Origin of the sequence: Streptomyces sp. NBC_01384 (genome assembly GCF_045040035.1) — a bacterium.
Lineage (GTDB): Bacteria > Actinomycetota > Actinomycetes > Streptomycetales > Streptomycetaceae > Streptomyces.
Window position 1 is genome coordinate 797,297 of the sequence record NZ_CP109560.1, and the last position, 57,671, is coordinate 854,967.

The following is a 57,671-nucleotide window of genomic DNA, read 5'->3' on the forward strand; positions in this document are numbered from 1 at the left end:
GCCCATGGGTCGACCACGATCCGACGCGGGCGCAGAAGGTTCGTGACAACGGGATCCACTCGTTGATGGTCGTACCCATCCGTGCGCGGCGTTGCGTGCTGGGATTGGCGCTGTTCGGCCGCTCCAAGGAACTGACGCCGTTCCAGGACGATGACCTCCTCCTCGCCGAGGAGCTCGTCACCCGGGCCGCGCTCAGCCTGGACAACGCTCTCCAGTACGCTCGCCAACGCACCGCGGCCCTCACGCTCCAACGCGACCTGCTCCCCCACCATGTGGGAGGCGGCGCCGCCCTCGATGTGGCCTCGCGCTATGTGCCGGCCGACATGGACCACGGCGTGGGGGGCGACTGGTTTGATGTGATCAAGCTGTCTGGCGCCCGGGTGGCCCTCGTCGTCGGAGATGTGGTCGGACACGGCATCAACGCCGCGGCGACGATGGGCCGATTGCGCACCGCCGTCCGCACGCTCGCGGACATGGAATTGCCTCCACACGAACTGCTGACGCACCTCGATGACACGGTCAGGCGGCTGAGCGAGGAAGATGCCGACGCTCCGGACCAAGCCCCCGCGGCGGTGGGCGCCACCTGTCTGTATGCCGTCTACGACCCGGTCACCCGGCGGTGCACGATGGCGCGGGCCGGGCATCCCCCGCCCGCGATCATCAACCCGCAGGGCCATGTCACTTTCCCCGACCTGCCCGCCGGAGTCCCGCTCGGCCTCGGCCTCGGTCTGGTCCCCTTCGAGTCCGTGGAACTGGAACTGCCCGAGGGAACTCTGCTCGCGCTCTACACCGACGGTCTGGTCGAGTCCCGCGACGACGACATCGACGTGGGCCTGGATCGCCTGGGCGCCGCCCTGGCACAGACCGGTGGGTCCCTGGAAGACCTGTGCTCGCAGGTGATCGAGACCTTGCCGACTCAGGCCCCGGCCGACGATGTCACCTTGCTCCTTGCGCGGACTCGCGTACTCGAACCGGCCCAGGTCGCCTCCTGGGACCTGCCGGACGAGCCGGCCGCCGTCTGTACCGCCCGGCAGGTAGCCGCCCGTCAGCTCAGCGAATGGGGGCTTGAGTATCTGGTGACCACTGTAGAACTGATCGTCAGTGAACTGGTCACCAACGCCATCCGCTACAGCGAGGGACCGAGCCGCCTACGGCTCATCCAGCACCAGGTTTTGACTTGCGAAGTCTCCGATGGCAACACCAGCCACCCACGCCCCCGTCATCCCCACATCCTCGACGAGAACGGCCGCGGTCTTTTCCTCGTCGCTCAGCTGTCCCACAGGTGGGGCTCGCGCTCCGCAACGGACGGCAAGGTCGTCTGGGCCGAACAAGACCTGCCCTCCACGGCCGTTGCGATGTGACGCGCTGCCGACCGGGCGGCCGACAGCCGCCACCGCATGCTGATATCTCAGAGCCGCAGGTTCTCGTAAAGAAAGCCAGAGATGGATATAGAGAATGTCAAGAACGCCTGCTCGGCAGGCGCCTCCCAAGGATCGACGGGCATCTCCGGTTCCGGTCCCAACGGCAGGTTGTACGCCTTCGACGGTCTGGCAGCCGCCGTGCTCGACACTCAAGGCGCGGTGGTGCGGTGGACCGGGACAGCAGAGGACCTGACGGGGTTCCGCGCCGAGGAGGTCTGTGGCCGCCCCGTGCGGGAACTGGTGGCCGACCTCCCGGACGACCTGCGCGGCGTCACAGAGATGCCGGCGTCCGGCCGGGTACGGCTGTGGCACCAGTGCGGCGACACCATCGATGTCACCTTCCGGACCACAAAGGTGGGGGGCTCGGCGGAGGTCCTCGTCCTGGCGGCCCCTACACACCACATCGCCGACCACGAGCAGGGCGCGGCGCTCCTGCGCGCACTGGCCGCACAGAACCGGATCACGATCGCTCTGCACGACACGGACCTCACCACTGTGCAAACGAACGCCACGCCGGACACTCTCGACGGCCGTCCAGTACAGCCCGGCACTCGGCTGAGCGACGTGCTGTGCGCCGAGGACGCCGAGAACCTCGAGGCAGTACTGCGCCGGGTGCTCGAGACGGGTCTTCCGGTGGTCCGCAAAAACCAGCAAGTGAGCTGGCGGCACGATCCGGCGCTGCAGCACGCGCTGTCGCTGTCCGCCTTCCGTCTGGAGGACGCGCGAGGACGCCCCACGGGGGTCGCAGCCCTGTACGTCGACAACGCCGACCAGATGCGTGCCCGCCGTCATCTGGATCTCGCCCGCGAGGTGGCCGAGCGAGTAGGAGGATCCCTGGATGTCGTGCGCACTGCGCAGGACCTTGCGGACGTTCTCGCACCTGCGTTCGGGGATCTCGCCGCAGTCGACCTTGCGCACTCCGTTTTCGACGGGGAAGAACCCTCGAAGCAGCTGGGCGGTGGAGACATGAGCAACGCGGCTCTGGCACCGGCCACCGTAGTGTGGCCGGCCGGCATCAAGCGCGGCGACCCCATCCCGCCCCTTCCCGACCACCCCCTCCTGCGCAGCGTCCGACACGGCGAGACAGTCGTCTTCGGCCTTGACGACTTCATCGCCATGGTCAGCGACCCGCAGCTGGTCGAGTATCTCGTCCCGAAGGACGCCCATTCGGTGATGGTGGCACCGTTGCATGCCCGAGGGCTCACGCTCGGCGCCATATCGGCCTGGCGCTGCGGCCGATCCGCCCCCTTCACCGAGGATGAGGCGGATCTCATGAAGCAGATCGCCTCACGCGGTGCGCTCGCCATCGACAACGCCCGCCGTTACAGGCGCGAGCACAGGGCGGCCGTAGCGCTGCAGCAGCTTCTCCTTCCCCCGGCCACGACCGACACCCCGGCAGCCGAGACCGCCGGCGTCTACCTGCCCGCAGGCGGGGGAGCGGACATCAGCGGCGACTGGTACGACGCCATTGCTCTGCCCTCTCTCCGGCTGGCCCTTGTCGCCGGAGACGTGGTCGGCCACGGCATGCTCGCAAGCGCCACCATGGGCCGCCTGCGCGCCGCCATCCAGACGCTCGCGGACCTGGAACTCGAACCGGACGAGCTGCTCACCCGGATCGCGGACCTGATCCAGCGCCTCGCGGCCGAAGCCCCGTCCGGCGACGGCGACATTGTCGGCGGCACATGCCTGTACGCGGTCTACGACCCGGTCACCAGGCGCTGCGCCATGGCCAGTGCCGGGCATCCGCCACCCGTCCTGGTCCGGCCCGACGGGACCGCCGAAGCAGTCGGGATCTCCCCGGGACCACCACTCGCCCTCAGCGGCATGCCGTACGAGACCACCGTGATCGACGTCGAGCCGGGCAGTGTCCTCGCTCTCTACACCGACGGCCTGGTCGAACGGGGCGATCGCGACATCGGCCAAGGCCTGCCGCGCCTGACGGAAGCCCTCGCCGCGCACTGCCGTCCGGATCGTGCCCTGGACGAAACCGGCCGGGCTCTCCTCGCCGACCTGGCAGACCAGGCCCCGCGCGACGACGCGGCTCTGCTGCTGGCCCGCACCCGCGCCATCCCAGCAGGGGGCACCGCTCACTGGGAGATCCCGGCCGATCCGGCCGCCGTCTCCAAGGCTCGAGCGTGGATAACCCGCCAACTCACCATGTGGGGCCTGGACGACCTCCTCTTCACCACCCAACTCATCGTCAGCGAACTGGTCACCAACGCCATCCGCTACGGCCGCCCTCCGATGGACCTCCGTCTGATTCGCCACCACGTCCTGGTGTGCGAGGTCACCGACTCCAGCAGCACCCAACCCCGCCTCCGGCGTGCCCGCACAACCGACGAGGGAGGACGCGGCCTGTTCCTCGTCTCTCAACTCGGCGGACGATGGGGCTGCCGCCATGGCCAGAACGGCAAGACGATCTGGTCCGAGCAAGCCATCCAGGATTCCCCCTGAAGCTACGGCTCACCGAGGTGGTCGCGGCCGAGTCACCCACAGCTCTGATGTCTCTCGACCCGGGGTGCCATGACAGCAGCTACCCGAGGCCGGGGGCTGCGAGCAGGAGCAGACCCCCACCTCGTGGCCACGGCGCGGCTCGGCTCGATGGAAGCGCGGCGACCGGGATCAGGTGCCATCACCGAAGCCGGACTTGGCATTGATCACGGAAGAGACGTCCACGACCACGTCACTCGCACGCTTCTCCGGCACCCCGGCAGCGATCACCATCAGCCCCGAGACCGGCGCCAAGCACTGGCAGGCCCTGGAGTACGGCGGCCCGGAATGGCAGAAGGTCTACTTCCGGCTCCGCAACAGCGTCGAGGGCTGCAACGGCTACGCGAAGAACCCACTGGCCGAGGGCATCGAAGCTGCGGGCTCACCCAGGCCCCGGGCCGCCGCGCAAGACGCCGCAGGCTGGCCGCCGGCCAGGAGCCAGGGGCCAGGGGCCAGGGGCGACTGCCGGCGGCGAGAGACGGCCGGAGAGAATCGGGGCGTGACCGCCAAAGAGAACTCGCGCGATTCCCTGCTCCGGCGGGGCTTCGCCCTGGAGTACACCACGCTGGCCTGGAACGTCATCGGCATCGTCGTCCTTGCCGTCGCGGCGGTCTCCGCCCGGTCCGTGGCGCTGGCCGGGTTCGGCCTGGACTCCCTGATCGAGATCGGTGCCTCGACCGTGGTGATCTGGGAGCTCTCCGGCACAGGCGAAGCCCGCCGGCGACACGCGCTGCGGCTGATCGGCATCGGCTTCGCGGCGCTCGCGGTCTACCTGCTGATGCAGTCCACCTGGGCGCTGGCCATCGGCCACCACCCGCACCATTCGCCTCTGGGCATCGTCTGGACCGCGGTCACCGCCGTCGTGATGTTCGCCCTCGCCGCGGGCAAGGCCCGCACCGGCGCCGCCCTGGACAACCCGGTGCTCAAGACCGAGGGCCGCGTCACACTGATCGACGGCCTGCTGGCCACCGCGGTCCTGCTCGGCCTGGTCCTCAACACGGCCGTCGGCTGGTGGTGGGCCGACCCGGCGGCCGGCTATGTGCTGGTCTACTACGCCCTCCGCGAGGTCCGCGAGATCTTCACCGGCGACCACTGAGTAGTCGACCACGCCGGGGCCTTCCTCGACAGGTGGCGCATTCACCGGCCTCGGGACCACGTCAAGGGGGAGGCGTCCGCAGGCGAAGCCGAGGACGAACGACCTTGACACGGTCCCGAGGCCGGCCGTCATCACGCCGCCGAGGAAGGGCCCACCCCCGCCGCAGAAACACGCCGCGGTGACCGATAGGTGTTGGTCAGCGAACGGGCGAGACGGGTAGGTGGGGAGTCGGCGGGGTCAGCAGCGTCGGCGTGGGCTGGACAGTGTCTCGGTGGCGGTGTGGACGGCGGCGAGGCCGGGGCCGACGAGCGCTGGACGCTGCACTGCAATCCACCCCCGACGCCGGCGCGACGCGTCGTCTGCTGCCCGCACACCGCGACGCCGGGCTAGCGATGTGCGAGGCCGTCGATCCGCGTCGGCGGGCGCCGACCGAAGCTCACGGCCGACCAGGCCGAGCTCGCCCAGCAGCTCTACGACGCCCGCGAGAAGACCGTCCAGCAGATCGCCGACATGTTCAACGTGCCCCGTTCCACGGTTTACGGCCACCTCGACAAAACCAAGACGGTCCCCCGCCAGCCGAAGAAGAACGCCGCAGCGAAGTCCTGAAAGCTACCAGCGGGTTACTTGTTCCCTGGTGTCCGAGCTAGGACTACAGGGCCGATTCCGAGAGCGGCTCGCTGCCTCCGCCACAGCCACCACGCTCGTCGGTCCCGCCTCAGCCCGCGACGTGATCGGCGCTGTACCCCGCGGTACATGAACAGCGTCGTTCTCGCCCCGCCGTCAGGATCGGGCCGAGTGGTCGTTGTTGGATGAGCGTGGGGCGGTCAGGGTGGCCAGGTAGTCGTCCAGGAGCTCAACCTGCCGCTGCGGCGCGAACGCTGCCGGGTCGAACAGGGCCTGGACCACCAGGCCGAGGGTGAAGGACTGGGCGCCGGCTGCGATGTGCGCGGGGTTGCCGGGGAGAAGTTCGCCAAGTTCCTGGGCTGCGGCCACCCGGTCGCGCAGCTTGTCACGGCTTTGGGCGTACTTGCGGGCGTAGTCGGCACTCAGTTCGCCGTCGGAGAGCGCGGCGTCCCAGGAGGAGACCCAGATTCGGTTGCTGTCGGCGGCCTCGGGGGTCAGCGGCAGGATGTCCATCAGCGCGTGCCTCAGGGCGATCAGCCCTGTGCCCGCGGGCCGGCGCGGGCGGGCGATGGTCCGCTGTTCGAGCAGGTCGAGGGCGTACGCGACGAGGGCGCGTTTGGTGGGGAAGTAGTGCGTGAGCAGGCCGGTGGTCGCGCCGAGCTCGGCAGCGACGGCGCGCAGAGTAAGACCGGCGAAGCCGCGTGTGGCCATGACCTGCCAGACCGCTTCGGAGACGTCGCGTCGGCGGGCTTCGTGATCCCCCTTGGTGCGTGGCATGCTGCCACGGTACATTGCCATAACAGTTGTTACGTGAATGGGGGATCTCATGTTCTCGCTGTCGCTGCGCGACGGTGCTCGCCTCGGCCCGCTGGAGGTCTGGCATGCCGAGGAGCTCGCGGCTCATCTGGATCGAGCTCGCGAGCACATTCGGCCGTGGGTCGGGGCCGGATTCGTCACTCACGATGTGGACGGGGCGCAGGCCACGCTCAAGCGGTATGCCGAACGCCAGGCCGGCGACGGCGGCCGCCTGTATGGCATCTGGCGGGATGGAGGGTTGGTCGGCGGCGTGATGTTCACCGATTTCAATGCCGCTTTCGGCTCGTGCGAGATCGGGTGCTGGCTGGAACCGTCCGCCGAGGGCCACGGTCTGGTCACGCAGGCGTGTGGCGCATTGCTGGACTGGGCGTTCACGTCCCGGGGTCTGCATCGGGCCGAGTGGCATTGCCGGGCCGACAACGACCGCAGCTCCACGGTGGCCAAGCGGCTCGGCATGACGCTGGAGGGTGTGCGGCGCGAGGCATGGCCGTACGAGGGCACGCGCTACGACAAGCAGTTCTGGGCGGTCCTTGCTCCAGAATGGCGAGCCCTGGGGCAGTGACCTGCGACGGCTCCGTCCGGCAGGCGCGCCGTCGCTTCAATGACCTTGCGAATCGGGAGTTCTCTGTCCTGCAGTGGAGTTACTGGTTGTCGGTGACGCGGTCTCCGTAGTAGCCGGCGAGGGTGTTGGAGGAACCCTGATGAAGGTGGAAGACAGCATGGAGCTCAAGGAGATCCTGGCCGACTGGCGGGACTACGACGATGCGGCGTTTCGGCTCGGGGTGTTCCTGGGCGTTTTCCCGCGTGACCCGAAGTTCTCCTCCGTGAAGCGGATGTTCTGGGTGGACGGATATCCGCTGGGCGACATGTTGGTGGACTTTCTTGATCGGATGGCGCAAGCCGGAGTTCTTCTCAAGGATGAGGATGACGTGCGGTACAAGTGGAACCCGGCTCCCATCGACCTGTCGTGAAGGTGCACGCTGAGTTCTTTCAGCCCCGAGCCACCGTGTGACGGGCTGTCTGTGTGCTCTGCCGGGCCACCGTGCTGACCTGCCTGCTGCAGCACATCCGGCTGCCGGAGCTAGGGGTGCCGGCCGTAGCGGGGGTGGACGACCTCGTGCTGCGTCGCCACCGCTACGCCGCCGCGATGCGCTGGAACGACCCCGCCAAGTGGATCGTCTCCGAGCAATTCGCCCATCCGGCGCTGATCGACGACGCCACCTTCGCCCGCGCCCAGCAGTTGCGTAACCGGCAGAGTCGCACCGGACCCGCCCACGGCGTCGCCCGCAGTCGACACCTCTGCCTGCGGCGCGGGGTCATGGTCTGCGGCGTATGCCGGCGCGAGATGCGAGGCGTCCGGTGACCTGGGACTGGTTGAGCGGGTGGAACTCCACTTCTGCGTCGGTCAGAAGGAAACGTCGAAATAGTCGATTTCGTTGAGGGCGACCTCGAGGTTGTCGGCGCGGCGTCCGCCGTCCTTGAAGTACACCTCCTGCAATCCTTCGGCCACGATGTCGCGCATCTGCTGGTCGCCTGCGCCCTGTTCGCGGGCGTTGAACAGGCGGCGCGCGTAGTCCGGCGGGAGGTGGACGGTCAGTCGGCGGAAGCGGCCGTCGTCGGTCGTGCCGATCGGCGCGGTGTAGCCGAACCGGGCCCTCGTCTCCACGGTGATCCCGGTGCTGGTGGCGGCCTGCCGCCGACGCCGCTTGCGGACCTGTGGCTGCCAGCGGGCCCGGACGGCGGCGTCGATGCGGTCGGCGATGGCCTTCGGCGGGTGCTTGCGCTCGCCCGTGCGGTAACGCTCCACGGAGCGCTGGGTGACCCCGAGCTCCTGGGCCACGGCCTTGGTCGTCTTCAGCTTGCCGAGCAGGAAGTTGATGCGTGCCTGAAGGCCCTTGGGCGGCTCGCGGGTGAACGTCTCGTAGTCGGCGCGCTCCAGGGCGTCGTCGATGTCCCCCACCGGTCACTCTCCTTCGTCCATGACGGCGTCGCCGCCCTTGATGTGGCGGGCGGGGTTGTAGCCCTGCTCCATCAGGTCGACCGCCCACGCCATCTCCTGGACGCCCTCGACCTTGCACAGGCCGGGGGTGGCGCCCAGGCGGAATGTGCCGGGCACCGGCCTGCCGTCCCCGGCATGCGGCAGGAAGTCCAGCGGGGAGGGGTCTTTGCCGGCGTAGACGACGCAGTCGGACAGTACCGCGAGCGGGTACAGGCCGGTCAGGGTCGCGAGTTTGGCCATCTTGCGGTGCATGTTGACGCGGGCCTTGGCGATGACCGCCGCCCGGATGTACGGGTTCCAGGTCGGTCGCTCCAGTGCGGCCCAGCGCTCGCCGTCGGTGTAGTGGCGGCCCTGCGGGCGTTCGCGCAGCTTGCCGATGCCGCCCTTGACCGTCGACTTGACCGCGGAGAGGACCATCGCGCCCTGCCGGTGCCTGCGGACGGCCGCCCGCAGGTCCTGGTCGCTCCGGTCTGCCGGATGCGTCAGGTCGGCGCGGCCTGCCGGGAGTTCACGCAGGGTGGTGCGCAGTGCTTCGAGGTCGGCCTCGTCCGCGGCGGCGTACGTCTTGTGCAGGGCCATCGCGGTGAGGAACGCGGTTTCGTCGGCTTCCTTGTCGACGGGGACGCCCATGTCGGCGGTCGTCGTGACGAACGCGTCCTTCAGCCGGTCGTGCCAGGGGTCCAGGTACGCGCCGGTCTCACGGCGCAGATACGCCTCGGCCGGCCGCACTTCGTGGCCGAGCTCCACCGCGTACGCGACCGTCGGCGTCGCGTACCAGGCCGGTCCCTCGGGGGGCTGCCCGGAGGGTGTGAACGGGTTCGGCAGGCGTGGGTCCAGCTCGATGTGCGAGAGGTCCACCAGCCAGCTTCCGGGGATCTTCTTGTCGAACTCGGGAGCCGTGACGTGGACCGGCTCCGACAGACCGACGGTCAGCCGGGCGGCGGCCGCGAGGAACGCCGTGTTGATGTCGAGACCCACCGCCCATGGCAGCAGGCACTCCTCGTCGGACAGAAGGTTCGGGTCGCGCACCCACTGGTAGGCCTCTTCGTCCAGGAACCCGCCGGTCCAGCCCTGGGCGACGGGGTGCTCCGGCGGGGCCTCCGGCGGCGCCGGGTCGATGGGCCGGGTGAGCGCGCCCGGGTTCGGCCCGGACACCCACTCCCCCGTCACCTCGTCCTTGACCGCGCGGGTCGGCGGCCGTGTCGCGGTCATGAGCTCCAGCCCGCAGACGGCGGTGGAGCCGCGCGGTGTGATGACCCGGGACGCGTACACGCCCAGTACCCGGGCGAGATCGGCGGGGTGCAGGTCCGCGGCGTCGCCCCAGGCGCGGGTGTCGAGGGCGTCCCAGGGCAGGATCGCCAGTTGCACGCACTGCCGTTGCGAGCCCTGGGCGGGGCGGTAGATGCGGGCCCATGGGCCGAAGCCGCGCTGGGTGAGCTTCCACTTCGCGCGGGTGATCCCTTTGATGACCGGGTGGTCCTCCGGCAGTCGCAGGTTCCGGCGGGCCTCCGGGCCTTCCAGACGCTCCGGCAGCCCCAGCCGTACGGCGGCCGCCGCGGTCAGCACGATCAGCGGATCGGAGTCCTTGCCGTTGCGGTGCAGCCGCGGGGCGCCGATCCCGGACTCCTTCAGTACCCAGTCGACCAGTTGCGGGATCGTGGTCGCCGCACACTCCAGCAGCACCCCGCCCAGGCAGTACGCCGTACCGTCCCCGTCCAGTACGGCGAGAGGCCCGTTGGGAAAGCGGGGGTCGAGGGCAGGCGCTGCCGCCTTCGGCCTGGCCTGGCGAAGCGACGTCGTTGTCCTGCGTGCCGCTTCCCGGGGCGCGGCATGCGGGCCCGCGACGGTCGCGCCGGGCGTGTCGGCCGTGCCGGGCGTGCGTTGCGCGGCGGCCGGGGCCGCCGTGAACGTCCCCGGCGGCGCAGGCGCCGTAACATCGGGCCGGGCCGTCTCGTTCTCGTCCAGGGCGGGGTACTTCTCCGCCCAGCCCTCCAGCAGCCGCTGATACGCCTGGAGTCGCGGCGGGCGCGGCTCCGACCGGCCGTTCTCCCAGTTCTTCACCGTCTGTGTCGTCGACTTCAGCGCCTGGGCCAGGCGGGTCTGGGTGATTCCGGCGGCTTCCCGCAGCCGGGCTCGCTCAGCGGGCGGCGGCAGTTGTGGCTCGCCATCCAGCAGCGCATCCACCGCCGCGAACAGCTCTTCTTCGGTCGGCATGCCTTACCTCCACCCCGGACACTATCACGCTTTACCCTTGGGTTTATTCTCGGATTTAACCTTCCTCTCCCAGTCCCCGCGATGCTGGGGGTCCTGCGCGCGGGCACCCGGTACGTGCCTGATCTCTCGCAGCGAAGGTTGAGCGTTGTCATCGAAGGTTGGCGACCGCCAGGTTTTCTCACCGAAGGTTGAGTGATCGTTTAGGGCTGGCTGTCTCGGCGAGACCACCGACCACTACATCCAGCGACTCGCCCGCGCCAACCACCTCCGGCCCAGCGAACTCCTGCAACACCTCACACCGCCGCCCCACAAAACCGGCCGCAGGCCCCAGCTGAGCCGCCTCGCCGCCCTCAGCGGACGCTCGACAGACGTCCTGGCAAGCACTCTCGCGGACGCCGGCCCAGCCGCCGAGCCGACTCCGTCCGACCTCCGCCTTCAGCACCGCCCGGCGCTGAACGACAACGGCCACAACATCACATCGCTGATCAAGCACAACGCGCGCAGGAACAACAACAGCCTGAAGCAGATCGCCGACACGTGGAAGATCCCGCTCTGGCTCCTCCGAAGGGTCCTCGGCCCGCGCTTCCCCGACCCGAAGCCCCCACTGCGAGCCTCGATGTCGGAGGACACCTACCGCACGGTCTGGGAGCACTACACCCAGGGCGCGACACCCACGCAGACCCGGCACAACCTCCTCGACGAGCACGTCGACTGGATCCCGCTGACCACCGTCACGAAGCTCTTCCTCCGCTTCTCCGAAGAGAACGCCACGGCCGAACTCGCCAATCGCGAGCGACCCGAGCCCCCCACCCGCTCATGATGTCAACTGGCCCACGGGGTGCGGTTGTTGTCGCGACAGGGCCTCGGCATGATGGATGCCGCATGCCGTCAATCGGCACTACCCACGGCCTCTCCGTGATGGGCCCAGCAGGGATCCGTATCGCGATATAGCGTTAGTCTTCCACTCGCGCCGCCGCCTGTGTCGCGCGGAGACCTTCGACAGGACCGGGACGGAAGTATGTCGGGAGAGATTTCACCCACCGGGAAGCACTCTGGCCCCGGCTCGTCGCCCGAGCTGCGAGCCTCTCATGCGGACCGGGACCGGGCGGTGGATGTGCTGCGAATCGCGGCGGGGGACGGCCTGCTGACCGCAGACGAGCTGGACGAGCGCCTGGAAACTGCCCTGTCGGCGCGGACGCTGAGCGAACTGGCCGTGCTCACCGCCGACCTGCCGGCCGTGTCGACCACCGCTGACGGTACTGCGGCAGAGGTCGCAGAGGTCAAGGACGTCATCCGGATCGAGCAGGTGTTCAGCGGCGCGGTCGAGCGGACGGGCCGCTGGGTGCTGCCGCGGCGGCTGGAGCTCGCGGTGACCTGGTGCAACGTGACGCTCGACCTCACCGAGGCTGTGATCACGCAGGACACCCTGCGGATCGACGTGGCCATGGCGGGGAAAAGCCTGACGCTGGTCACGAGGCCGGGCGTCGAGGTCGATGTCGACGGCCTGACCCTGGTCCACTGCAAGCTCAGACACCGCCGCATGCGAACGCCCCCGGACACACCGACCACGCTGCGAGTCGAGCTGGTCGGCCAGAAGGCTCACGGCAAGGTAGTGGTGCGGCCCCCGCGTCGGACGTTCAGGCAGTGGCTGCTGCGCAGGCCCGCGTCCCTTTCCGCAGGCGCCTGACTCCATCACCCACGAAAGCGAGTGACCCAAGCCACTCAAACTTCGCTGAGAAACGCTCAACCTTCACTGCGACAGATCACGTGCCGATCGACGCGGCCTTCCCGCTCGCACGGCAGCGGATACCGGAGCTCGTCGAAGCACTGGTCGACCAGGCGGAGTTCACGGAACCGTACGCGTTCTTCGGGCACAGCATGGGAGCCCCCCCTCGCCTACGAGACGGCACTGGTCCTGCGCGAGCAGGGCCGGGCCGCGGCAGCTGTTCATGTCCGTCAACGCGCCGCCGCATCTGCACCGCCCGGGTCTGTCCCTGTCCGAGCTGACGGAACCGGACTTCGCGGCCCGCGTCGAGAAGCGGTACGGGCCGCTGCCACCCGGCCTGGCCGACGACCCCGGACTGCGCGAACGGTATCGAGGACGGGACGCCAGGCAGTTCCCGGTCGGCGGGGGCAGCGGGGGTGAGTGACCCCGCAGTTCGGCCGTGACAGGCGAAAGGGGGGCCGTGGCGACAACCGTGGCCACGGGCCGATGACGTTGACGCGCGGCCGACGGGATGACAGCCCGAGTTCCGCAGTTGCGGTGGCGTTCTAGTGTCCTGCGCCAGAGATCCGTCGGCAGAAGCGGGCAAGGGAGTCGAGGATCTCTTCGGCGGTCTTGGTCCAGATGAACGGCTTGGGGTCTTCGTTCCAGTCCTTGACCCAGGCGCGGATGTCGGCTTCGAGGGCCTGGATGTTCTTGTGTGCGCCGCGGCGGATCATTTGGTGGGCGAGGTAGCCGAACCACCGCTCGACCTGGTTGATCCAGGAAGAGCCGGTCGGGGTGAAGTGCAGCTCGAACCGTGGGTGTTTGGCCAGCCAGGCCTTGATCGCAGGGGTTTTGTGGGTGCCGTAGTTGTCGACGATCAGGTGGATCTGCAGGTGAGCGGGGACCTCTTTGTCGATCCTGATCAGGAACTTCTTGAACTCCACGGCCCGGTGCCGGCGGTGCAGGGCCGTGATGACTTCACCCGTGGCGACGTCGAAGGCGGCGAACAAGGTGGTCAGGCCGTTGCGCACGTAGTCGTGGGTGCGCCGCTCGGGCATGCCCGGCATTATCGGCAGCACGGGCTGGGACCGGTCCAGGGCCTGGATCTGCGACTTCTCGTCCACCGAGAGCACCACCGCACCCTCGGGCGGGTTGAAGTACAGGCCCACGACGTCGTAGACCTTCTCCACGAACAACGGGTCGGTCGAAAGCTTGAAGGTGTCCGCCAGATGCGGCTTGAGCTGGAACTGCCGCCAGATCCGGCCGACCGTGGACTTCGACAGACCACTGTGTTGCGCCATCGATTTCCGGGACCAGTGAGTGGCGTTCTTCGGCAGTTGTTCCAGCGTGGTGACCACCACCGCTTCCACCTGATCGACGCTGATGGTGGGCGGTCGGCCCGGCCGGGGCTCGTCGACCAGTCCGTCCAGCCGCTCGGCAAGGAAGCGCCTCCGCCACTTGCGGACCGTGTCCGCGGTCACCCGCAACTCTCGGGCGACCGTGACAATCGGCGGTACTTCCGGCCCCGCACACGCCAGCACGATCCGCGCCCGCAGAGCCAGGGACTGGGCCGATGTCGCCCGACGCGTCCACCGCTCCAACTCCGCCCGCTCGTCATCAGACAGCAGCAACGGCTCCAGTTTCGGGCCCCGACGAGGAACTGACGCACCAGCAGCAGAAGTCACACACAACTAACGATCAACTACTGGCGCAGGACACTAGTACACGAATACGTGTATTGACCTGCAGATATGTGTGATCGCACGCCGGGTCGGCGTGTGTCTGGGGGCGGAGGTGCTGGTCAGCGGGCTGTGCTGGGTTCCAGGGTGATGACGCGCTGGGGTTCGGCGATGCCGAGCTTCGCGAGGATGGCGCGCTGGGTGGGGCTGGTCTCGGTGCACTGGCGGAAGGTCCCGGCGGGGCCGGCGAAGGTGCGACGTGGAGGAGCTGGAGTTCCCAACCGCGAGGGCCGTGCCAAGGCGATCGGCGTCGCCAACTTCTACCCCGACCGGCTGATCGACCTGATCGTCAACAACGACATCGTGCCCGCGGTCAACCAGAGCTCAGAGTCTGTGGTCGATCTCCTTTTCCCGCATCAGTTTCTCCAGCTCTGTGTCCGACAGCGGGTGCAGAGTGTCCAGGAGATGGCGTAGCCCGGGTTCGTCGAGGGTCTGGCTGGCGACCTCGACCTCCGCGTTCCGGTGACGGCGGGTGAGGGTGACGGCGCGGCCGCCGCTGGAGAAGTCGCGGACCATGCACATCTCGCCGTGCGCGTCTACCGTGCAGGTCACGCCCTTCTCCACGAGCTCGGGGCATCGGGGTGTCGGCGTGAGCGGCGAACGCACCGTGAGGTCCGCGTACGCCAACTCGTCGTGTCGGACGGGGCGGTATTCGACGCTGAAGTAGGCGGGGCCGGCCTCGGCATGGGACACCTGCATGCCGGGCGGCGCAGCGCCCAGGTACAGCAGCTCCGGATGCTCCCGGTACCGCGCGACCTCCGCCTCGTGCCGGCGCTGCTGCGACTGCGCCGGGCCGACGAAGCCCCCATAGGCCACCCCGGCCGCCAGCGTGGCCACCGCCCCCAGCCGCACCCACCGGCTCGGCACGAAGAACGCCGCGGCCACGGCGTACGGCACCCCCGTCAACGCGATCCGGGTACCGGCGCTCCCCAGGTCGACGTCCCCACCGTAGGCGGCCAGACCTGCCAAGACGCCGAGCGTGCCGAGGACGAAGACCAGTACCGCCCAGCCGAGTCGCTGCGGCACGGAGCCGCACAGCCGCACCACGGTCCGCGCCGGTATGCCCGCCGTGGCCAACAGGCCCACCGTCAGCGGCACACCCAACGCGAAAACCGGCGCCGCCGCACCGGCCCCTCCACCCCAGGCCGTCACCAGCAGCCCGAAGCCGAGCGTCGGCATCGCGGCCGCCATCGTCGCCCAGACCAGGAAGAGATGCAGGGCCGTCAGCGCCCGTCTGTCACTCGTCATACCGCGGATCCTGTCAGCCGGCGTCCTGGCGCACATGAGTTCTCGTACTCAGCACAGAACCCCGCCGCCCGGGTCGGGCGGCGGGGTTCCACAGGCGTAGGACGGCTATCGCAGCCAGGCCATGAGTGCATATGCGACGAGTGTGATCGCGACCTGGGTGGTGGACCTTTTTACCGACCACAGGAGCTCGGATACCGGCTCTGAACTGCGACGATTCATAGACTACATGTCCGTGACGGCGGCTCAGCTCGTTTGCTGTCACTCGTCTGGATGATGGCGCTCGACGACCCGGCCACCGAGGTCGATGGCCGGGTCGTGGAGGTGGTTGGTTAGCTCACGAGGGCCGATCAGTGAAGCCCATCGGGCAGTTCGTCGGTCTTGTCCGTCAGGCCGAGCAGAGGCAGACAGGCGCTGAGTCCGTCGATTGAGACGCTTGCTTGCTGGTGTTCCTCCCACTGCGCGCGGGAGAGCCGCAGTCGGCGCATGACGGTGACCTGGCCGCGCACGGTCAGGCGCTCGATGCCGTCTGGCTCGTAGCCAAGCTTGCTGGACACCCGGAACGATGACGGGTTGTCCGCGAAGGCGCCGGAGGTTGCCTCGGCTGCTTCCAGCCCAGCGAACGCCAGGTGAAGGATGGCTGCGCGCATTTCGGTGCCGATTCCACGTCCTTGGTGTCGAAGGCCGATCCAGGAGCCGGTGTCGACCTCACGCAGGGTCGCGTAGTTGCGGGCGGCGATCGTCTGCTGACCGACGATCTGGCCGTGCTCGAAGACCGCGAGATTCAGCGCCCAGTTGTCCGGGGTCCAGTTGCCAAGCCGGAGCCAGTAGTGCTGAACCACCGAGCGTGCTCGTTCCCGGGGAGGCAGATCTGTCCAGGGGACGGAGAAGGGCATGCGGTCTGGATCGTGGACGCCTTCCGCTGCAAGGTCGGCCAGCTCGGAGAGTTCCTCACCCGAGGGCAGACGGAGTTCCAGGCGAGGCGTGGTCAGTCGCAGTCCGAGCAGAGGCCAGTGGTCGATGAGCATGAGTCATTCTGCGGGGCTGACCGGACTCCGCTCACCTTGTTTTCGCCGCAGGGGACGCTGACCGAGTGAGGCTGATCCCTTGGAGTGGACACCCTGACAATGGATCTTGAGGTCCAGGAAGGGGTGTTCAGGTGGGACGCCAGTCTCCGCATCCGGAGGAGTTCCGGAGGGATGCCGTCGCGCTGTACCGCGCGGCCGGTGGCACGCGCACTTACGCGGCCGTGGCCGCCGAACTCGGGACCACCGGGACACAGACGCGCCTGGAACTCCTCCGCCGGCTCTCGTACTACAACCGGCGCCGACAAACGCCTGGCGGGAGCAGCCCTTCGACATCCCGTCTGGCCAACCATCCATCGATGAAATGGCCAACTACGACTCGTCACGACGCGATGACCTGGGCTTCTCTGCCCGCCTCTGGCCGTCTACCGCGCGAAGTCACACGGACGTGGAGCGGCCCCGGGCGACGCGCGGGGGGATCGCGCGTCGCCCGGGGCCGCTGCCTCGGTCGGCGGGGGCAGCCGACCTTTAGGGAGCCTCCCGCAGGAGGGGGCGCAGGGATTCGGCGGTGGCCGCGAGGACCTCCTGGACCTGGACCAGCTGCTCCTCGGTGAGGGAACGGTTCTGGCCGGCGTCCCGGACCTCCTCACCGAAGCGCTCGAGCATCCGCTTCAGCAACCGCTGCGACTCTTTGGCGTTCTTGCCCTCGGGCTTGCTCCCGAGCGAGCCCGAGCCCGAGCTCCGCTGCAAGCTGGTCTGGATCCGCTGGTCGATGTCCGCGGCCACCTTGGCCTGGAGGCCGTCGCCGCTCCACTGCTCGAGGGCCGAAGCGGTGAGCTCCGCCGTGAGTTGCTCCTTCATTTCCTTGGCCTGCTTGCGCATGAGGGGTACCTGCTCCTTCATCTCGGTGCGGATCCGGCGGGCCACCTCGGCGGGCCCGTCGGGGTTGCTGGTGGCCGTGCGCCTGAGCCCCTTGCCCAGGCTGGGGCGGCTCTTGGTGGCCGCGGGCTTGAAGTGCCCGGACAGTTCCGCGATGGTCGGGTGCTCGAACAGCAGACGAATCGATGTGTCGATTCCGAGCGTGCGGCGTATCCGGCCGATGATGCGGGTGGCCTTGAGGGAGTTGCAGCCCAGGGCGAAGAGGTTGTCGTCGATACCGACCTCGTCGACGCCAAGGACCTCCGCGACCAGCTTGCGGACCGCCTCCTCCTGCTCGGTGCGTCCCCTGCGGGGGCCGACGACGGCGGCGGCGTCGGCGAGGGCCCCGGGCTCGGGAAGCGCGTCCTGGTCGACGCTTCCGTCCGTCGCCAGTGGCAGCTCCTCCAGCATCACCACGGTGGCGGGCACCAGGTGGTCCGGCAGATGCCGCGCGGCGAACTCGCGGAGCTCCTTCGCCGGTATGCCGCCGGTGGCGCGCAACGGGGCGACGTACCCGACGAGTTGCGCGTCGCCGTCGCCCCCGCGGATGGCCGCCGCCGCCTGGGACACACCCGGGTGTGCGGCCAGGACGGCCGCGACGTCGCCCGTCGCGACGCGGCGTCCGCGCAGCCGCGGCTGCGGACCGGCGTACTCGAGCGTGCCGTCCGCGCCCCAGCGGACCAGGTCCCCGGTGCGGTACATCCGGGCGCCGAAGGGGCCGTACGGGTCGGCCACGAAGCGCTGTGCGGTCAGCCGGCCCTGTCCGTGGTAGCCGCGCGCCACCTCCCCGGCGACGTACAACTCGCCCGTGACGCCCGTCGGTACGGGCCGCAGCGCGCGGTCCAGCACGTAGACGCGCATGGCGCCGAGCGGCGAGCCGAGCGGCCGGCGCGGCGTCGCGGCATCCGTCTCCCGCGCGGTGCACGCGGTGGCGGTGAACGCGGTGGCGCGGACCGTCTCGGCCGGGCCGTAGGTGCCGACCACCCGCACGCCCGGTATCACCTCGCGCAGTCGCCGTACGAACGAGCCGGGCAGCGTGTCCCCGGTGAGGACCACCGTGCCCGCGTAGATCACGGCCGGGGACCGGTTGAGCACGGCGGCGAAGAACGGGGCGACCGTGCTGATGACGTCTCCCGTCCAGCCCCACTCCGTGCCGAAGGAGTCGATGTCGGTGGGCACCTTGGTGTCGGCACCGCAGCACAGTGCGCTGAGGACCTCGAAGACCATCGCCTCGTCGTGCGGCGACGCCGCGAGCAGCCGTGTCCCACAGGCCAGCTCCGCCTCCGCCGCGAAGCACAGCGCGGCGTGGGCCAGCGCGCGGTGGGTGACCACCACGTCGCCGCCGGGGGAGGCGACCGGGCGGCGCAGCCATGCCGGGTGGTGCGGGTCCAGGGGCGCGCCTCGGTCCTCGTCGGTGGGGTCGAGGTTGTCCGCCGGTCCCGCGGGCTGCGCGCCGAGCGCGTCGACGTCCGCCCGTGTGACGACCTCGGCCGCCTGCGCGGGGCCGGCCCCGTCGGGGCCGGCCAGGGTGAACGCGGCGCCGGATTTCAGCACCGCGAGCAGCGCGACCGCCAGCTGGACCGAGCGCGGCAGGGCGAGGCCCACCACGGACTCGGGGCCGACGCCGCGCCGGATCAGCCGGTGCGCGAGGCGGTTGGCCCAGGTGTTGAGCTCCCGGTAGGTCAGCGAGCTCCCGTCCGCGCTCACCGCGACCGCGTCCGGCGCCGCGGCGGCCTGCCGTTCGACCAGCGCGGACACGGCCGACGCGGACACGGCCGGCGCGGGCAGGGCCGTGCGCCGACCGCCGGCGCTCCGCTCGCGCTCGCGCTCGACGAGCACGTCGACCGCGCCCACGCGCCGGGCGGGATCCGCCGTCAGCCGGCGCAGCACCGCGTGCAGCCGGGCGGCGATGACCTCCACCGCGTCCTTGGTGAAGACGTTCCGGTGGTACTGCAGGGTCAGACGTACGTCGCCTTCGGTCTGGACGATCAGAGCCAGCGGGTAGTTGGCGGCGCCCTCGGCGCTCGTTCCCGTGACCTCGATGCCCGCGGCGGCGGTGGCCTCCGCGATGCCGACGCGGTCCACGGGGTACGACTGGAACGCCACCAGTGTGTCGAACAGCGCGTCCACACCCAGGTCCTGGTGGATCTCGGCGAGCCCGTAGTGGTGGTGGTCCAGGAGCTCGGACTGCCGGTCCTGCAAGCGGGTCAGCAGCTCGGTGAGGGTGTCACCGGGTGCGAGGCGGACCCGTACCGGGAGGGTGTTGATGAACAGCCCCACCATGGACTCCACGCCCGGCAGGGCCGCCGGACGGCCGGAGACCGTCGCGCCGAACACCACGTCCTGGCGCCCGGTGAGCGCGCCGAGCAGCACCGCCCAGGCGCCCTGCACCAGGGTGTTGACCGTGACGCCCAGCTCCGAGGCGCGCCGGAACAGGCGGCTCGACTCCTCCTCGGACAGGCTGACGCGGGACTCGGCGGCGCCGGAGGTGCCGCCACGCGGCGCGCGCGCCGGGGCGAGCAGCGTCGGTTCGCCGACACCGGCGAGCTCCTCCTTCCACACCCGCGCGCTCTCGGCCCGGTCCTGCCGGGACAGCCAGGACAGGAAGTCGCGGAAGTCGCGGACGGCCGGCAGCCGGGAGGCGTCCCCGCCCGAGGCGTACAGGTGCAGCAGGTCCCGCATCAGGATCGGCTCGGACCAGCCGTCGACCAGCACGTGGTGGGTGGTCAGGACCAGCTCGTACTGGTCCGGGCCGAATCGCACCAGGGTCAGGCGCAGCAGCGGCGGACGGGTGCGGTCGAAGTGCGTGGCGTAGTCCTCGGCGAGGAACCGTTTGAAGGCCTTGTCGCGTTCGGCGCAGGAGACCTCGCTCAGGTCGAGCTCCTGCCAGGGGAGTTCGACGCCGTCGACGACGAGTTGCACCAGGTTGTCGTCGGCGTCCGGCACGAAGGCCACGCGCAGGTTGGCGTACCGGTCGAGCAGTGCCTGCCCGGCCGCCCGCATCCGGGCGGCGTCGACCTCGCCGGCCAGGTGGAACACGGTCTGCATCTGGTACGCGTCGTACCCGCTGTCGCTGAGCGTCGATTCGAAGAGGATGCCGGACTGCAGTGAGGTCAGCGGCCACACGTCCGAGAGCGTCGGGTAGCGCTCGGCGAACGCCTGGAAGCGGGCGGAGCCGGCACTTGTCAGGGGAGCTGAGGCGGCGGCGATCGCGGTGGGGGCCGTGCTCGTCGCGGCCGGTGCGAGCGCGGCGACGGTACGGCACTGCAGGATCTGGCGCGGGCTGACCTCCAGGCCGCGGGCGCGGGCCCGGGTGACGACCTGGATCGCCTTGATGCTGTCGCCGCCGGCGGCCAGGAAGTCGTCGTCGACGCCGACCCGCCGTACGCCGAGGACCTCGGCGAAGGCGGCGGCCAGGATCTCCTCCTCCGGCGAGGACGGTGCCCGGTGGGCGGCGGTGGCGAACTCCGGCTCGGGCAGGTTCAGGCGGTCCAGCTTGCCGTTCGGCGTGAGCGGCAGTTTGTGCAGGACCGTGACCGCGGCGGGCACCATGTACGCGGGCAGCTTGTCCGCCGCGAGCGCCAGCAGTACGCCGGTGTCGACGGTGGCCCCGCTGTCGGCGTCCTCGGGCACCACATAGGCGACGAGCCGGTGGGAGCGGGCGAGGACCACGCACTGCCGTACGTCCGGGTGGGAGCGCAGTACGGACTCGATCTCGCCGAGTTCCACCCGCAGCCCGTGGATCTTGACCTGGAAGTCCTTGCGGCCGATCAGCTCGATCAGGCCGTCGGGGCGAAACCGGGCGGCGTCACCGGTGCGGTACAGACGTTCGCCCTCCACCACACCCGGGTGACCCCAGTCGATGAACCGCTCGGCGGTCTGCTCCGGCCGGTCCAGATAGCCGCGGGCCAGACCCACGCCCGCCAGGTACAGCTCGCCGGGCACGCCCGGCGGCACAGGCTGCAGGGCGTCGTCGAGGATGTACGTCCGCTGGTTCGCCATGGGGCGGCCGTAGGGGATGCTCGTCCACTCCGGGTCGGTCTTCTCCACCTCGTAGATCGTCGAGTGGATGGAGGACTCGGTGGCCCCGCCCATCACGACGAACCGCAGCCCGGGCGCGATGACATGCACCCGGTCGGGCAGGGTGACCGGGACCCAGTCGCCGCCGAGCAGCGCCAGGCGCAGCCGCGGCAGCGGCTCCGCTCCGGTCTGCTCCAGGTGGTCGGTGAGCAGGTTCAGCAGCGCCGGGGCCGAGTTCCAGACGGTGACGCCTTCGGCGACGAGCAGCTCGGCCCAGTGCGCGGGGTCCTTCGTGTGCCCGGCGTCGGGCACGATCACGGTGCCGCCGGCGATGGTCAGGCCCAGGAACTCGTACACCGACATGTCGAAGCTGGGCGAGGACAGCGCGAGCACCGAGTCCCCGGGGCCCACGTCGTAGCGGGTGTTGAGGTCCGCGATGTTGTTCAGGACGCCGCGGTGGCGCAGCGCGATCGGCTTGGGCGCACCCGTCGACCCCGAGGTGTGGATGATGTAGCACAGGTGATCGGGGTCGGCGATGTGGCCCAGATTGTGTCCGGGCAGTCTGGACAAAACCTCGGCGTCCCGGTCGAGCAGCACCAGCGGCAGGTCCCGCTCGGTGTGCGCGGGCAGGTTCGAGCGCAGTTCCGTGCGGCTGATCATCACGGCGCAGGAGGTGCCGCCCACCATGGTCGCGATCCGCTGCGCCGGGTAGTCCGGGTCGAGCGGCACATAGGCGCCGCCGGCCTTGAGCACGGCGAGCTCCGCGATCAGGAGCTGGGGCGAGCGGTCCAGGCACAGGCCGACCCGCACGTCCGGGCCCACGCCCAGGGAGCGCAGATGGCGGGCGAGGCGGTTGGCCTCCGCATTGACCTGACGGTACGTCAGACGATGGGTGCCGTGGACGACGGCGACCGCCTCGGGCGCGGCGTCCGCGCGGGCCTCGAAGGCCTCGTGCAGGCAGCCCTGGTCGGGCAGGTCGGTCTCGGTCCGGTTCCACTCGACGAGGGTGCGGTGCAGTTCCTCGTCGGTGAGGAGCCGCAGCCGGCTCACGGTGTGCTCGGGGTGGCGCAGTCCGTCGAAGAGGAGCGTGCGGTAGTGGTCGAGCAGCCGGAGCACCGTGGAGCGCTCGAACAGCTCGGTGTCGTAGTGGAGTTCCGCCTTCTTGTCGCGTACGACCAGGTGGAGCTCGAAGGGGGCGCCGTCCTCGGGCGGCGTAGCGCCGGCCGTGAAGCCGGCGGGGCAGGTTCCGGTCGCGTCCGCGGTGGTGCTGTGCGCGGCCAGGTCCCGCAGCGTCGACTCGCCGGTGACCTGGAAGCGGATCTCGCCGTCCGGGGCGGCGAGGGCGATACGGTCCTGGCCGGTGTAGCGGTGGAGCACCGCCGCGAACGCGGCGGCCAGGACGCGCTCCCGTACAGACCTGGATTCCAGGTCGGTGCTCTCCACGGCCGAGCACCGGGGGGCCGCCCCCGGGCGGCGCGGCTGGTCCGCCGGTACGAGCACGGGAGGCCAGGGCTGGGCGCCCGAGTGGTGACGGGTGTCTGAGGCGGGCCGGCGGTCGGTCATGTTCCGACTCCGATCAGGGAAACCGGGACATGGGCGGTGGTGTCGATGGGCAGGGGATGGCAGGAGCACAGCCACCGGACTTCCTCACGGACGATGGTGACCAGAGCCGGGTCGATCCGGTACTCGGTGTCCGACCGCGCGGTGGTGCCGGCGAGGACGGTGTGCAGCAGTTGCGCGCACTCGCGCATCTGCTCGGGGCCCATCCCGCGCTGCGCGAGGATGTTGGTGCCCAGGCGCAGACCGCTGGTGACCAGCGGCGGCTTGGTGTCACCGGGGATGCGGTTGCGGTTGGCGAGGATGCCGCACTCCTCTAGGGCGCGCTCGGCGACCACACCGCTCAGACCGGCGCTGGTGACGTCGATCAGGACCATGTGGTTGTCGGTGCCGCCGGTCAGGACCTGGTAGCCGAGGGTGGACAGCTCACGGGCCAGGGCCCGGGCGTTGTGCACGATCAGCCGTGCCGTCTCCAGGAAGGCGGGCTCGGCGGCCACGGCGAAGGCGCGGGCCTTGGCGGCGATGGACGCCGGGCTGGGCGTGCCCTGCGACTGCGGGAAGACCGCGCGCTGCATCAGCCGGTGCAGTGGAGTGCGGCCGTCGGGGCCGGGCGTCTTGTACTCCCGCCCGCTGAGGATCAACCCGCCGCGGGGGCCGCCCAGTTGCTTGTACGTACTGGTGGTGGTGAGGTGCGCGACGTCCACCGGGTTCGGGTGGCGGCCGGCGGCCACCAGGCCCGCGATGTGGGAGATGTCCGCGAGCAGGTACGCCCCGACGGTGTCGGCGATGGCCCTGAACCGGGCGAAGTCGATCGTACGGGGGTAGGCGCTGGCTCCGGCGATCAGCACGCGGGGCCGGTGCTCCAGGACCAGGTCCGTCAGCCGCGCGAAGTCGATGCGGCCGCTCTCGTCCAGGCCGTAGGAGACGGAGTTGTAGTGGCGTCCGCTCACCGACGCGCGCGAGCCGTGCGTGAGGTGGCCGCCCGCGTCGAGGTCGAGGCCGAGCAGCGTGTCACCCGGGCGCATCAGCGCCGAGAGGACCGCGAGGTTGGCGGAGGAGCAGGAGTGCGGCTGCACGTTGGCGTACCGCGCGCCGAACAGGTGCTTGGCCCGCTCCACCGCCAGGGTCTCGACCGCGTCGAACTGCTGGGCCCCTGGGTGGTACCGGGCTCCTGGATAGCCCTCGGCGGTCACGTTCGACAGGGCCGATCCGCCGGCGGCGAGGACGGACGGGTCCGCGATGCTCGCCGACGCGACCATCGCGAGCGTGGAGTTCTGCTGGGCGACCTCGGTGTCGAGCAGTGCGGCGAGCTCGGGGTCGGTGTGATGCAGGGTAACCATGCCGGCCCGGAGCAGCTCCGCCTGCTCGCCCGACCGGGAACGGCTGCCCTGCCGCGTCGTTCGCACCTGGGCAGCAACTGACTGACGTGTCATCACCTTTACCTCATCTCGCGTCACTGCGCCTCGAAGGACTGAGCTGCACGTTTTTTCAGGACTGGTGGTGCGGTGGTGCGGTGGTGCGGTGTGTCGGTGGTGCGGCGGTGCGTGCGGTGCTGGATGTCTTGGGGGGTCAGTTGGTGCGGTCCTTGTTGAAGTGCTTCATGGACCAGGTGAAGCCGAGGACGGTGATGCCGGCGCACCAGGCGAGGGCGATGTAGGCGCTGTTGCCGATCTCGGTGCCGAGGAGGAGGCCGCGGAGGGTTTCGATCAGGGGGGTGAAGGGCTGGTACTCGGCGAAGTAGCGCAGGCCGGTGGGCATGGTGTCGGTGGGGACGATGCCGGAGCCGACGAAGGGGAGCAGGATGAGGGGGAAGGGGGCGTTGGAGGCGGCGTCGAGGGTCTTGGCGGCCATGCCGAAGGCGACACCGAGCCAGGTCAGGGCGAAGGCGGCGGCGGTCAGCAGGCCCAGGACGCCGAGCCATTCGACGGCGTTGGCGTTGGGGTGGAAGCCCATGAGCCAGGCGACGAAGAAGACCACGGCCATGGAGGCCAGGGTCTGCAGGACGGCGGAGGTGACCCTGCCGATGAGGATGGACGGCCGGAAGATCGCCATGGTCTTGAACCGGGCGATGATGCCCTCGGTCATGTCGATGTTGGTGGCCGCCGCGGTGCTGAGGGAGCCGGTCGCGGCGGTCATGAGGATCAGGCCGGGAAGGACGTAGTTGACGTAGTCGCGGTTGCCGCTCGGCAGGGAGGCCACGCCCGCGCCCAGCACATTGCCGAAGACGTAGACGAACAGCAGCAGGAACAGCACCGGGATGCCGATGACGGCGATGAGGGTGGTGGGGTAGCGCAGCACGTTCTTGATGTTGCGGCGCACCATGGTGGCGGAGTCGGCGATCGCGTAGCTGACGGTGCTCATGCCAGGACCTTCTCGGTGTCGGCGGGGGCGGGGACGGCGCTGCCGGCGGGAGCGGTGGTGTCGCTCTGGCCGGTCAGGGCGAGGAAGACGTCGTCGAGGTCGGGGGTCTTCAGGGACAGCTCGTGGACGGTGGTGGCATCCAGGCGGCCCAGGACGTGCTGGACGAAGGCGGCGGAGCCGTCACCGGACACGCGCAGGGTGAGGGTGTCGTCGTCGCGGGTGACAGGCGTGTCGGACAGGACCTGGGCGGCCTGTTCGAGCGTGGCGGGCGTGGTGAACTGCAGGTCGACGCTGCCGCCGGGGATCTGCCGCTTGAGCTGCTCGGGCGTCCCCTGGGCGACGAGGCGGCCGCCGTTGAGGACCGCGACCCGGTCGGCGAGCTGGTCGGCCTCTTCCAGGTACTGGGTGGTCAGGAAGATGGTGACCCCGTCGGCGACCAGATCGCGGATCAGGTCCCACATCGCCCGGCGCACCCGCGGGTCCAGTCCGGTGGTGGGCTCGTCCAGGAAGATCACACGCGGGGCGCCGACCAGGGTCATGGCCAGATCCAGGCGGCGCTTCATGCCGCCGGAGTAGGTGATCACCGGCTTCCTGGCGGCCTCGACCAGGTCGAACTGCTCGATCAGCCGGGAGCAGCGCTCCTTGGCGACCTTGCGGTCCAGGTGCCACAGCCGGGCCATCAGCTGAAGGTTCTCCTCCCCGTTGTGGAACATGTCCACCGCGGAGAACTGGCCCGTGACGCCGATGCTCGCGCGCACCCCGTCCGGGTCCGACGCCACATCGTGTCCGACGACGCTGGCCTGCCCGGCGTCCGCGGGGGTGAGCGTGGACAGGATCTTCACCGTGGTCGTCTTGCCGGCTCCGTTCGGACCCAGCAGCGAGAACACCGACCCCTCCGGGATGTGCAGATCCACCCCGTCGAGCACCTGGTGCTCCCCGTACGCCTTGCGCAGCCCCACGGCTGAGATCGCCACGCCGTCTGGGGTCCTGGCTGAAAAGGCCGACATGGAATTCCTCCTAGAAAAAGGGTGACGTGGTATCGGGCCGAACTACGGAAAGGGAATCCGCTGCGGCCGGTCGGCGGGGCGGCGTCCCCTTTTCAGAAATCCACCGGTGCGCCCTGCGAAGGGAAACAGAAAGGATTCTGGCCGCGACTTTGGACGTCTCGCGGATCCCCAGGTCCAGATAGACGGGCATCATGGCAACTGCTCCATCAGTGCGGCGGTGGCCCGATGGCGGCTGCACGCGCGCTGACTGAACGACTGCTGTACGCGGTCCCGGATCTGGGGCGCCTGCTCCTGGCTGAGTTTGAACATGCCGTCGGCGCCGGAGACGGTGAACCGGAACGCGCCCACGGCCGGCAGGATCTTGCGGAAGTAGCCGAGGGACTCGGACATGTCCCAGCCGGTTCCGAACCGGCTCTCGAAGGCCCGGACGGTGGACTTCACCACCTGCAGTGCCTCCTCGGCCGACGTGGCCTCGTCGATCCTCTCGATCGTGCCGCGCACATGCACCGAGGTGAAGTTCCAGGTGGGAGCCGCCGGGGTCACCCCGTACACCGTCGGTGACACGTAGGCGTGCGGTCCGGTGAAGGCCAGCAGCGCGGTGGCCCCCGTCTCCAGCGCGGCCCAGTGCGGATTCGCCCTGTTCATGTGCCCGAGCAGGGTGGTGCCCGACAGGTCGGCGGACCATTCGCCGGTCGTCCGCGGGTCCGGGATCACGGGCAGGTGGGTGGCGAACGGACCCTCGGCGTCCGTGCCGTTGCTCACCAGGAGTGCCAGCGGGTTGCCGCGGATCAGGTCGGCCATCCAGGAACCGTCCGGTTCCCGGTACGGCGGGGGAACGTACATCTGGTACCGCCCCTTCGGCTTCGGCGTGGACTGTGTCTTGCTTCACTGCCGAGGAAACTAGCCGTGCCTCTTTTCGATTCGTTATCGGTCCGACTTCGCCGGCCGAGCGCCCGCGGGAGAGAGCCCTCGTCGGCCGAAAAGAGTTCGATAACGAAAGGGAAACTCGCGTGGCTAACTTCGATGGGCGCGCAGTAACTGCCCAGGATCGAAGTGAGGCGAGAACATGTTCCATGTGAATTCTGAGGTCGGTGCGCTGAAGCAAGTCATCCTGCACGAGCCCGGCCTGGATTTCGAACGGCTGACCCCGAACAACAAGGACGAGCTGCTCTTCGACGACGTCGTCTGGGTCTCCCGGGCGAAGGAGGAGCACCAGGCTTTCCAACAGCTCTTCCGCGACCGGGGAGTCACGGTCCATCTCCTGCACGAGCTGCTCGCCGAGACGGTCAAGGCCGAGGAGGCGGTGGCCTTCATACTCGACCGCATCCTGGACGACCGGCAGCCCCACCTGGGTGCCGCGCTGGCTCGGGCGGCCCAGCAGGTCCTCACCGCGATGGGACCCGACGACCTGGCCACGCACCTGCTGGGCGGCCTGAGCAAACGCGAGCTCATGGAGGCGCTGGGAGAGCGCGGCGACGGAGTCCGTTCCTTCGGCCTCGACCTGCTGGCCGACGACGATTTCGTTCTGCCGCCGCTGCCCAACTCGCTGTTCACCCGCGACACCAGCTGCTGGGTCTACGGCGGTGTCTCGGTCAACCCGATGCGCAAGGCCGGGCGCAAGCGCGAGACGGTCAACTACGAGGCGATCTACAACTTCCACCCGCTGTTCGCGGAGGACGGCGCGCAGCGCTGGATCGACGGCGAGGCGATGGCGCCGGCCGCGATCGAGGGCGGCGACGTCGAGGTGATCGGCAACGGCACCGTCCTGGTCGGCCTCGGCGAGCGCACCACGCCCGCCGGTGTGGAGATCCTCGCTCGCCGTCTCTTCCACGCCGGTTCGGCCGAGCGCGTGATCGCCGTGGAGCTGCCCAAGGCCCGCGCGTTCATGCACCTGGACACGGTGATGACCATGGTGGACAAGGACGCCTTCACCCTTTTCACCGGCCTCGACCGCGCCGGGCTGCGGTCCTGGACGCTGACACCCGGGGCCGGCCAGGTCCCCGATGTCACCGAGAACGCGGATCTCTTCGCCGCGGTCGCCGCCGCGCTCGGCCTGGACAGGGTCCGCGTCCTGCAGACCGAGCAGGACGCGTACGGCGCCGAGCGCGAGCAGTGGAACGACGGCTGCAACCTCTTGGCCGTCGCTCCCGGCAGCGTCATCGCCTACGAGGTCAACGAGCAGAGCAACCGGATGCTCGAGGAGAACGGCATCGAGGTGCTGCGGATCAGGGGCGACCAGCTCGGCCGGGGCCGCGGCGGCCCGCGCTGCATGAGCTGCCCCATCGAACGCGACGCCGCCTGACCCCCGCCGGCGACAGCGGTGGCGGGGGAGGCACAAGCGCTCCGGCCACCGGCCCCGGCAGAACCCGAGTTCCACCGACCGAGCAGAACCCGAGATCCACCGACCGAGAGGAAGCAGACCGTTGTCCCAGACCCTGGCTGTCCGTCAGGCCACACACCGCCACTACCTGATGTGCCGTCCGACGTACTTCGACGTCACCTACGCGATCAACCCCTGGATGGACCCCGGCAAGCCGGTCGACACCGACCTGGCGATCGAGCAGTGGGAGGGTCTGAGACTGCTCTATCAGGAGTACGGACACACCGTCGATCTCATCGAGCCCGTCGAGGGCCTGCCGGACATGGTCTTCTCCGCCAACGGCGCGACCGTCGTGGACGACCGGGTGCTGGTCGCCAGGTTCCGCCACCAGGAACGGGCCGCCGAGGCCTCGGCCTACCAGGAATGGTTCACCTCCTGCGGCTACCGCGAGGTCCGCTCCGCCACGTACGTCAACGAGGCCGAGGGCGACTACATGGTGGTGGGCGGCACGATCCTGGCGGGCACCGGCTTCCGCACCGACCCGCGCGCCCACGCCGAACTGGGCGAGGCCCTCGGCTGCCAGGTGGTCACCCTCACCCTGACCGACCCGCGCTTCTACCACCTGGACACGGCGCTCGCCGTGCTCTCCGACACCGAAGTCATGTACTACCCGGGAGCCTTCTCCAAGGACAGCCTCGCCACCCTGCGCGAGCTCTTCCCCGAGGCGGTCGTCGTCGAGGAGGCCGACGCGGAGGCCTTTGGCCTCAACGCGGTGTCCGACGGGCTCCACGTGTTCCTGCCCGACACCGCGACCGGGGCCGCCGAGCAGCTGCGGCGCCGCGGGTTCGAGCCGGTCGGTGTGGATCTGTCCGAACTGCTCAAGGCGGGCGGCAGCGTGAAGTGCTGCACGTTGGAGATCCGCCACCAGGCCCAGGCCTGACCCCATCCGTCGACGGGGGCGCCGAGTCCTGTCCACGTCACAGCAACGCCAGCGGGAGAATACCCATGAGTGCTCGCGAAATTGACACCTACGATGTGGTTGGCATCGGATTCGGCCCGTCCAATCTGTCGCTCGCCATCTCCTTGGAGGAGCATCACGCCAATGTTCTGACCAACCCGGTGACCTCTGCCTTCTTCGAGCGGCAGCCGCAGTTCGGCTGGCACCGTAATATGCTGCTGCCGTCGGCGACCATGCAGATCTCCTTTCTGAAGGACCTGGTCACCTTTCGGAATCCGGTGTCGCGGTTCAGCTTCGTGTCGTTCCTGCACGCGCAGGGCCGGCTCGCCCAGTTCGTGAACCGCAAGGACTTCTTCCCGACCCGCCAGGAATTCCACCAGTACCTGGAATGGGCGGAGTCGAGCATGACCAACGTGGTCACCTACAACTCGGCCGTCACCGCGATACGGCGGCCCCGAAACGGCGCAGGCGGCTCACCCGACCACGTGCAGATCGAGGTCCGCGACACCGTGGGCGGCACCGCCCGGCTGGTGAACGCGCACAACGTCGTCATCTCGACCGGCCTCGAGCCGCGCATGCCGGACGGCGTGGTGCGCGACGAACGGGTCTGGCACAGCTCGGAGTTCCTGGCCAAGTACCGCCGGGCCAACCCCGCACAGCTGAAGAGCGTCGCGGTGGTCGGTGCCGGGCAGAGCGCGGCGGAGATCACCAAGTTCTTCTACGCGCAGCTGCCGCACGCGCAGGTGCACGCCGTCTTCCCCTCCTACGGCTACTCCATCGCGGACGACACGCCCTTCGCCAACCAGGTCTTCGACGCCGACGCGGTCGACGACTACTACTTCGGCAACGAGCCGACGCGCGAGGCGTTCTGGCGCTACCACCGCAACACGAACTACGGGGTGGTGGACGACGCCGACATCAGGGAGCTCTACCAGATCTCCTACGACGAGGAGGTGTCCGGCACCAAGCGGCTGCACTTCCACAACCAGACGAAGGTGAAGTCCGTGACACGGGACGGGCGTGCGGCGAGCGTGCTGCTGGAGCGGCTGGACGGCGCGGAGCGGAAACTGGGCGTCGACGCGATCGTCTTCGCCACCGGCTACGCCACCATGGACCCGACGAGCCTGCTCGGCGACCTCGACCGCTACTGCCTGCGAGACGAGTCGGGACGTCACCGGGTGACCCGCGACTACCGGCTCGTCACCACGCCGGAACTCACCTGCGGCATCCATCTCCAGGGCGGTACGGAGCACACCCACGGTCTGACGTCGTCGCTCCTTTCGAATATCGCCGTGCGGAGCGGTGAAATAGCCGATGCCATCATCAAGGAGCGCACGGAGCGCGAACTGGCAGCGGCGGCGGCCGGAGTTCTCGAAACCGCGGACAAATCGATCTGACACCCGGAAAGCATTTCTGGGTGCGCATGGCCCGTCGGCCCCGGACATTGGTCCTGGGGCCCACGGGCATGCCCAAAAAAGAAATACAGAGGCATGACGCGGCACAGAGGAATGGCCGAACATGGAGGATTTCCTCCATGGCGCGTGCGTCCGCGGCCGCGTAACTTCGGTATTGCCCCGCATATTTCGGCAGGGCCTAGGGCCCAGAGGGAGGGCGGCACGATGGATTCCATGGCAGGCGCGGCGGTCGCCGGCTCGGTGATGCTGAGCACGACGGCTCTGCTCGCCACGGGACTGGTCTGGGTCTCGTCGACCTGGAAACGGGAGCGGCGCACCGCGGACCACGCCGCGGCACAGCAGCAGGAGTTGCGCTCCGAAGTGGCCGAGCTGTGCCGGCGGGTCGGAGCACTGCAGCGGCTTCTGGAGGGCGTGGACTGACCCTCCCGCCGGGCCCGGGGACCCGGGCCGCCTCGCAGGCGGCGCGGCGCCGTCCGTCACGGCGCCGCGCCGCCGCCGTCTCCGTGTCAGTCCCCGTCCCCGTCTCCGTCCCCGTCTCCGTCCCCGTTCAACCGTGCCCGCCGCAACGGGAGCGATATCGCGTCGATAAGGCTGCTCCCTAGCGTCGTGTCCACAGGAAGACGTGCGGCCCGACCGGCCCGCGGTGGAGCGAACATCCCAGGTGGAGGCGGAGCAGATGACCGGCGACGTGGAGTACCAGTCCCCCGGCCAGGCCGGGGCCGCCGAGATCCGCGAGGACGCGGGCCACCCCCCGGGCGCCGGCGAACGCGAGCTGGCCGCTTTGTGGGCCGACGCGCTCGGCGTTCCGGTCGAGCGCATCCGCCGCAGCGACAATTTCTTCGAGATCGGCGGCACTTCGCGGGCCGCCGCGCGGCTGGTGATGGCGCTGGAGCGGCGCCTGTCCGTCGACGACTTCGCCCGGACCCCCACCCTGGCCCATATGGCAGACCTCTTCGAGCAGCGGTGCGCAGGTGCCGAGGCCGAGGCAGCCGGCGACTGAGATGTCACCCAACTCACCTTTTGTCCCATCGAGTTGGACGGTTGACACCAGCCTACCCTGGCCGAGGAAGTGATCCGCCATGCGTCTCGTCATCGCCGAAGGCTCCGCGATCCTCAGGGCGGGCCTGGCACACGTGCTCAGCGCCCAAGGCCACCAGCTCGCCCCGCCCGTCCACGACGCCCGGGTGCTGCCCGCCCTGGTCGCCACGCACACCCCCGACGTGCTCATCACCAACGTCCGCCTCGCGCCGACCTGGAGCGACGAGGGTGTGGGCGCCGCCTTGGACGTGCGTCGACGACACCCGGGCATCGGCGTCCTGCTCTTCTCGGCGACTCCCGAACCGGAGCACGTCGCCCGCCTGTTCACGGGCGACGGCGCGGGCCTCGCGTATCTGCTCCAGGACCGTATGACGGACTACGACGGCCTGGTGGACACGCTCACCCGCATCGCGGCGGGCGGCATGGTCGTCGACCCCCGCATGGTCAGGGCGCTGGCGACGGCCACCGTCCACGGGCGCCGCGAGGGGCCTCGGGACGGGCGCGGCGGCGGGCTCGGCACGCTCAGCGAACGGGAGTCGGAGGTCCTCGCGCTCATGGCGCAGGGCCGCACCAACAGCGCGATAGCCGAACGGCTCGTCGTCTCCCAGGGAACGGTGGAGAAGCGGGTCGCGGCGGTCTTCGACAAGCTCGACATCCCCGGAGGCCCGAGCGACAACCGCCGGGTGCTCGCCGTGCTGCGCTACCTGTCGGACCGGCAGGCACCGGCCGCTCCCCTCGGCATCAGGCAGCAGGAGTCCCGGCGCCGCCACCTGTCGAGCGCGGCCTGACGCGGGGCGCCCCCCACGCACACAAAGCCCGCCGCCGCTGAACGAGAGCCGAAAGATTGGCGATCGCCGTCACCCGCGGCATGAGAGCCTGCGGGATGACCGCGCACCGTGGCTTGAGCAGTGGAGGATCCGTCATGGTCCGAAGCAACCCTGGCTGGATACGGCCGCTGAACGAGGTGGCCCGGCCCGCCGCTCGCGTGGTGTGCCTGCCGCACTCCGGCGGATCGGCGACCAGCTACAGCGCCTGGGCCACGGTGATGCCGCCGGACGTGGAGCTGCTCGCGGTGCAGTACCCCGGCCGCGGCGACCGGTGCGCGGAGCCCCTGATGGGCAGCATCGGGGAGATGAGCGCGCACATCGCCGCGCAGCTGCTGCGGCTCACCTCGGACGACCCTGCCCCGTACGCGCTGTTCGGGCACAGTCTGGGCGCGATGGTGGCGTACGAGACCGCGCTGGTCCTGCGCGACCGCGGCTGCCCGCCCGCCTACCTGTTCGTCTCCGGGAGCGCCGCCCCGGGCGAGCGGCGCAGCCTGCTCACCCACCGGGCCACCGACGAGGAGCTGTGGTCGTCGGTGTGCGCGCTCGGCGGCATCGACCCCGCGATCGCCCAGAACCCGGAGCTGCGCGAGCTGGTGCTGCCCGCGCTGCGCGCGGACGTGCGGGCGGGCGAGCTGTACCGGCCCGCGCCCCAGGTGCGGCCGCTGCCCTGTCCGGTGCGCTGCTACCACAGCCCCGAGGACCCGCTCACACGCGACGTGGACATGAGCGCGTGGGCAGCGCGGACCACCGGCCCGTTCAGCACGCGCGAACGTCCCGGCGGGCACTTCCACCTGTGGATCGACACCGACGAGCTGGTCGGCGACATCCTGTCCGCCGTGCCTCGGCGCACCACGTCGGCGGCATGAGCCGACCGGGACGGCGCACACGGATCGGCGCGGAGGCCCCCTGTCCGCCGGGAACCAGGTGATCCGGTCGGTGTGGACCCGTCCCCGGCGGCAGCGGCGCGAGCGGCCTGCACTCAGCCAGGAGCAGATCTCGTCGCCGAGGCCGTCCGCCTGACCCACCCGGCCGACGCCTCCTTACGACGCCTCCTCACCCCGACCACCCGGGCTCGCCCACGGGCCTCACCGCGCGGGAGGGAAGGTGGTCCGCCACGCCCGCCACGGTCGGCGCGGCGAAGAACGCGCGCATCGTCAGTCCCGGCCCGAGTTCGGCATGGACGCGGTTGACGAGGCGTACGGCGAGAAACGAGTCTCCGCCGATCTCGAAGAAGTCGTCATCGACGCCGACGCAGGTGTGGCGCAGCGTCTCGGCGAACAGGGCGGCGAGGTCGCGTTCCAGCGGGGTACGCGGTTCCCGCCGTTTCTTGTCCGCCTGCCCCGGTTCGGGCAGCCGGGACCGGTCCAGCTTGCCGTTGGGGGCCAGCGGAAGCTGACCGAGCACGACGAACGAGGACGGGATCATGAAGGCGGGCAGCCGGTCGGCGACGTGGCGTCGCAGCCGCCGCGGTGCCAGCTGGTCCTCGGGCCGGTCGGCCGCGAGGTCGGCGGGCAGGTCGGCGGGCACGACGTAGGCCACGATCCGGCTGCCGCCGGCGCCCCCCGCGGGGCGGACGGCGATCGCCGCCTGGGCGATGCCGGGGTGGGCACCGAGGACCGCTTCGATCTCGGCGGGTTCGATGCGGATGCCGCGGATCTTCATCTGCGCGTCCGCGCGCCCCAGGTGTTCCAGTTGCCCGTCGGGGTTCCAGCGTGCCAGATCGCCGGTGCGGTACATCCGCTCGCCCGGGGCGCCGAAGGGGTCCGCCACGAAGCGATCGGCGGTCAGACCGGGTCTGGCGTGGTACCCGCGGCCCACGGCGCCGCCGACGTACAGCTCGCCGGCGACTCCGGGAGGCAGTGGCATCAGGCCGGGGCCGAGCACATAGGCGCGCATGTTGCCCAGCGGTGTTCCGATCGGCACGCCGCCCGTGCCGTCCCAGTCCCGGGGGACGGTGTGGGTCGTGGCGTAGAAGCTCTCCGTCTGCCCGTAGGCGTTGACGATCTCAGCCGTCGGCAGCTGCGCGCGCACGCGCCGGACGAGGTCCGCGGGCAGTCGCTCGCCGGCGAAGCACACGGTCCGCACGTCGAGGTCGCGTGACACCTGGTCGAGCACGTCGGCGAACACCGAAGGGACGGTGTGCAGCACGTCCCCCGACCAGCCGCCGCGTTCCCCTACGACGAGCACGTCGCGGACGACGTCGATCCTGGCTCCGGTGCTGAGTGCGGTGAAGACCTCGAACACGGACACGTCGAAGTTGACCGAGGTACCGGCCAGCATGACCGCTCCGGGGCGCATGCCCACCAGCGGCGCCAGTTGGGACACACCGTTGACCACGTTGCCGTGGGTGATCGCGACGCCCTTCGGTGTTCCCGTCGAGCCCGACGTGTACATCACGTACGCCAGATTGTGCGGCAGCAGTCGTTCCTCGGGCGGGAGGCCGGTGCCGTCGTCCTGGAGGCCTTCGGGGCCGAGAGCGCCGAGGGAGCCGGGGGCGCCGAGGGCATCGATGTAGCACCGGGGCAGGTCGGTGTCCGGCAGCAGGTCGCCGGTCTCCTTGTCCGTGAGGATGAGGCGGGGGCCGGCGTCCGCGAGCATGAAGCCCAGCCGTCCGCTCGGGTAGCGGGGGTCGAGCGGAAGGTAGGCGGCTCCGGACTTCAGGACGCCGAGCAGCGCGACCACGAGGTCGGCCGTGCGGGCGAGCGCGAGACCCACGACGCTCTCCGGCCCGGCCCCGGCGCGCCGCAGATGGCGGGCCAGCCCCGACGCCCTGTCGTCCAGCTGGCGGTAGGTCATGGAGGTGGTGCCGTCGCTCACCGCGATGGCGTCGGGCGTGGCGGCGACCTGCCGTCGTACCAGCTCCGGGAGGGTCGGCCCGGTCAGGTCCGCCGTCGCGCCCGCCGACCGGGCTCGCGGCGGCCGCCCCTGCGCGAAGTCGCCCAAGTCGACGCCCATGTCGACCCGGCCCACCCTGACCTGGGGGTCCCGCACCACGTGCCGGAGGATGCGCTCGAAACCGGCCGCCATGACCTCGATCGTGGACCGGTCGAACACGTCGCGGGCGTACGAGATCTCCGCCTCGACGGTCTTGTCGCTGCCGCTGCCGCCGGCGCCGGCGACAGCGCCGGGCCGCAGGGTGAAGCGCAGGTCGCAGCGCGCGGAGCGTGCCCACGGCCGTTCCACGGTCGTCACCAGACCGGGAAGGCGCACCGCGGGCGCGGGCCGCTCCAGCCACTCGAACATCACCTGGACCAGCGGGTGGTAGGCCGCCGAGCGCTGCGGGGCGAGTTGCTCGACCAGGTGGGCGAAGGGGATGTCCGGATGGGCGGCGGCGGCCCGCTCCTTCGCCCGCACCCGGTCGACGAGTTCCGAGAACGGGGGGTTTTTGCGCAGATCGGCGCGCAGAACCACCATGTCGTGGAACGGGCCGACCGCATCCGCGCCCGGCTTGGCCGCACGGTCCGGGGGTGGCGTGCCCATGAGCACGTCCGCACCGCTTCCCCTCTGGTGGAGCAACACGGCCAGCGCCGCCCGGAGCACGCAGTCGAGGGGGACGTTCCTGGCGCGCGCCAGCTCCTCCGCCTCCTCGACCAGATCGGCCTCCAAGGTGAAGGAGACGGCGGCCGAGCGGCCGCTCGGCTCCGGCGGGCGGGGCCGGTCGGCCGGCAACGGCATCGGGGCGGGAAGGCCGGCCAGTTCCGTTCGCCAGTACGCCATCTGCCGCTCCGCGTCACTGCCGGGCAGCTCCGTCCGGGCCAGGAAGGTCCGCTCGTCCTCGACGTGCCGTGCCCAGGGGGCGGACAGAGCGCTCCAGCGCGGCGCCGCTCCCTTCCGGCGTGCGGCGTAGGCCCGTTCCAGATCACGTATGAGCGGCTCCATCGACCGTTCGTCCGCAGCGATCTGATGAACCGTCAGAAAAAGGAGGTGGCGGTCGGGGGCGCAGCGCAGCACCTCGGCGCGCACCGGCAACTCGGCCGCGAGATCGAAGGAATGCCGTGCGACTTTCAGCAGGGCGTTGTCGACGCCCTCCGGCGCCGCGTCCACGACCGGCAGCCGCACCTCGGCGTCGCCGGCGGAAATCACCGTCGGCCGGGGCAGCCCGTCCGCGTCCTCGGGGAAAACGGTCCGCAATGCCTCGTGGCGGATCACCAGGTCCGTGAGGGCCGCTTCCAGGGCGGCGACGTCCAGCTTTCCCTCCATGCGCAGGACGAGCGGGATGTTCCCTGTCTCCGGATTTCCCCCGAAGCAGTGGATGAACCACAATCGACGCTGCGCAATGGTCGCTGAGATCATGCGCGCCTACTCCTTGTACATTCCGCTCGGATGAAACGCTCGGATGAAAGCTGGAACGAAAGCTCGGATGAAATTGCGCCTGAGTATCGGGTCGAGGCATCGGCAACCCGTGTCCGCGCATTCAACCCGTATCCGCGCGCTCGGCGGACAGGCGCGGCCATAGCCGTAGGACGGTGTTCCCGGTTGTATCACGACGTCATGCGGTGGCGTCAGGGGAAAGCAGTCCGCCCGGGCGGGGCTGCCGCGCCGTCCTGGCGACAGGACACTTTCGGATCCGGAAGTGCATCCGCGCCACCGCGGTGCTGATTCACATCTTGTCCCGGTTCCCCATTCCCTTACAGACAGGTATGTTCAGGAGCGGTCGGGACCACGAAGAAAACGCAGAAGGACGTTCCCATGCCGTCTTCCATATCTCACGACGCCGCGGCCCTCTCCTCCGACAGTTCGACTGTGGAGCGATCCGTACTTGAATGGCTGCGCGCGGAACTCGAGGATCCGGAAATCGTCGGGTCCGACAACTTTCTTGATATCGGTGGCCATTCGCTCGCCTTCGCCAAGCTCAACAAGTACCTCGAAGACTCGTTCGGCGTAGGACTCGTCATGAAGGTCGCCTACGAAGAAACACTCTCCATGGCTGCGGCCAAGGCACAGCCGGTCCGGACATCCGCATAGCCGACGCAAGGAAGGCACAGCATGGCAACCAGCATCGAGCAGGGCGCTTTCGCCCTGTCCGCCGATGAGCTCGCGTTCTTCCACAAGAACGGCTACATAGGGCCGCTGACCATCTACACCCCCGAGGAGATGGACCAGCTGTGGAAGCAGGCCCAGAGGGAGACCCTGGACCGCAGCCACGCCGCCTATCCGGAGGCTCCGGCTCTCGGGGCGCCGAACATCGTCAACTACGACCGGCACCTCGACATCGACCGGCTGGCCGAACACATCTGCAATCAGAAGATCGTGGACCGGGTCGCATCGATCCTCGGGCCCGACCTGCTGTGCTGGCGCACCGAGTTCTTCCCCAAGTACCCCGGGGACGAGGGCACCGACTGGCACCAGGCGGACACCTTCGCCAACGCCAGCGGAAAGCCGCAACTCCTGTGGCCCGGAGAGTCGGAGGACGACTTCGGCGCCGGCACGATCACGGTGTGGACCGCGTTCACGGACTCGACGCGTGAGAACGGCTGCCTGCAGATCATTCCGGGCACGCAGAACAAGATGAACTACGACGAGACCAAGAACATGGCCTGGGACGAGAGCCGGATCAACGGGGAGGTCAAGGACGGCGTCCAGCGCGGCTTCTTCGGATACGACTACCGTCAGCTTCAGATCGACCCCGATTGGAAGCCGAACGAAGAGGACGCCTACTCCCTCGTCATGGAGCGAGGCCAGTGTGTGATCTTCTGGTCGACGCTGATGCACGCTTCCCTGCCCAACACCAGCAAGGGCAAGGACTATCGCATGGGCTTCGCCACGCGGTACGTGCCCACCAAGGTGCGCGTGTATCCCGGCACGGACCAGATCGAGGAATACGGCGGGAACATCTCGCTGGAGAAGTGGGGAGCCGTCCTGGCCCGGGGCCGCGACGAGTACGGCCACAACAAGATCGCAGGCGAGACGCTCCGGGGAACTCCGTTCCGCACGGCGGCGCGCTGACGGGCCACGGTGACACGCCGTCATCGGCTCCTGGGGGCTTTTGGAGGCTTCTGGAGGCTTCCGGACCGCCGCGGGAGCCGATGACGCCCCCGCCCCGGGGCCGGGGTCCCGAACGAGGCCGGTGATGTCGATGCGATGGGCCAGAACCCAATGAGACCTGTGGTCGCCCTTGTTCCCCCCTCGTGCTGCGGCGCGGGTTACTTCCGTCGGCTGCGCCGGGCCCTGTCCGACGAGATCGATGTGCGTCCGGTGGAGTTGCCCGGCCACGGCCGCCGCTTCTCGGAGCCGTTCCTCACGAGCGCCCACCGCGCCGTGTCCGACGTGCTGGCGCAGCTCGACGGGCCCGTGGACGCCATCTACGGGGAAAGCCTCGGTGCCTACGTCGGCCTCGCCGTCGCCTCAGCCATGGGCCCAGGGCGGCGACCGGTGCTGATCGCGGCGTCCAATTCGCCTCCGTCGGTGCAGCGGAACATCGACGCCCGGGATGTCGACACCCTCGAAACGGCGGTGGCGACCCTGACGTCCATGGGCGGTGCCATTCCCGCCGAAGTGGTGAACGATCCGAAACTGGCCTCCGGTGCCTTTCCGATGATCCGCGCCGACCTGCTCCTGTCCCGGTCCTTCATCGACACCACGCGCACCACGGCGATCTCCGGCGACGTGTACGTCCTCGGCGGCGAATCCGACGGCTCGCTGTTCGCACTGCACACATGGGCGCGTCACACCACCGGAGCCTGCGCGGTGCGGCGACTGCCCGGTGGCCATCTGCTGGCCGGCGCCAACCCCTCCGGCGTCGCTGCCGCACTCCTGAATGCCGTGGCCGGAGTCTGAGGCGGCGGCGTCCCGCCAGTGATGACATCTCAGAAAGGAAAACGATGACGCTGGCTTCGGGCTCGGTTCCCGGCATAACGCACCATCAAATGCTGGTGTTCATGCTGCAGACAGGTCTCCTGATAGCGGTTGCGGCCGGGCTCGGGAGAGTGGCGGTGCGCCTGCGCATGCCTCCCGTGGTGGGTGAACTCACGGCTGGCGTGGTACTCGGTCCCTCCCTCTTCGGAAACGTCGCGCCCGGCCTGTCGCACTGGCTGCTGCCACGGGATCCGGAGCAGATGCATCTGCTGAGCGCCGTGGCGCAACTGGGTGTCCTGCTGCTCGTCGCCATCACCGGCGCACACATCGACCTGGCACTTCTCGGCCGGAAACGGCGGGCCATCGGTCTGGTCAGTATGGGCAGCGTGCTCCTGCCCCTCGCACTCGGCTTCGCGCTGGGCTTCCTCCTGCCCGGCTCGCTGATGGGAGGCACCGGCGGCCGCACCACCTTCGCCCTGTTCATCGGCGTGGCGGTCGCGGTGAGCGCGCTCCCGGTGATCGCCAAGACGCTGTTCGACATGGGGCTGCTGCACCGCAACGTGGGACAGATCATCGTCGGGGCGGCCGCGGTCAGCGACATCGTCGGCTGGCTGCTGCTGTCGATCGTGTCGGCGATGGCGACGCACGGTCTGCGGGCGGGTGTGGTGGTCGAGTCCGTCGCCTACCTGCTCGTCGTGCTGGCGGTCACGGTCGTCGCCCGTCCGCTCGTCAAGCGGGTACTGCGTCCCGCCGAGCGGCCGGGCCGGCCCGGTGCCGGCCTCTCCCTCATCTTCGTACTGATCATGCTGTCCGCCGCCGGGACGCAGGCGCTGAACATGGAGCCCATCCTCGGCGCCTTCCTGTGCGGCATCGTGGTGGGATCCCTGGGCTCGGCGAGCCGCAGGTCGCTCGACTCCATGCGGACCTTCGTCATGGCGACGCTCGCTCCGCTCTTCCTGGCCACGGCCGGACTGCAGGTGGACCTCACCACACTGGGCCGTCCCCGGGTACTGCTCGCGGCCGTGATCACCCTGGCCGTGGCCATCGGAGCCAAGTTCGCCGGGGGCTACCTCGGCGCTCGGCTCGGCCGGCTGGACCGCCTCGAGGCCCTCGCCATCGGCGCGGGTCTCAACGCCCGGGGCGTGGTCGAAATCGTCCTGGCCTCCGTCGGCCTGCGCCTCGGAGTCCTGAACACCGCGTCGTACACCGTCATCGTCCTGGTCGCGGTGGTGACGTCGGTGATGGCTCCGCCGATCCTGCGGCGCGCCACCGGTCGCATCACCACGACCACAGCCGAGATCAAGCGCGAGCGGGAGTTCACCGCTCAGCTCGTCTGAAACACCCGCACGCCGGTTGAGGCCCGTCCCCCTGGGGGCGGGCCTCGCCTCGTCGTGGGGCGGTACCGCATGACGACGCCACGGTGGCACTACGGTGACGCCACTTGGCGTCACCGCTGACACCAAGGGAAAGGTGCAGGTCAGGAGCACATGTGCGCACATGGACAGTCTCCACCGACCCACATGGCACCACTGACCCTTGACATGGCGCCAAGATGGCGCCACTCTAGAGCCATGGACCTGACGCCTCACGTCGAGCAACTCCGGCACGAGCTCGCCGTCGCCGCCGACACCGGTAGTGACGAAACCCGCGCGCTGGCCGAGCGGCTGACCGCCCCCCTGGAGTCGGCCGCCCGCCTCACTCTCCTGAACGCCCTGTCCACCGCGATGGACGAGATCACCCGTGACCTCGCGCCCGGTTCGGTGGAGCTCCGGCTGCGGGGGCTCGACCCCCAGTTCGTGGTGACACTGCCGCCGACGTCCGAGCCGTACGAGGAGCCGGCCCCCGCCGCGGCGCCGCCCTCCTTCGCGCCGCCGGCCCCGGTCGACACCGACGAGGGCAACACGTCCCGCATCAACTTCCGCCTCCCGGCCCCCCTGAAGGCCCGGGTCGAAGAGGCGGCGAGCCACAGTGGCCTGTCGGTCAACGCCTGGCTCGTACGAGCCGTCGCGGCCTCGCTGGCCCCTGCCGGGGACAGCGCGCCCCCGCCGCGCCCCGTCCGCATGGGCGGCGGGAGCTACACCGGCTGGGTGCACTGACCGACCGGGCCCGGCCCCGCCGCGCACCGCACCGCACCGCACCGCACCGCACCGCACCGCACCGCACCGCACCGCACCGCACCGCACCGCACCGCACCGCACCGCACACAACAACACAGCACGTCACAGCAGTACTTCACGGCACGTATCCACCCCACGAGTCATGAGGACGGGACAGCCATGTCTATTTCCGAGACCTACACGACCCCCGAGCCGATCTCCGCCAGCATCGAGATCGAGGTCGGAAACGCCAAGATCGTAACCGGCAAGCGCGCCGACACCACCGTCGTGGTACGCCCGGCCGACGGGACCAAGGACGCCGACGTCAAGGCCGCGGAGCAGACCAAGGTCGACTACTCGGGCGGCCGGCTGACGGTACGAGGCCCCAAGACGAAGAAGCGCTCCCTGTTCGGCAGCCCCGGCGCGATCGAGGTCGTCGTCGAACTCCCGGTGGGTTCCCAGGTCTCCGGCGGTGCGGCGGTGGGCGCCTTCCTGTGCGAGGGAGAGCTGGGCGAGTGCCGCATCAAGGTCGCCACGGGTGACATCCAGATCGAGCACGCCGGCACCGCGCACCTCGGCACCTCCCACGGCGACATCCTGGTCGACCGGGTGAGCGGGAACGCCGAACTCTCCGGCAGCGGCCGGCTGCGCGTCGGTGAGATCACCGGAACCGCCACCATCGCCAACTCCAACGGCGAGATCACCCTTCACGAGGTCGTCGGCGAGCTGCGCGCCAAGACCGCCAACGGCGCCATCGCCATCGGCCGGGCCCACGCCGGGCTCAACGCCAGGACGGCCAACGGCAGCATCCGTATCGACGAGGTCGCCCGCGGCCAGGTCGTCCTGGAGACCGGCGCCGGGAACATCGACATCGGCATCCGGAAGTCGACCACCGCCTGGCTGGACGTGCAGTCCAAGTTCGGCCGGGTGCGTCAGCTGCTGGACGAGACCGAGGGCCCCGCCACGTCCGAGGAGACCATCGAGGTCCGGGCGCGGTCCGGAGTCGGCGACATCACCGTCCGCCGCGCCACCGCCGCCTGAGATCCGCCCGCCGGCCGAGCTCAAGAGGGGCGTTGTCAGCCCGGCCGGCGGGAACGGGGAACGAAGGGCCCGCGCTCACTCGGCGCGGCCCGGCGTTTCCTGCCTTCCTGCCTTCCTGCCTTCCTGCCTGCCGGCCACCTGCCGCCGCGACCGGCGAACACCCGCTTCCCGCCCCGAACTCACCCCAACTCACGCCGACATCCCCTACGTTGACAACGTCCTTGGAGGATTCATGACCGACACTCCGCTCCATCGCTTCCTTTCGGCCAAGGCGAGCGAGTTCAACATTCCCGGTTCCGCCATCGCGGTCTTCGCCGACGGGGAGGAGAGCTACGCCTTCCACGGCACCACAAGCGTCGAGGACGCGCGCCCGCTCGATGGCGACACGCTCTTCCACTTCGGCTCGATCACCAAGACCTACACCGCCACGGCGATCATGCGTCTGGTCGCCGAGGGGAAGATCGACCTCGACGCGCCGGTCCGGCGCTACCTTCCCGGCTTCCGGCTCTCGGACGAGGACGCGGCCGCCGCCGTGACGATCACACACCTGCTCAACCACACCGCGGGGTGGAGCGACTACCTGCCCGAAGGCGGGGACGGCAGCCTCGGGAGTTACGTCGCGGGAATGGCCGGTGTTCCCGTGGAGACACCGCCCGGCCGGCATGCCGCGTACAAGAACGCGGGGTTCGCGATCGCCGGCTTAATCATGGAGTCGCTCACAGGGACGGCATACGAGGAAGCCATGCGGTCGCTGGTCCTCGATCCGGTCGGGCTGACCACGGCCACCTTCATGACCAGGAAACCGACCGGGCATGTGGCGATGGGGCACGCCGCGCAGGCGGACGGGACGCTCGACATCACCACCGACTGGGTGGCGGAGCGCTACGCGGATCCGTCCGGCGGCATCGTCTCGACGATCGGCGACCAGCTGCGCTGGGCCCGCTTCCACCTCTCGGACGGCGCGGACGTGCTGCCGCGCGCACTGCTCGTCCAGATGCAGCAGCCGACGACCGAGGTGGAGGGCGACTACTTCGGTGACGGGATCGGGCTGGGCTGGTTCCTGCGCACCACCGGCGGGGTCCGCACCGTCGGCCACGGCGGTTCGATGGTCGGCCAGTACTCGTGGCTCCTGCTCGTGCCCGAGAGGAACTTCGCCGTGGTCACGGTCGCCACGGCGGGCCCGAACGGAATCCCGTACAACCAGGACGTGGTGCGCTGGGCGCTCGAGACGTACCTCGGGGTGGTCGACCGCGACCCGGAGCCGCTCCCCTTCGACGAGGCGCGGGCGCGCGAACTCGTCGGCACCTACGAGACCGCGACGGGGCGCGCGATCGTCAGGGCGGACGGCGAACAGCTCCTGCTCGACTTCGAGGTCACCGCCGAAGCGCTCGAGGTCATCGGCAAGGCACCGGATTTTGAACCGTCGGAGTTCGGGATGCTCTCTGACGCCAACGACCAGTACATCGTCACCAGCGGACCACTGGCGGGCATGCGCGGCGTCTTCTCGCGCGACGCCTCGGGCGCCATCGAGACCATCAATCTCGCCGGACGGTCCTACCTGCGCGTTCCCTGACACGCACTGACGCGCACAGCGAGAAGTGCTCCCGTGACAGCAGCGGACCCGACGTTCGACGCGTCGTGCCGATGCCGTTCAGGAGCACTTCTCGCGTTCCCGGGAAGAGACGGGAAGGGACCAGAAGGGAGTGGTCAGTCGACACGGACGTACAGACCGCCCGAGCGCACGCCGGTGAAGTCCGGCGAGTTGAAGAAGAGCGGCGGGATGTTCGGGTCGACGCGCAGCTTCGGGAAGCGGTCGAAGAGGACCTCGAACACGACCCGGGTCTCGACCCGGACCATCTGCCCGCCCATGCAGTAGTGGGCGCCCCGCCCGAACCCGAGGTGAGGGTTGGGGCTGCGGGTGATGTCGAAGGTGTCCGGGTCGGGGAACTGGCGCGGGTCGCGGTTGGCCGCCCCGAGGTACACACGGATCAGGGTGTCCTTGGGGATCTGCTTGCCGCCGAGCTCCACGTCCTGGAGGGTCGCGCGGTAGGAGGCGGCGCCCGGAGTCAGGAAGCGCATCGTCTCCTCGAGCATGCCCGGGATGAGCGAGCGGTCCGCCTTGACCAGCTCGTACTGCTCCGGGAACGACTCCAGGCACAGCATGGTGTTGCCGACCAGCAAGGGTGTGGCGAGGTGTCCGGCGCCCAGGATGCCGATGATGAAGTTGATGATCTGGTCCCGGGTCATCGGGCTGCCGTCGATCTTCTTGACCTGGCTCAGCAGGGTGATCAGGTCGTCCTTCGGGTCCTTCGTCTTCGCGTCGACATGCGCGCCGAGCATCTCGCGCAGCGGCTGCAGCGGCTTGATGAGCTGCTCGAAGTAGCCGTCCTCGGTGCCCTGGTCGACCTGAGTCATCTGGGCCTCTTGGTCCATGTTCTGGTCGACCAGCTTGAACATGGTCCGGTCTTCGGCCGGTATGCCGAGCAGCTCGCTGAAGATGATGCCCGCCACGTGGTCGACGAAGTCGCTCAGCAGGTTGAACTTGGCGAACTTCTCCAGCGTGTCGGCGTACTCGGAGGCGAGAGCGTGGACCCGGGACTCGAGGTGCGCCATGAACTGCGGGCTGAAGGCGTTGCTGACCTGCTTGCGGAGGTTCGCATGCTCCGGCCCGGTCATCTGCGCCAGGTCGCCGTCGAAGTACTTGGCCATCTCCTCGTCGATGTTGAAGAGCTTGGCGGAGTCGGCCGAGTACCCGTCGTTGTTGCTGAGGGCCTCGTTGACCTCGGGGTAGCCGTACGCCTCCCAGCGCTGGAGCTCCTCGCGCCACTCGACGGGCTCGCTCGGCCGCTCACCGCGCAGCCAGAATTTGTCGGCCTCGAAACCCCAGCGGTCAGCAAAATCGGTCACGGTTTTTCCTCCATTGATGGAAAACACGGCAACTGGCCCATGAGTCCGGCCACTTCACGATAACGGCCGCATTCACATTCTTTGAACGACTGCCGCACGCGGTCAACAGACCTTGGACGTTCTTATCCGGCTCAACCTGAACGTGCCTGACGGCTCCGGACGCAGCGCCCCGGAACGTGACCGCACCGGGTACCACGCCATGGTATGGCGCCAACTCCGCGCCACGCCAGGAAATGACGTTCCGAGCAGTACGCCGCTGAACACGCGGGGAGCCGGCGCCGGGCGCCGTCCTGTCGACAGGACAGGAAAGTCCGGCAGTTCCGACAGTAAGGCGGTCCCACGGCTCGCCCGTAATTCTTTCCGCTCTCTGTCGTAATTCTTTCCGCCCTCTGTCAGAGACGGGCCGCGACCGGGGGGCGACTCCGCAATTCCCTGACCGATGTCCTGGCGACAGGACACGCGACTATTGAACCCCCAGTGTCAATGCGTTATGAATTCCACCCCAGGCGTCGTCGACCGGAATACGGTTCATCGAGCGCCTGGGGCTCTCCTTCGCGACGAGCCCGCCGACCGGATCGGACCCTGCGCGGTGCAGAGCGACCTCGGCGGCAGACGGGCAAGTACAAGGGCCGGTCGCGGGGAACGCAGGGCCTGTCGGCCCTACTGCCCGCAAGGTGGGCGGAGCAGGCTCGCAGTGAGACCGAGAAGCGGTCTCGCGCCACGCGGTGCCCCGCTGCGGCGACGCCTTCCCGGACCTGGTGACCCGTCGCCGCGGTCCATCCTCCGAGGGAGCGAAACATGGCCGCCTTGATCATCGTCCTGGTGCTGCTCGTCGTCCTGGTCCTGATCGGGCTGGCGATGGCGATCCGTGTCGTCCGGCAGTACGAGCAGGGCGTCCTGTTCAGGTTCGGCCGACTGGTCGGCCCGCGCGAGCCCGGGCTGCGGTTCATCGTCCCCTTCGTCGACGTCCTGCACCGCGTCTCGCTGCGCATCGTCACCATGCCGATCCAGTCCCAGGGCATCATCACCCGCGACAACGTCAGCGTCGACGTCTCCGCCGTGGCTTACTTCCGCGTGGTCGACGCGGTCAAGTCGGTCATCGCGATCGAGAACGTGAGCTCCGCGATCAACCAGATCGCCCAGACCACCCTGCGGAAGGTCGTCGGCCAGCACACCCTGGACGAGACCCTGTCCGAGACCGACCGCATCAATCTGGACATCCGTCAGATCCTGGACGTCACCACCGCCGAGTGGGGCGTGGAGGTCACCCTGGTCGAGCTCAAGGACATCCAGCTGCCTGAGTCCATGAAGCGCGCGATGGCCAGGCAGGCCGAGGCCGAGCGGGAGAAGCGCGCCAAGATCATCAATGCCGAGGGTGAGTCCCTGGCCGCTGCCGCCCTGGGCGAGGCCTCCGACACGATGATGGCCCATCCGCTCGCCCTGCAACTGCGCAACCTGCAGAGCCTGGTCGAGATCGGCGTGGACAAGAACACCACGGTCGTCTTCCCCGCACCGCTGATGAGCACCATCGGAGAACTCGGCGCCTTCCTCGCCCGCGAAGCGACCGCGGCCGCCGCCACGGCGCCGCCGTCCCCCATGCTCGTACCGGCCCTCGACCTGGTCAATTCTGCTCGCGTGCCGGCACCGAACGGGGGGACCGAAACCACGTGAGCGCTCCTGTAGGTGGCGAGCCCGCGGTGGCCCGGCAGGCGGACATGCGCCTGCCGGGCCACCGCACGGTGATCTGGCGTCCCTGTCCGCCGCTCGCCGCACGGCTGACGGTCCGCATCACGGCGGGCCGTCGACCGGCGTGGGGCGGGGCGCGGCGGTACTGAAGCGGCCGGCACGGCGCCGCAGGTGACGGCGCCTGGGATAGTGCCTGGGAACCGGTGCCGCGATTGCAGCCCCGTAGAAGAGCCGTTTGCCGATTTCGATGAGGGCCAGGTAGGCGAGGATCATGCCGACCAGCGTGGCGAAGAACGCCTCGGGAAGCGGTTGGAAGCCCAGGGTGTGGGCGAGTGGGGTGGCCGGCAGCACTGCGCCGATCGTGACGACGCCGAGCGCGGCGAGAGTCAGTGGCAGGCTGGGGTGGCTGCGGAAGAACGGGATGCGCCGGGTGCGGATGGCGAAGATCACCAGGGTCTGGGTGGCCAGCGACTCGACGAACCAGCCGGAGCGGAACTGGGCCGGTCCGGAGTGGAAGACCCAGAGCATGACGCCGAAGGTGACGAAGTCGAACACCGAGCTGAGCGGTCCGAAGGAGATCATGAAACGGCGGATGAAGGCGATGTCCCAGTGCGAGGGCTTCCGCAGCTGGTCCTCGTCCACGTTGTCCGTCGGGATGGCCAGCTGACTGCTGTCGTAGAGAAGGTTGTTCAGCAGGATCTGTGAGGGGAGCATCGGCAGGAAGGACAGGAACAGCGAGGCGCCCGCGGCGGAGGCCATGTTGCCGAAGTTGCTCGAGGTGCCCATCAACACGTACTTGATGGTGTTGGCGAAGATCCGGCGGCCCTCGACCACACCGTCTGCGAGAACGTTGAGGTCTTTCTCCAGCAGGATGACGTCGGCCGCGTCCTTGGCGACGTCGGTGGCCGAGTCGACGGAGATTCCCACGTCGGCCGCGTGCAGAGCCAGTGCGTCATTGACCCCGTCGCCCAGGAACGCCACGCCGCCGCGGCTGCGCCGTTGCGCGTGCACGATACGGGCCTTGGCCGCGGGACTCACTCGCGCGAAGATGGTGGTCCTGGTGATCGCCTCGGCCAGTTGCGCGTCATCCAGGGCGTCGACCTCGCTACCGGTCATCGCGCCCGCGTCGGTGAGCCCCAGGTCATGGCAGACCTTGGCGGCGACTGCGGCGTTGTCGCCGGTGACCACCTTCACCGCGATGCCGAGGCCGGAGAGTCTGCGCAGCGCTGTGGCGGCGTCCGGCTTGGGCGGGTCGAGAAACACCAGCAGCCCGGCCAGGCTCAGCCCCCGCTCGTCCTGCGGGCCGACGGCCTGTGTTCCGGGGGCGACGGGCCGGGTGGCGACGGCGACCACCCGGTTCCCTGCGGCGAACTCCGCCGCCAGCGCGTCACGGGCTTCGGGCGGGACGTCGACGCAGCGGTCCAGGACGGTCTCCGGAGCACCCTTGGTGACCAGGCTCGAACGCCCGTCCCTGTCCCGTACGAGGACCGAGGTCATGCGCCGTTCGTGATCGAAGGGCAGCACCGCGACCTGTGTGTACCCGTCCAGCGCGGCCCGCTCGCCCGCGGCGGCCGGAGACCGCCACAGGGCCTGGTCCAACGGGTTTCCGCCGACGTCCTGCGCATCCCGCGCCGCGTTCTCGGTACTGAGCAGCCCCCACCGCACCACCGCCTCAAAGCCGTGGCCGCCGGCGGGGACCGCGCGCATGTACTCGATGCGGCCCAGGGTGAGCGTGCCGGTCTTGTCGGTGAACAGGACATCGACATCGCCCAGGTCCTCGATGCAGACCAGCCGCTTGACCAGTACCTTGCGCCGACTCATCCGGCGCGACCCGGCGGCCAGGCTGGTCGAGACGACGGCGGGCAGCAGCTGCGGGGTGATACCGACCGCGATGGCCAGTGAGAACAGCAGTGCGTCGATGATCGGCTTGTGCAGGGCTACGTTGATCACGAAGATCGAGGTGGTCAACGCGCCCGCGACGTAGACCAACAGCAGCGAGAAGCGTCGCAGGCCGACCTGGAACTCGGTGTCGAGCGGGTGGGTGTCGAGCCCGGCGGCGATCTTGCCGAACTCGGTGTGCGCCCCGGTGGCCACCACTACCCCGCGGGCAGCGCCGGTCCGGACGACCGTGCCCATCAGAGCGCACCCGGACAATTCGGCCAACGGAGTCCCGGCCGCGACCGCGGCGAGGTTCTTGTCCACCGGCAGCGACTCGCCGGTCAGCACCGACTCGTCGCACTCCAAACCGGCGACCTCCACCAACCGCAGGTCCGCCGGCACGATGTCACCCAGACGCAGTTCCACCAGATCACCGGGGACCAGCGCCGTGACATCCACCAGCGTGGCCCGGCCGTCGCGCAGCGCCACGGTCCGGTGGTGGATCTGGGAGTGCAGCGCCTCGGCTGCCTTCTCTGCCCGGTACTCGTTGACGAAGCCCAGTCCGACGGACACAGTCACGATCAGCCCGATGATCACCGCATCGCTTCGTTCGCCCACCAGGAAGGACGCGACAGCGGCCGCCACCAGCAACCCGAGCAGCGGCGACCGGAGCTGATGCCAGAGCACAGGGAACACCCGGGCACGGTGCGTGGCGACCGCGTTGGGGCCGAACTGTGCCTGGCGTCGCAGGACCTCCTCGCCGCTCAGGCCCTCCACGGCGACGACGCCGAGTTCGCGAAGGACGTCGTCCCCCGGCAAGGCCGCCGCCGACACCGCCCCGGACGCGAGCACAGGCGGCTGCGCCGGAGCAGAGACGCTCACCAGGCCCCGCCTCCGGAGGCGGGGACACCGTCCCTCGGTGCGGGGCGCCGGCTGGTCTCACGATCTCGGCACTGCTGCCTGGTCATACGCATCGCCGCCCTGGGGCTGTCACGCCCGGTGAGGACGCGGGGTCCGAAGACCGGGCGCGCTCCGTGGGGCCAGCATCGCACGCTCATCGCGGTTCGACGCCCGGCACGTGATGAACCCGCCGAGCGCCGGCGGGCCTGGCTGCGCTGCCTCGCAGGGCTGCTGGACCACCCCTGCTTCAGAACACGGGCACCGAGAAGTCGTCGAAGAACCACAGCCCGCTCGTGTACCAGGTGACGACTACCGCCACTACCAGGAAGCCGCCCGCGGGCGGCAGCGGCCAGGAGGCCGGCTGCCGAGAACGCACGAACACCACCTTGGCCGTGAACGCACCGTAGAAGAAGCACGCGGGCAGAGAGTGTCACTTCCATTCCCCGTTGAGGACGAGGGCAGCGCGGGCGCTGTCCCCGATGCGTGCTCGGAAGCGTGTTCGTGCGGCCGTAGGCTACGAACGGCTCATGGCGGTCACTGCACTGCGTACCAGCTCTTCGACCTGCTGTATGGCGCCGTCGTCGCGAGGAAGCTTGCCGTAAAGGACCAGTGAGGCGAGACCGTGGACGAGCGACCACCATCCGGTGACACGCGCCTCGTGCAGTTCAGGGGGCGTGCCTGTGACGACGTGTGCGGAGATGACGGCGTACGCCGCGTCCCCGGCCGCTTTGACCTCGGGGTGTGACGGATCGCATGGCCGGTTGAACATGAGCCGGAACAGGGCGGGATGCTCCACCGCGTACCGGACATACGACTGGGCCAGGCAGACAAGCTCCTGCCCGGCAGGAGCCGAATCCCGCGCATCGAGGAGCCGGCCGTGCAACTCGTTGAACCCATGCGTGGCGAGCGCGGCCAGCAGGGCGTCCTTGTCCGGGTAATGACGGTAGGGCGCATTGGCCGACACACCCGCTCGGCGCGCGACCGCGCGCAACGACAGCGCGGCCTCATCGCTCTCCTCCAGCAAGGCCAGGGCCGCACTCATGCACGACGCGCGCAGATCGCCGTGGTGGTACCGACCACCGCCAGATGTTGACACTGCACACTCCTGTCTCTTAGTGTGTGCAGCGTACACATGGGCTGGATGGGCAGCCAATCCCCGAAGCCCCGCCGATCCGAAGCCTCACACCGCTTTGGTCGCCCTTGCGGCATACCGCATAGTCCGGGCCGACATCGCGCCCTGGCCTCAGTATCTCGACGACGCCTGGCAGGCGCATGCTGCGCCACCCGCCAGTGCGCGAGAAGGAGAGACATGAAAGCAATTTCGATCAAGGAACCCGGGGGGCCGGAGGTCCTGGAGTGGACCGAAGTCGAGGACCCGTCTCCAGCCGCGGGCGAGGTGATCGTCGACGTGGTGGCCGGCGCGGTCAACCGAGCAGATGTCGTACAGCGGATGGGGCTGTACCCGGTCCCGCCGGGAGCATCGCCCTATCCGGGACTGGAGGTCTCGGGCCGGATCAGCGCCATCGGCGAGGGCGTGAAGCAGTGGCAACCTGGCGACGAAGTGTGCGCGTTGCTTGCCGGGGGCGGGTACGCGCAGAAGGTCGCTGTCCCTGCCGGGCAACTGCTCACGGTGCCCAAGGGCATCAGCCTTCTCGAAGCGGCGGCCCTGCCCGAAGCCACCGCCACGGTCTGGTCGAACGTCTTCATGACAGGTGACCTGAAGGCAGGCGAGACCTTCCTCGTGCACGGCGGAGCCGGCGGCATCGGCACGATGGCCATCCAGATCGCCAAGGCCCGCGGCGCCCGCGTCGTCACCACTGTCGGTGGCCCCGAACAGGCTGCCAGGGTGCGAGACCTCGGCGCCGACCTCGCGATCAACTACCACACCGACGACTTCGCCGAGCACGGCCCCTACGACGTGATCCTCGACATCGTCGGCGGCCACTACCTCCAGCGCAACGTCAGCTCCCTCGCTCCCGACGGGCGACTGGTCATCATCGGTCTGCAGAACGGCCTGGAAGCCGAGCTCAACCTCGCCGAACTCATCTTCAAGCGCGCATCCGTACACGGGACCACCCTGCGCTCCCGCCCGGCCGGGCAGAAAGCAGCCATCGTGGCCGAGGTCCAGGACCACGTGTGGCCACTGATCGAGAACGGGTCCGTACAGGTGGTTATCGACCAGACCCTGCCCATGACCGAGGCTGCCGAGGCGCACCGGATTCTGGACGCTCACCACATCGGCAAGATCGTCTTGGTCAACCCCGACACCGCATGACGCCGATCCGCCGGCACTCACGAAGCTGACAGCAGGGCTGTAGGGCGCGCCGGAAAGGGGCCAGAGGAGCGAGGTCGGCGCGCCCGGGCCGAAGAGGTCGCCGATCAGCTTGAGCGGCTGGGTCTCGACGCCGACGTCCACCCCTGCCCGGATTCCGAGGCGCGGCTTCCGCCGGCTCGCGGGGCCGTCGATGGTCGCCCACGACCTCGACGGCACTCTGCTTCACCCGATTGGCGGTCGAGTCGTCGCGGGGGCTCCGGAAGGCCAACTCCGTTCAACCGTCCTAAGTTGGACTACGGCGGCCATGTCAGGCTCCGTGGAACCTCCGATCCTGTGAATGCCCAGTTCAGGCCCACGTCCTGGAAGGTCGGGACTGCCACCAGGAAGAGGTTCGCGCCCGGGGCGACGATCGTGTCGGCCCGGCCCGGCCTCAGTGCACGTCCTGAGGGTCCGGATCAATGCGTGGACGGCGCACAGCTGTCTCGCAGACCGTCCTCGCCGTCCAGCCTGAGTGATCGTTTCGGGCGCTCATCCAGGTCCGCCCAACCATGTCGAAGGAGCGCCAGTGCGCATCGGAAACCTCTCCGGCCGACTGACTCTGTTCACCGAGCAGGGTGCGGTGGATGTCGAGAAGGCCAGCGGCGGCAGGTTCGGATCCGAGCCGCAGGCGGTCTACCACGTCTGGGAAGACTTCCTGGGCTGGGCCAAGGGCGCCGAGCTGAGCGGCGCGTCTGCGTTCGACCCCGCTGACCTCGGCCCGCCGACCCCGGCGCCGGCCCAGTTGTTCGGCATCGGTGTGAACTACCGCGAGCACGCAGCAGAGACCAAGCTGGCCACCCCGGACACGTTCCCACCGGTGTTCACCAAGTTCCGCACTGCGATCAGCGGGCCGGTCGGCACGGTGACGCTGCCTGAGGGCGGGCACACCGACTGGGAGGTGGAGTTGGTCGTGGTGATCGGCCGACGCGCCGAGAAGGTGTCCGCCGCCGACGCCTGGTCCTACGTGGCCGGGTTGGCCGTAGGCCAGGACATCTCCGAGCGTATCCGGCAGATCGAGGGTCCCGCAGCGCAGTTCAGCCTGGGCAAGTCGTTCCCCGGGTTCGCCCCGATCGGGCCGTGGGTGGTCACGGTGGACGAGTTCGAGAACCCGGACGACCTCGAGCTCGGCTGCGCCATCGATGGCGAGAGCGTGCAGCATTCCCGCACCAGCAACCTGATCTTCCCGGTTCCCCAGCTGATCGAGGGCCTGTCCGCGACCCTGGCGCTGCTGCCCGGTGACGTGATCTTCACCGGCACCCCGGCCGGCGTCGGCATCGGCCGCAGCCCGCAGCGGTGGCTGCAGCCGGGCGAGGAGCTGGTCAGCTACATCACCGGCATCGGCGAGCTTCGCCAGCGTTTTGTGAGCGCCTGAACCGGCAACGGCGATCCGCTACCGGCCATCACCCGAAAGGAGCCTCACCCGTGCCATATTCTGATTACAAGCTTTTCCAGTTCGAGTTTGACTCCGGGGTGGCATTCGTCAGCATCGACCATCCGCCGATAAATCTCCTTGACGAAGCCCTCTCGCAGGAGTTCGACAGGCTCGGCAGGGAAATCGAGGCCGATGAGAGCGTCCGGGTCGTGGTTCTGCAGAGTGCGGTTCCCGATTTCTTCGTGGCGCATTCCAACCTGGGCCGGGTCGGGACTTCTTCGAAAATGGTTTCCCATACGCGCAGCTTTCGTCTTACGCAGACGATTGGCGAGCGGTTCAGGAACATGCCCAAGGTGAGTATCGCGAAGATCGAGGGCCGGGCGAGGGGCGGAGGCAGTGAGATCGCGCTGGCCATGGACATGCGTTTCGCTGCCGTCGGCAAAGCGGTCTTCGGCCAGCCGGAGGTGGCGATCGGTCTCGTTCCGGGCGGCGGCGCCACGCAGAGACTGCCGCGGCTCATGGGGAGGGGGCGCGCCTTGGAGGTGCTCCTGGGGTGCGATGACATCCCGGCGGAGCTGGCGGAACGCTACGGCTACATCAATCGGGCACTGCCGGCGGACGAGCTGACGCCTTTTGTCGAGAAGCTCGCTCACCGCATCGCCTCCTTTCCCCCGCATGCCATCGCCCATGCCAAGGCGTCCGTGGATGCCGGAGCATTCGGTTCCCTGTCGGAAGGGCTTCTGGTGGAAGCCCACGAGTCCGATGTGAGTGTCGCCAGCGAGGTGACCCAGGCGCGCATGGCGGAAGCATTGAAGGCAGGCGCCGAAACGTACGAAGGCGAGTTCGAGATGGCCTTTCTGTCGAAACTCTCCGGCCGTTCGCCTGAATAACAAGCGGATCCTGCCCCAGCGCACCCGGACACCTCAACGCTGCGCCGGGCCATTGGAGGCCATCGCATGAAAAAACTCTTCATCCCCGAAGCCGGCCGTATCGGACGTCCGGACGGGCCGGCGCAGCCCGATGCGGTCGGCGTCGAACACCTCGGCGGCTCACCGGCGGAGCTCGTCCGCGATCTCACCGACCTGCTGGGTTCCGGGCAAGTCCTGCACCGGCTCTCGGACCTTGTGCGCTACGCCTCGGACGCGAGCCCCTACCGGCTCCTCCCACAAGTCGTCGTGCAACCGCGAGACACGGGCGACATCGCCGCCCTGTTCGACTACTGCCGCCGGACCGGGCGACACGCCACCTTCCGATCCGGAGGCACCAGCCTCAACGGTCAGTCACAGTCCGACGACATATTGATCGACGTCCGGCGCCACTGGGCCGGAATGACCGTCGAGAACGACGGTGCCCGACTGCGGGCGCGCCCGGGCACGATCCTGTCTCACGCGAACGCCGTCCTGGCACGGTACAGGCGCCGACTCGGTCCCGATCCCGCCAGCGCCGACGTCGCCACCATTGGTGGGGTGGTCGCCAACAACGCGGGAGGCATGCGGTGCTCGCTGCCCAGGAACGCGTACCACTGCGTATCCGGGATCACCTTCGTGCTCCCCTCCGGAACCTCGATCAACACCGAAGCCCCCGACGCCGAATCCGAGTTCCGCAAGGCGGAACCCGAACTTGCTGACGGCCTGCTCGCCCTTCGTGCGGACATACTCGCCGATGAGGAACTCGTCGAGCGGATCAGGCACAAGTACACGATCCGCAACACCACGGGATACGCCCTCAATGCCTTCCTCGACGCGGAGACCCCGCTGGAGATCTTTCGTCGGCTGCTCGTCGGCTCGGAAGGAACCCTGGCCTTCATGGCCGAGGTCGTGATCGACACCCTCCCCGACCCTGGGCTCACCACCGTGACGTGGATCGCCACCGAAACCATGGATGCGGCGACACGCTTGGTACCCGCGCTGGTCGACCTGGGCGCGGAGGCGGTGGAACTCATGATGGCGCCCGCGTTGACCGAGGCGGCGAAGGCATTCCCGGGTGCCCCCTCCTACTGGCGCACGCTCGATCCCAAGGCGGTGGCCCTCCTCGTGGAGTTCCGCGGCGAAGCCGCCGCACTCGATGACGCCGAGCGGCGCGTCCGAGAGCTTGTCGCAGACACCACCCTGCTGTACCCGATCGAGTTCACCCGGGACGAGGAACTCATCGAGTGCGACTGGCGGGTACGCGAGGGCCTGCTCGGCATCGTCGCCCACCTGCGACCAGAAGGAAGCGCAGTCGTCAACGAAGACGTGTGCTTCCCTCCCGCACGTATCGCCGACGGTGCCCACGACCTGCAGCAACTGCTCAGCAAGCACGGATTCCTCCCCGGGGTCGCCGGCCATGCCGCCTACGGCAATCTGCACTTCACCTTGACTCCCATCCTCTCCGAGGAGGCCGACAAGGAACGCTACGGGGCATTCATGTCCGACCTGGTCGACCTGGTCATCGGAAAGTACGATGGCTCGCTCAAGGCCGAGCACGGCACCGGACGCAACATGGCCCCCTTCGTCAAACACGAGTGGGGCGCCAAAGCCACCGACATCATGTGGCGCCTGAAGCGTCTCGCCGACCCACACGGAGTCCTCGGACCAGACGTCATCCTGACGAGCGACGAGGGAATCCACCTCAAGCATTTCAAATCCACGCCCACGATCGAAAAAGTAGCGAACCTGTGCATTGAGTGCGGATTCTGCGAAGCCGTGTGTCCCAGCCGCAATGTGACGACGACTCCCCGGCAGCGGATTGTCCTCCGCCGGGAGATGGCCCGGCAACCCGAGGATTCCCCAGTGCTCGAACAGCTCCAGGCCGAGTACGAATACGACGGTATCGAGACGTGCGCCGCTGACGGAACCTGCGCCATCCCGTGCCCCGTGCAGATCAACACCGGGGACCTGATCAAGGGATTCCGCCGTGCCGAGTCCACCGCTTCCCGTGAGCGGGCCGGGCTGGCGGCAGCCAAGCACTGGGGCCGGATCGAGAGGCTCGCACGCGCAGCGATGTCGGGCGTCGACGGCATCCAGTCCTACATCGGCGTGAAGGTTCTCACGGAGCTGACCGACGCGGCACGACGTGTCGTCAGCGGCGATCTCATCCCCTCGGTACCGGGCCCCATGCCCCACGCGGCACCGGTCCACCTCCCACGGACCGAGCGACAGTCGGCGCGCGCGGTGTACTTCCCCACCTGTATCAACCGCATCTTCGGCCGCGACCCCGACAAGCCGATCACGCCATCACTCCCGGAGGCGTTCGTCTCGCTCTCCGCCCGCGCCGGCATGCCCCTGTGGATACCCGATGACGTGCGCGGACTGTGCTGCTCGACGCCCTGGGCGAGCAAGGGTCTCGTCGAAGGGCACCGCTGGATGGCGGAGGCGATCTGCGACGCCCTCTGGCGGTGGAGCGATCACGGCTCACTCCCGATCGTGGTCGATGCCGCATCCTGCACCCACGGGCTGCTCGAGGATGTCGCCAAGCACGTCGACGACTCGCGGCGCGCCCAGATGGAGACCATGAGTATCCGAGACTCGATCACCTGGTGCCGGGACCTGCTTCCTCATCTCTCGGTGGACCGCAAGGTCGAGACGGTCGCACTGCATCCGACGTGTTCCACGACCCACCTCGGGCTCAACCGCGACCTCAAGAGCATCGCGTCTTTCCTGGCCGACACGACCGTGGTGCCCGTCGGAACAACCTGCTGCGGCACCGCGGGAGACCGTGGTCTGCTCCATCCTGAGTTGGTGGTCTCCGCGACACGGGACGAGAAGGCCGGACTCGACGCCTCCTCTCCGGCGCAGGCATACCTCTCGGCGAACCGCACGTGCGAGATGGGTCTTCGACACGCTACCGGGCAGCCGTATGAGTCCTTCATCTTCCTGCTCGAAAAGCTCAGCAGACCGTCTTGA

Annotated in this window: 46 protein-coding genes and 1 pseudogene (1 of these 47 cut by a window edge); 30 read left to right on the plus strand and 17 right to left on the minus strand. The window is 69.2% G+C overall.

Annotated elements, in window-relative coordinates; all coding sequences use genetic code 11:
* The 4 genes from OG747_RS51350 to OG747_RS51365 form a co-directional block, all read left to right on the plus strand.
* A protein-coding gene (locus tag OG747_RS51350; RefSeq protein WP_331743361.1) for a SpoIIE family protein phosphatase crosses the window boundary here: on the plus strand, positions 1-1,361 show its 3' portion. Its footprint begins 1,099 nt before the window's first position; only the last 1,361 of its 2,460 coding nucleotides appear in the window; the start codon falls outside the window, past its left edge; its stop codon occupies positions 1,359-1,361.
* 81 nt (positions 1,362-1,442) lie between these two features.
* Positions 1,443-3,875: a SpoIIE family protein phosphatase gene (locus tag OG747_RS51355; RefSeq protein ID WP_331743358.1), complete on the plus strand. Its 2,433-nt coding sequence runs from the start codon at positions 1,443-1,445 to the stop codon at positions 3,873-3,875.
* 193 nt (positions 3,876-4,068) lie between these two features.
* Positions 4,069-5,007 (plus strand): cation transporter, encoded by a 939-nt coding sequence (locus OG747_RS51360; protein ID WP_331743354.1) that lies wholly within the window; start codon positions 4,069-4,071, stop codon positions 5,005-5,007.
* Between the two features lie 408 nt (positions 5,008-5,415).
* A complete protein-coding gene (locus OG747_RS51365; RefSeq protein WP_405886553.1) occupies positions 5,416-5,613 on the plus strand; it encodes a helix-turn-helix domain-containing protein in 198 nt (65 codons plus the stop codon).
* Positions 5,614-5,787: 174 nt separating this feature from the next.
* Here the strand turns inward: OG747_RS51365 and OG747_RS51370 are convergent, their stop codons facing one another.
* Positions 5,788-6,408 carry a TetR/AcrR family transcriptional regulator gene (locus OG747_RS51370; RefSeq protein WP_331765199.1) on the minus strand — a complete coding sequence of 207 codons (621 nt, stop codon included), beginning with the start codon at positions 6,406-6,408 and terminating at the stop codon, positions 5,788-5,790.
* A gap of 49 nt (positions 6,409-6,457) precedes the next feature.
* Between OG747_RS51370 and OG747_RS51375 the strand changes: the two genes are divergently transcribed.
* The 3 genes from OG747_RS51375 (at position 6,458) to OG747_RS51385 (ending at position 7,810) form a co-directional block, all read left to right on the plus strand.
* Positions 6,458-7,009: a GNAT family protein gene (locus tag OG747_RS51375; RefSeq protein ID WP_331744970.1), complete on the plus strand. Its 552-nt coding sequence runs from the start codon at positions 6,458-6,460 to the stop codon at positions 7,007-7,009.
* A 139-nt stretch (positions 7,010-7,148) separates the two neighbouring features.
* Positions 7,149-7,418 (plus strand): hypothetical protein, encoded by a 270-nt coding sequence (locus tag OG747_RS51380; RefSeq protein WP_331743350.1) that lies wholly within the window; start codon positions 7,149-7,151, stop codon positions 7,416-7,418.
* A gap of 53 nt (positions 7,419-7,471) precedes the next feature.
* Positions 7,472-7,810 carry a hypothetical protein gene (locus tag OG747_RS51385; protein ID WP_331743348.1) on the plus strand — a complete coding sequence of 113 codons (339 nt, stop codon included), beginning with the start codon at positions 7,472-7,474 and terminating at the stop codon, positions 7,808-7,810.
* A gap of 42 nt (positions 7,811-7,852) precedes the next feature.
* Here OG747_RS51385 and tpg read toward each other — a convergent pair whose 3' ends face one another.
* Positions 7,853-8,407, minus strand: a complete 555-nt coding sequence (gene tpg / locus OG747_RS51390) for a telomere-protecting terminal protein Tpg (protein WP_331743346.1) — start codon at positions 8,405-8,407, stop codon at positions 7,853-7,855.
* 3 nt (positions 8,408-8,410) lie between these two features.
* Positions 8,411-10,660, minus strand: a complete 2,250-nt coding sequence (tap, locus tag OG747_RS51395; protein ID WP_331743344.1) for a telomere-associated protein Tap — start codon at positions 10,658-10,660, stop codon at positions 8,411-8,413.
* A 616-nt stretch (positions 10,661-11,276) separates the two neighbouring features.
* Between tap and OG747_RS51400 the strand changes: the two genes are divergently transcribed.
* The 3 genes from OG747_RS51400 to OG747_RS51410 all read left to right on the plus strand — a co-directional run bounded on the left by OG747_RS51400 (position 11,277) and on the right by OG747_RS51410 (position 12,810).
* Positions 11,277-11,480, plus strand: a complete 204-nt coding sequence (locus OG747_RS51400) for a hypothetical protein (protein ID WP_331743342.1) — start codon at positions 11,277-11,279, stop codon at positions 11,478-11,480.
* Between the two features lie 198 nt (positions 11,481-11,678).
* Positions 11,679-12,347: a DUF1707 domain-containing protein gene (locus tag OG747_RS51405; RefSeq protein WP_331765201.1), complete on the plus strand. Its 669-nt coding sequence runs from the start codon at positions 11,679-11,681 to the stop codon at positions 12,345-12,347.
* 262 nt (positions 12,348-12,609) lie between these two features.
* Positions 12,610-12,810 carry a hypothetical protein gene (locus OG747_RS51410; RefSeq protein WP_331743338.1) on the plus strand — a complete coding sequence of 67 codons (201 nt, stop codon included), beginning with the start codon at positions 12,610-12,612 and terminating at the stop codon, positions 12,808-12,810.
* A 121-nt stretch (positions 12,811-12,931) separates the two neighbouring features.
* Here the strand turns inward: OG747_RS51410 and OG747_RS51415 are convergent, their stop codons facing one another.
* Together OG747_RS51415 and OG747_RS51420 are read right to left on the minus strand one after the other, a co-directional pair.
* Entirely contained in the window at positions 12,932-14,053 is a 1,122-nt protein-coding gene (locus OG747_RS51415) for an IS630 family transposase (RefSeq protein ID WP_405886173.1), read from the minus strand.
* A gap of 116 nt (positions 14,054-14,169) precedes the next feature.
* A complete protein-coding gene (locus OG747_RS51420; RefSeq protein WP_331745099.1) occupies positions 14,170-14,328 on the minus strand; it encodes a hypothetical protein in 159 nt (52 codons plus the stop codon).
* A 1-nt stretch (position 14,329) separates the two neighbouring features.
* On the opposite strand from OG747_RS51420, the pseudogene OG747_RS51425 reads away from it, so the two are divergent.
* Positions 14,330-14,428, plus strand: a pseudogene (locus tag OG747_RS51425) (aldo/keto reductase); the annotation flags it as partial.
* Positions 14,429-14,431: 3 nt separating this feature from the next.
* Here the strand turns inward: OG747_RS51425 and OG747_RS51430 are convergent.
* The 7 genes from OG747_RS51430 to OG747_RS51460 form a co-directional block, all read right to left on the minus strand.
* Positions 14,432-15,355, minus strand: coding sequence for a hypothetical protein (locus OG747_RS51430; RefSeq protein ID WP_331765202.1), 924 nt, complete (start codon positions 15,353-15,355; stop codon positions 14,432-14,434).
* A gap of 347 nt (positions 15,356-15,702) precedes the next feature.
* Positions 15,703-16,380, minus strand: a complete 678-nt coding sequence (locus OG747_RS51435; RefSeq protein ID WP_331765203.1) for a GNAT family N-acetyltransferase — start codon at positions 16,378-16,380, stop codon at positions 15,703-15,705.
* 525 nt (positions 16,381-16,905) lie between these two features.
* Positions 16,906-22,878 (minus strand): amino acid adenylation domain-containing protein, encoded by a 5,973-nt coding sequence (locus OG747_RS51440; RefSeq protein WP_331765204.1) that lies wholly within the window; start codon positions 22,876-22,878, stop codon positions 16,906-16,908.
* Positions 22,875-24,212 carry a serine hydroxymethyltransferase gene (glyA, locus tag OG747_RS51445; protein WP_405886554.1) on the minus strand — a complete coding sequence of 446 codons (1,338 nt, stop codon included), beginning with the start codon at positions 24,210-24,212 and terminating at the stop codon, positions 22,875-22,877. Before glyA ends, OG747_RS51440 begins: the two co-directional genes overlap by 4 nt.
* Positions 24,213-24,441: 229 nt before the next feature.
* Positions 24,442-25,233: an ABC transporter permease gene (locus tag OG747_RS51450; RefSeq protein WP_331743327.1), complete on the minus strand. Its 792-nt coding sequence runs from the start codon at positions 25,231-25,233 to the stop codon at positions 24,442-24,444.
* Positions 25,230-26,240 carry an ATP-binding cassette domain-containing protein gene (locus OG747_RS51455; RefSeq protein ID WP_331743325.1) on the minus strand — a complete coding sequence of 337 codons (1,011 nt, stop codon included), beginning with the start codon at positions 26,238-26,240 and terminating at the stop codon, positions 25,230-25,232. The genes OG747_RS51450 and OG747_RS51455 overlap by 4 nt, the downstream gene beginning before the upstream one ends.
* Before the next feature lie 189 nt (positions 26,241-26,429).
* On the minus strand, positions 26,430-27,083 hold the full coding sequence (locus OG747_RS51460; protein ID WP_331765206.1) for an FMN-binding negative transcriptional regulator: 654 nt from the start codon (positions 27,081-27,083) through the stop codon (positions 26,430-26,432).
* Between the two features lie 223 nt (positions 27,084-27,306).
* On the opposite strand from OG747_RS51460, the gene OG747_RS51465 reads away from it, so the two are divergent.
* The 7 genes from OG747_RS51465 (at position 27,307) to OG747_RS51495 (ending at position 33,664) form a co-directional block, all read left to right on the plus strand.
* Positions 27,307-28,542, plus strand: a complete 1,236-nt coding sequence (locus tag OG747_RS51465) for an arginine deiminase (RefSeq protein ID WP_331743321.1) — start codon at positions 27,307-27,309, stop codon at positions 28,540-28,542.
* A 121-nt stretch (positions 28,543-28,663) separates the two neighbouring features.
* A complete protein-coding gene (ddaH, locus tag OG747_RS51470; RefSeq protein WP_405886403.1) occupies positions 28,664-29,500 on the plus strand; it encodes a dimethylargininase in 837 nt (278 codons plus the stop codon).
* Positions 29,501-29,565: 65 nt separating this feature from the next.
* Positions 29,566-30,915, plus strand: coding sequence for a SidA/IucD/PvdA family monooxygenase (locus OG747_RS51475; protein ID WP_331743319.1), 1,350 nt, complete (start codon positions 29,566-29,568; stop codon positions 30,913-30,915).
* A 222-nt stretch (positions 30,916-31,137) separates the two neighbouring features.
* Positions 31,138-31,353 carry a hypothetical protein gene (locus tag OG747_RS51480; RefSeq protein WP_331743317.1) on the plus strand — a complete coding sequence of 72 codons (216 nt, stop codon included), beginning with the start codon at positions 31,138-31,140 and terminating at the stop codon, positions 31,351-31,353.
* A gap of 256 nt (positions 31,354-31,609) precedes the next feature.
* Positions 31,610-31,933: an acyl carrier protein gene (locus tag OG747_RS51485; protein WP_331765207.1), complete on the plus strand. Its 324-nt coding sequence runs from the start codon at positions 31,610-31,612 to the stop codon at positions 31,931-31,933.
* Positions 31,934-32,012: 79 nt separating this feature from the next.
* Positions 32,013-32,759 carry a response regulator transcription factor gene (locus tag OG747_RS51490; protein WP_331765208.1) on the plus strand — a complete coding sequence of 249 codons (747 nt, stop codon included), beginning with the start codon at positions 32,013-32,015 and terminating at the stop codon, positions 32,757-32,759.
* Positions 32,760-32,893: 134 nt separating this feature from the next.
* A complete protein-coding gene (locus OG747_RS51495; RefSeq protein WP_331743311.1) occupies positions 32,894-33,664 on the plus strand; it encodes an alpha/beta fold hydrolase in 771 nt (256 codons plus the stop codon).
* A gap of 187 nt (positions 33,665-33,851) precedes the next feature.
* On the opposite strand, the gene OG747_RS51500 is transcribed toward OG747_RS51495, so the two are convergent.
* Positions 33,852-37,091 (minus strand): amino acid adenylation domain-containing protein, encoded by a 3,240-nt coding sequence (locus OG747_RS51500; protein WP_331765209.1) that lies wholly within the window; start codon positions 37,089-37,091, stop codon positions 33,852-33,854.
* Between the two features lie 396 nt (positions 37,092-37,487).
* Between OG747_RS51500 and OG747_RS51505 the strand changes: the two genes are divergently transcribed.
* From OG747_RS51505 to OG747_RS51535, 7 genes are all read left to right on the plus strand, one after another.
* The gene (locus tag OG747_RS51505) at positions 37,488-37,763 is read left to right on the plus strand and encodes an acyl carrier protein (RefSeq protein ID WP_331743307.1); all 276 of its coding nucleotides are present in this window, start codon (positions 37,488-37,490) and stop codon (positions 37,761-37,763) included.
* Between the two features lie 21 nt (positions 37,764-37,784).
* Positions 37,785-38,744 carry a chlorinating enzyme gene (locus OG747_RS51510; RefSeq protein WP_331743305.1) on the plus strand — a complete coding sequence of 320 codons (960 nt, stop codon included), beginning with the start codon at positions 37,785-37,787 and terminating at the stop codon, positions 38,742-38,744.
* A gap of 159 nt (positions 38,745-38,903) precedes the next feature.
* The gene (locus tag OG747_RS51515) at positions 38,904-39,575 is read left to right on the plus strand and encodes a thioesterase II family protein (RefSeq protein WP_405886410.1); all 672 of its coding nucleotides are present in this window, start codon (positions 38,904-38,906) and stop codon (positions 39,573-39,575) included.
* A 101-nt stretch (positions 39,576-39,676) separates the two neighbouring features.
* A complete protein-coding gene (locus OG747_RS51520; RefSeq protein ID WP_405886412.1) occupies positions 39,677-40,930 on the plus strand; it encodes a cation:proton antiporter in 1,254 nt (417 codons plus the stop codon).
* Positions 40,931-41,164: 234 nt separating this feature from the next.
* On the plus strand, positions 41,165-41,689 hold the full coding sequence (locus tag OG747_RS51525; protein ID WP_331743299.1) for a hypothetical protein: 525 nt from the start codon (positions 41,165-41,167) through the stop codon (positions 41,687-41,689).
* Positions 41,690-41,869: 180 nt separating this feature from the next.
* A complete protein-coding gene (locus OG747_RS51530) occupies positions 41,870-42,730 on the plus strand; it encodes a DUF4097 family beta strand repeat-containing protein (RefSeq protein WP_331743297.1) in 861 nt (286 codons plus the stop codon).
* 232 nt (positions 42,731-42,962) lie between these two features.
* Positions 42,963-44,303, plus strand: coding sequence for a serine hydrolase domain-containing protein (locus tag OG747_RS51535; RefSeq protein ID WP_331743295.1), 1,341 nt, complete (start codon positions 42,963-42,965; stop codon positions 44,301-44,303).
* 134 nt (positions 44,304-44,437) lie between these two features.
* Here the strand turns inward: OG747_RS51535 and OG747_RS51540 are convergent, their stop codons facing one another.
* Positions 44,438-45,637 carry a cytochrome P450 gene (locus OG747_RS51540; RefSeq protein ID WP_331743293.1) on the minus strand — a complete coding sequence of 400 codons (1,200 nt, stop codon included), beginning with the start codon at positions 45,635-45,637 and terminating at the stop codon, positions 44,438-44,440.
* Positions 45,638-46,435: 798 nt separating this feature from the next.
* On the opposite strand from OG747_RS51540, the gene OG747_RS51545 reads away from it, so the two are divergent.
* The gene (locus OG747_RS51545; RefSeq protein ID WP_331743291.1) at positions 46,436-47,308 is read left to right on the plus strand and encodes a slipin family protein; all 873 of its coding nucleotides are present in this window, start codon (positions 46,436-46,438) and stop codon (positions 47,306-47,308) included.
* A gap of 117 nt (positions 47,309-47,425) precedes the next feature.
* Here OG747_RS51545 and mgtA read toward each other — a convergent pair whose 3' ends face one another.
* From mgtA to OG747_RS51560, 3 genes are all read right to left on the minus strand, one after another.
* Entirely contained in the window at positions 47,426-50,083 is a 2,658-nt protein-coding gene (gene mgtA / locus OG747_RS51550) for a magnesium-translocating P-type ATPase (RefSeq protein WP_331765211.1), read from the minus strand.
* Between the two features lie 265 nt (positions 50,084-50,348).
* Positions 50,349-50,525: a DUF6529 family protein gene (locus tag OG747_RS51555; protein WP_331744964.1), complete on the minus strand. Its 177-nt coding sequence runs from the start codon at positions 50,523-50,525 to the stop codon at positions 50,349-50,351.
* A gap of 90 nt (positions 50,526-50,615) precedes the next feature.
* The gene (locus OG747_RS51560) at positions 50,616-51,197 is read right to left on the minus strand and encodes a TetR/AcrR family transcriptional regulator (protein ID WP_331743287.1); all 582 of its coding nucleotides are present in this window, start codon (positions 51,195-51,197) and stop codon (positions 50,616-50,618) included.
* 213 nt (positions 51,198-51,410) lie between these two features.
* On the opposite strand from OG747_RS51560, the gene OG747_RS51565 reads away from it, so the two are divergent.
* From OG747_RS51565 to OG747_RS51580, 4 genes are all read left to right on the plus strand, one after another.
* Complete coding sequence (locus OG747_RS51565) at positions 51,411-52,376, plus strand: NAD(P)H-quinone oxidoreductase (RefSeq protein ID WP_331743284.1); 966 nt, start codon at positions 51,411-51,413, stop codon at positions 52,374-52,376.
* Positions 52,377-52,941: 565 nt separating this feature from the next.
* On the plus strand, positions 52,942-53,787 hold the full coding sequence (locus OG747_RS51570; RefSeq protein WP_331743281.1) for a fumarylacetoacetate hydrolase family protein: 846 nt from the start codon (positions 52,942-52,944) through the stop codon (positions 53,785-53,787).
* Between the two features lie 50 nt (positions 53,788-53,837).
* Positions 53,838-54,677, plus strand: a complete 840-nt coding sequence (locus tag OG747_RS51575) for an enoyl-CoA hydratase/isomerase family protein (protein WP_331743278.1) — start codon at positions 53,838-53,840, stop codon at positions 54,675-54,677.
* 66 nt (positions 54,678-54,743) lie between these two features.
* Positions 54,744-57,671: an FAD-binding and (Fe-S)-binding domain-containing protein gene (locus OG747_RS51580; RefSeq protein WP_331743275.1), complete on the plus strand. Its 2,928-nt coding sequence runs from the start codon at positions 54,744-54,746 to the stop codon at positions 57,669-57,671.

Excerpts from the sequence above, each read along its gene's own strand:
- OG747_RS51405 (WP_331765201.1), top strand. The coding sequence starts at position 11,679 with ATGTCGGGAGAGATTTCACCCACCGGGAAGCACTCTGGCCCCGGCTCG.
- OG747_RS51520 (WP_405886412.1), top strand. The coding sequence starts at position 39,677 with ATGCTGCAGACAGGTCTCCTGATAGCGGTTGCGGCCGGGCTCGGGAGA.
- OG747_RS51495 (WP_331743311.1), top strand. The coding sequence starts at position 32,894 with ATGGTCCGAAGCAACCCTGGCTGGATACGGCCGCTGAACGAGGTGGCC.
- OG747_RS51525 (WP_331743299.1), top strand. The coding sequence starts at position 41,165 with ATGGACCTGACGCCTCACGTCGAGCAACTCCGGCACGAGCTCGCCGTC.
- OG747_RS51430 (WP_331765202.1), bottom strand. The coding sequence starts at position 15,355 with ATGACGAGTGACAGACGGGCGCTGACGGCCCTGCATCTCTTCCTGGTC.
- OG747_RS51370 (WP_331765199.1), bottom strand. The coding sequence starts at position 6,408 with ATGCCACGCACCAAGGGGGATCACGAAGCCCGCCGACGCGACGTCTCC.
- OG747_RS51375 (WP_331744970.1), top strand. The coding sequence starts at position 6,458 with ATGTTCTCGCTGTCGCTGCGCGACGGTGCTCGCCTCGGCCCGCTGGAG.
- OG747_RS51460 (WP_331765206.1), bottom strand. The coding sequence starts at position 27,083 with ATGTACGTTCCCCCGCCGTACCGGGAACCGGACGGTTCCTGGATGGCC.
- OG747_RS51450 (WP_331743327.1), bottom strand. The coding sequence starts at position 25,233 with ATGAGCACCGTCAGCTACGCGATCGCCGACTCCGCCACCATGGTGCGC.
- OG747_RS51440 (WP_331765204.1), bottom strand. The coding sequence starts at position 22,878 with ATGACCGACCGCCGGCCCGCCTCAGACACCCGTCACCACTCGGGCGCC.
- OG747_RS51455 (WP_331743325.1), bottom strand. The coding sequence starts at position 26,240 with ATGTCGGCCTTTTCAGCCAGGACCCCAGACGGCGTGGCGATCTCAGCC.
- OG747_RS51580 (WP_331743275.1), top strand. The coding sequence starts at position 54,744 with ATGAAAAAACTCTTCATCCCCGAAGCCGGCCGTATCGGACGTCCGGAC.
- OG747_RS51380 (WP_331743350.1), top strand. The coding sequence starts at position 7,149 with ATGAAGGTGGAAGACAGCATGGAGCTCAAGGAGATCCTGGCCGACTGG.
- tap (WP_331743344.1), bottom strand. The coding sequence starts at position 10,660 with ATGCCGACCGAAGAAGAGCTGTTCGCGGCGGTGGATGCGCTGCTGGAT.
- OG747_RS51355 (WP_331743358.1), top strand. The coding sequence starts at position 1,443 with ATGGATATAGAGAATGTCAAGAACGCCTGCTCGGCAGGCGCCTCCCAA.
- OG747_RS51505 (WP_331743307.1), top strand. The coding sequence starts at position 37,488 with ATGCCGTCTTCCATATCTCACGACGCCGCGGCCCTCTCCTCCGACAGT.
- OG747_RS51400 (WP_331743342.1), top strand. The coding sequence starts at position 11,277 with ATGTCGGAGGACACCTACCGCACGGTCTGGGAGCACTACACCCAGGGC.
- OG747_RS51435 (WP_331765203.1), bottom strand. The coding sequence starts at position 16,380 with ATGCTCATCGACCACTGGCCTCTGCTCGGACTGCGACTGACCACGCCT.
- OG747_RS51500 (WP_331765209.1), bottom strand. The coding sequence starts at position 37,091 with ATGATCTCAGCGACCATTGCGCAGCGTCGATTGTGGTTCATCCACTGC.
- OG747_RS51535 (WP_331743295.1), top strand. The coding sequence starts at position 42,963 with ATGACCGACACTCCGCTCCATCGCTTCCTTTCGGCCAAGGCGAGCGAG.
- OG747_RS51485 (WP_331765207.1), top strand. The coding sequence starts at position 31,610 with ATGACCGGCGACGTGGAGTACCAGTCCCCCGGCCAGGCCGGGGCCGCC.
- OG747_RS51490 (WP_331765208.1), top strand. The coding sequence starts at position 32,013 with ATGCGTCTCGTCATCGCCGAAGGCTCCGCGATCCTCAGGGCGGGCCTG.
- glyA (WP_405886554.1), bottom strand. The coding sequence starts at position 24,212 with ATGGTTACCCTGCATCACACCGACCCCGAGCTCGCCGCACTGCTCGAC.
- OG747_RS51545 (WP_331743291.1), top strand. The coding sequence starts at position 46,436 with ATGGCCGCCTTGATCATCGTCCTGGTGCTGCTCGTCGTCCTGGTCCTG.
- OG747_RS51465 (WP_331743321.1), top strand. The coding sequence starts at position 27,307 with ATGTTCCATGTGAATTCTGAGGTCGGTGCGCTGAAGCAAGTCATCCTG.
- OG747_RS51530 (WP_331743297.1), top strand. The coding sequence starts at position 41,870 with ATGTCTATTTCCGAGACCTACACGACCCCCGAGCCGATCTCCGCCAGC.
- OG747_RS51475 (WP_331743319.1), top strand. The coding sequence starts at position 29,566 with ATGAGTGCTCGCGAAATTGACACCTACGATGTGGTTGGCATCGGATTC.
- OG747_RS51510 (WP_331743305.1), top strand. The coding sequence starts at position 37,785 with ATGGCAACCAGCATCGAGCAGGGCGCTTTCGCCCTGTCCGCCGATGAG.
- OG747_RS51565 (WP_331743284.1), top strand. The coding sequence starts at position 51,411 with ATGAAAGCAATTTCGATCAAGGAACCCGGGGGGCCGGAGGTCCTGGAG.
- OG747_RS51480 (WP_331743317.1), top strand. The coding sequence starts at position 31,138 with ATGGATTCCATGGCAGGCGCGGCGGTCGCCGGCTCGGTGATGCTGAGC.
- OG747_RS51410 (WP_331743338.1), top strand. The coding sequence starts at position 12,610 with ATGTCCGTCAACGCGCCGCCGCATCTGCACCGCCCGGGTCTGTCCCTG.